This is a genomic window from Streptomyces sp. NPDC097981 (genome assembly GCF_040302565.1).
Lineage (GTDB): Bacteria > Actinomycetota > Actinomycetes > Streptomycetales > Streptomycetaceae > Streptomyces.
On the sequence record NZ_JBEORW010000001.1, the window covers coordinates 227,112 to 284,782 of the forward strand.

General features: G+C 71.1%; 47 protein-coding genes and 2 tRNA genes (2 of these 49 cut by a window edge). 30 read left to right on the forward strand and 19 right to left on the reverse strand.

Annotated elements, in window-relative coordinates; all coding sequences use genetic code 11:
* Positions 1–543 carry the 3' portion of a GAF domain-containing protein gene (locus ABTY04_RS01000; protein ID WP_352211168.1) on the forward strand. 9 nt of this gene lie to the left of the window's left edge, so the window shows 543 of its 552 coding nt (coding positions 10–552); its start codon lies beyond the left edge, outside the window; its stop codon occupies positions 541–543.
* 101 nt (positions 544–644) lie between these two features.
* Here the strand turns inward: ABTY04_RS01000 and ABTY04_RS01005 are convergent, their stop codons facing one another.
* A complete protein-coding gene (locus tag ABTY04_RS01005; protein WP_352211169.1) occupies positions 645–1,547 on the reverse strand; it encodes a transketolase family protein in 903 nt (300 codons plus the stop codon).
* 32 nt (positions 1,548–1,579) lie between these two features.
* Positions 1,580–2,281 (reverse strand): thiamine pyrophosphate-binding protein, encoded by a 702-nt coding sequence (locus tag ABTY04_RS01010; RefSeq protein WP_352211170.1) that lies wholly within the window; start codon positions 2,279–2,281, stop codon positions 1,580–1,582.
* Between the two features lie 147 nt (positions 2,282–2,428).
* Between ABTY04_RS01010 and ABTY04_RS01015 the strand changes: the two genes are divergently transcribed.
* Positions 2,429–2,505, forward strand: a tRNA-Pro gene (locus ABTY04_RS01015).
* Between the two features lie 290 nt (positions 2,506–2,795).
* Here the strand turns inward: ABTY04_RS01015 and ABTY04_RS01020 are convergent.
* Together ABTY04_RS01020 and ABTY04_RS01025 are read right to left on the reverse strand one after the other, a co-directional pair.
* Positions 2,796–3,860, reverse strand: coding sequence for a globin domain-containing protein (locus tag ABTY04_RS01020; RefSeq protein ID WP_352211171.1), 1,065 nt, complete (start codon positions 3,858–3,860; stop codon positions 2,796–2,798).
* Positions 3,861–4,330: 470 nt separating this feature from the next.
* Complete coding sequence (locus ABTY04_RS01025) at positions 4,331–4,606, reverse strand: acylphosphatase (RefSeq protein ID WP_352211172.1); 276 nt, start codon at positions 4,604–4,606, stop codon at positions 4,331–4,333.
* Positions 4,607–5,038: 432 nt separating this feature from the next.
* On the opposite strand from ABTY04_RS01025, the gene ABTY04_RS01030 reads away from it, so the two are divergent.
* The 4 genes from ABTY04_RS01030 to ABTY04_RS01045 all read left to right on the forward strand — a co-directional run bounded on the left by ABTY04_RS01030 (position 5,039) and on the right by ABTY04_RS01045 (position 11,287).
* Positions 5,039–5,257, forward strand: a complete 219-nt coding sequence (locus ABTY04_RS01030; protein WP_352211173.1) for a hypothetical protein — start codon at positions 5,039–5,041, stop codon at positions 5,255–5,257.
* An 87-nt stretch (positions 5,258–5,344) separates the two neighbouring features.
* Positions 5,345–6,151, forward strand: coding sequence for an HlyD family efflux transporter periplasmic adaptor subunit (locus ABTY04_RS01035; RefSeq protein ID WP_352211174.1), 807 nt, complete (start codon positions 5,345–5,347; stop codon positions 6,149–6,151).
* Between the two features lie 137 nt (positions 6,152–6,288).
* The gene (locus tag ABTY04_RS01040; protein ID WP_352211295.1) at positions 6,289–8,415 is read left to right on the forward strand and encodes an NHLP family bacteriocin export ABC transporter peptidase/permease/ATPase subunit; all 2,127 of its coding nucleotides are present in this window, start codon (positions 6,289–6,291) and stop codon (positions 8,413–8,415) included.
* A gap of 1 nt (position 8,416) precedes the next feature.
* The gene (locus ABTY04_RS01045; protein ID WP_352211175.1) at positions 8,417–11,287 is read left to right on the forward strand and encodes an NHLP bacteriocin export ABC transporter permease/ATPase subunit; all 2,871 of its coding nucleotides are present in this window, start codon (positions 8,417–8,419) and stop codon (positions 11,285–11,287) included.
* A gap of 21 nt (positions 11,288–11,308) precedes the next feature.
* On the opposite strand, the gene ABTY04_RS01050 is transcribed toward ABTY04_RS01045, so the two are convergent.
* Positions 11,309–12,244, reverse strand: coding sequence for an ADP-ribosylglycohydrolase family protein (locus ABTY04_RS01050; RefSeq protein ID WP_352211176.1), 936 nt, complete (start codon positions 12,242–12,244; stop codon positions 11,309–11,311).
* Between the two features lie 85 nt (positions 12,245–12,329).
* The gene (yczE, locus tag ABTY04_RS01055) at positions 12,330–13,028 is read right to left on the reverse strand and encodes a membrane protein YczE (RefSeq protein WP_352211177.1); all 699 of its coding nucleotides are present in this window, start codon (positions 13,026–13,028) and stop codon (positions 12,330–12,332) included.
* A 268-nt stretch (positions 13,029–13,296) separates the two neighbouring features.
* Here yczE and ABTY04_RS01060 point away from each other — a divergent pair, with 268 nt between their 5' ends.
* Complete coding sequence (locus ABTY04_RS01060) at positions 13,297–15,084, forward strand: VanW family protein (protein ID WP_352211178.1); 1,788 nt, start codon at positions 13,297–13,299, stop codon at positions 15,082–15,084.
* Positions 15,085–15,234: 150 nt separating this feature from the next.
* On the opposite strand, the gene ABTY04_RS01065 is transcribed toward ABTY04_RS01060, so the two are convergent.
* Entirely contained in the window at positions 15,235–15,429 is a 195-nt protein-coding gene (locus ABTY04_RS01065) for an acyl-CoA carboxylase epsilon subunit (protein ID WP_352211179.1), read from the reverse strand.
* 23 nt (positions 15,430–15,452) lie between these two features.
* Positions 15,453–16,694: a cytochrome P450 gene (locus ABTY04_RS01070; RefSeq protein WP_352211180.1), complete on the reverse strand. Its 1,242-nt coding sequence runs from the start codon at positions 16,692–16,694 to the stop codon at positions 15,453–15,455.
* A 204-nt stretch (positions 16,695–16,898) separates the two neighbouring features.
* Here ABTY04_RS01070 and ABTY04_RS01075 point away from each other — a divergent pair, with 204 nt between their 5' ends.
* The 4 genes from ABTY04_RS01075 to ABTY04_RS01090 are packed head-to-tail and all read left to right on the forward strand — an operon-like array spanning position 16,899 to position 20,850.
* Positions 16,899–17,960, forward strand: coding sequence for a type III polyketide synthase (locus ABTY04_RS01075; RefSeq protein WP_352211181.1), 1,062 nt, complete (start codon positions 16,899–16,901; stop codon positions 17,958–17,960).
* Positions 17,961–17,976: 16 nt separating this feature from the next.
* Positions 17,977–19,194, forward strand: a complete 1,218-nt coding sequence (locus ABTY04_RS01080) for a cytochrome P450 (RefSeq protein ID WP_352211182.1) — start codon at positions 17,977–17,979, stop codon at positions 19,192–19,194.
* Positions 19,191–19,727, forward strand: a complete 537-nt coding sequence (locus tag ABTY04_RS01085) for a cupin domain-containing protein (RefSeq protein ID WP_352211183.1) — start codon at positions 19,191–19,193, stop codon at positions 19,725–19,727. Before ABTY04_RS01080 ends, ABTY04_RS01085 begins: the two co-directional genes overlap by 4 nt.
* Positions 19,728–19,776: 49 nt before the next feature.
* Entirely contained in the window at positions 19,777–20,850 is a 1,074-nt protein-coding gene (locus tag ABTY04_RS01090) for a hypothetical protein (protein WP_352211184.1), read from the forward strand.
* Here the strand turns inward: ABTY04_RS01090 and ABTY04_RS01095 are convergent.
* From ABTY04_RS01095 to ABTY04_RS01105, 3 genes are all read right to left on the reverse strand, one after another.
* Entirely contained in the window at positions 20,839–22,356 is a 1,518-nt protein-coding gene (locus ABTY04_RS01095; protein WP_352211185.1) for an MFS transporter, read from the reverse strand. The two genes, ABTY04_RS01090 and ABTY04_RS01095, sit on opposite strands and share 12 nt — an antisense overlap.
* A gap of 170 nt (positions 22,357–22,526) precedes the next feature.
* Complete coding sequence (locus ABTY04_RS01100; RefSeq protein WP_352211186.1) at positions 22,527–23,672, reverse strand: NUDIX domain-containing protein; 1,146 nt, start codon at positions 23,670–23,672, stop codon at positions 22,527–22,529.
* A gap of 70 nt (positions 23,673–23,742) precedes the next feature.
* Entirely contained in the window at positions 23,743–24,366 is a 624-nt protein-coding gene (locus tag ABTY04_RS01105; protein ID WP_352211187.1) for a LysE/ArgO family amino acid transporter, read from the reverse strand.
* 69 nt (positions 24,367–24,435) lie between these two features.
* Between ABTY04_RS01105 and ABTY04_RS01110 the strand changes: the two genes are divergently transcribed.
* The 7 genes from ABTY04_RS01110 (at position 24,436) to ABTY04_RS01140 (ending at position 32,244) form a co-directional block, all read left to right on the forward strand.
* Positions 24,436–25,356 carry a LysR family transcriptional regulator ArgP gene (locus ABTY04_RS01110; protein ID WP_352211296.1) on the forward strand — a complete coding sequence of 307 codons (921 nt, stop codon included), beginning with the start codon at positions 24,436–24,438 and terminating at the stop codon, positions 25,354–25,356.
* Between the two features lie 9 nt (positions 25,357–25,365).
* Positions 25,366–25,755 (forward strand): TOBE domain-containing protein, encoded by a 390-nt coding sequence (locus ABTY04_RS01115; protein WP_352211188.1) that lies wholly within the window; start codon positions 25,366–25,368, stop codon positions 25,753–25,755.
* Between the two features lie 168 nt (positions 25,756–25,923).
* The gene (corA, locus tag ABTY04_RS01120) at positions 25,924–27,006 is read left to right on the forward strand and encodes a magnesium/cobalt transporter CorA (protein ID WP_352211189.1); all 1,083 of its coding nucleotides are present in this window, start codon (positions 25,924–25,926) and stop codon (positions 27,004–27,006) included.
* Between the two features lie 116 nt (positions 27,007–27,122).
* Complete coding sequence (locus tag ABTY04_RS01125; protein WP_352211190.1) at positions 27,123–27,974, forward strand: chitosanase; 852 nt, start codon at positions 27,123–27,125, stop codon at positions 27,972–27,974.
* A gap of 410 nt (positions 27,975–28,384) precedes the next feature.
* Positions 28,385–28,738 carry a DUF805 domain-containing protein gene (locus ABTY04_RS01130; RefSeq protein ID WP_352211191.1) on the forward strand — a complete coding sequence of 118 codons (354 nt, stop codon included), beginning with the start codon at positions 28,385–28,387 and terminating at the stop codon, positions 28,736–28,738.
* Positions 28,739–28,982: 244 nt separating this feature from the next.
* Positions 28,983–31,202, forward strand: a complete 2,220-nt coding sequence (locus ABTY04_RS01135) for an NADP-dependent isocitrate dehydrogenase (RefSeq protein WP_352211192.1) — start codon at positions 28,983–28,985, stop codon at positions 31,200–31,202.
* Between the two features lie 220 nt (positions 31,203–31,422).
* Positions 31,423–32,244: a hypothetical protein gene (locus ABTY04_RS01140; RefSeq protein WP_352211193.1), complete on the forward strand. Its 822-nt coding sequence runs from the start codon at positions 31,423–31,425 to the stop codon at positions 32,242–32,244.
* A gap of 21 nt (positions 32,245–32,265) precedes the next feature.
* Here the strand turns inward: ABTY04_RS01140 and lgoX are convergent, their stop codons facing one another.
* Together lgoX and ABTY04_RS01150 are read right to left on the reverse strand one after the other, a co-directional pair.
* The gene (gene lgoX, locus ABTY04_RS01145; RefSeq protein WP_352211194.1) at positions 32,266–34,215 is read right to left on the reverse strand and encodes an L-glutamate oxidase LgoX; all 1,950 of its coding nucleotides are present in this window, start codon (positions 34,213–34,215) and stop codon (positions 32,266–32,268) included.
* Between the two features lie 114 nt (positions 34,216–34,329).
* Positions 34,330–34,815, reverse strand: coding sequence for a hypothetical protein (locus tag ABTY04_RS01150; protein ID WP_352211195.1), 486 nt, complete (start codon positions 34,813–34,815; stop codon positions 34,330–34,332).
* A 276-nt stretch (positions 34,816–35,091) separates the two neighbouring features.
* Here ABTY04_RS01150 and ABTY04_RS01155 point away from each other — a divergent pair, with 276 nt between their 5' ends.
* Together ABTY04_RS01155 and ABTY04_RS01160 are read left to right on the forward strand one after the other, a co-directional pair.
* Complete coding sequence (locus tag ABTY04_RS01155) at positions 35,092–36,771, forward strand: glycoside hydrolase family 71 protein (protein ID WP_352211196.1); 1,680 nt, start codon at positions 35,092–35,094, stop codon at positions 36,769–36,771.
* 108 nt (positions 36,772–36,879) lie between these two features.
* On the forward strand, positions 36,880–38,046 hold the full coding sequence (locus ABTY04_RS01160) for an aminotransferase class V-fold PLP-dependent enzyme (protein ID WP_352211197.1): 1,167 nt from the start codon (positions 36,880–36,882) through the stop codon (positions 38,044–38,046).
* A 32-nt stretch (positions 38,047–38,078) separates the two neighbouring features.
* On the opposite strand, the gene cobF is transcribed toward ABTY04_RS01160, so the two are convergent.
* Positions 38,079–38,831 (reverse strand): precorrin-6A synthase (deacetylating), encoded by a 753-nt coding sequence (gene cobF / locus ABTY04_RS01165; RefSeq protein ID WP_352211198.1) that lies wholly within the window; start codon positions 38,829–38,831, stop codon positions 38,079–38,081.
* Between the two features lie 18 nt (positions 38,832–38,849).
* On the opposite strand from cobF, the gene ABTY04_RS01170 reads away from it, so the two are divergent.
* From ABTY04_RS01170 to ABTY04_RS01185, 4 genes are read left to right on the forward strand one after another with little or no spacing between them, the layout of a single operon-like run.
* The gene (locus tag ABTY04_RS01170; RefSeq protein ID WP_352211199.1) at positions 38,850–39,605 is read left to right on the forward strand and encodes a (Fe-S)-binding protein; all 756 of its coding nucleotides are present in this window, start codon (positions 38,850–38,852) and stop codon (positions 39,603–39,605) included.
* Positions 39,602–41,122, forward strand: a complete 1,521-nt coding sequence (locus ABTY04_RS01175; protein WP_352211200.1) for a lactate utilization protein B — start codon at positions 39,602–39,604, stop codon at positions 41,120–41,122. The genes ABTY04_RS01170 and ABTY04_RS01175 overlap by 4 nt, the downstream gene beginning before the upstream one ends.
* The gene (locus ABTY04_RS01180) at positions 41,119–41,757 is read left to right on the forward strand and encodes a LutC/YkgG family protein (RefSeq protein ID WP_352211201.1); all 639 of its coding nucleotides are present in this window, start codon (positions 41,119–41,121) and stop codon (positions 41,755–41,757) included. The genes ABTY04_RS01175 and ABTY04_RS01180 overlap by 4 nt, the downstream gene beginning before the upstream one ends.
* 5 nt (positions 41,758–41,762) lie before the next feature.
* Complete coding sequence (locus ABTY04_RS01185; protein WP_352211202.1) at positions 41,763–42,152, forward strand: VOC family protein; 390 nt, start codon at positions 41,763–41,765, stop codon at positions 42,150–42,152.
* 88 nt (positions 42,153–42,240) lie between these two features.
* On the opposite strand, the gene ABTY04_RS01190 is transcribed toward ABTY04_RS01185, so the two are convergent.
* Positions 42,241–42,783: a DUF309 domain-containing protein gene (locus ABTY04_RS01190; RefSeq protein ID WP_352211203.1), complete on the reverse strand. Its 543-nt coding sequence runs from the start codon at positions 42,781–42,783 to the stop codon at positions 42,241–42,243.
* Positions 42,784–42,891: 108 nt separating this feature from the next.
* Here ABTY04_RS01190 and ABTY04_RS01195 point away from each other — a divergent pair.
* Positions 42,892–42,965: transfer RNA gene (locus ABTY04_RS01195), tRNA-Pro, on the forward strand.
* 231 nt (positions 42,966–43,196) lie between these two features.
* Here ABTY04_RS01195 and ABTY04_RS01200 read toward each other — a convergent pair.
* On the reverse strand, positions 43,197–46,817 hold the full coding sequence (locus ABTY04_RS01200) for a serine protease (RefSeq protein WP_352211204.1): 3,621 nt from the start codon (positions 46,815–46,817) through the stop codon (positions 43,197–43,199).
* Between the two features lie 39 nt (positions 46,818–46,856).
* The gene (locus ABTY04_RS01205; protein WP_051785208.1) at positions 46,857–47,159 is read right to left on the reverse strand and encodes a trypco2 family protein; all 303 of its coding nucleotides are present in this window, start codon (positions 47,157–47,159) and stop codon (positions 46,857–46,859) included.
* Positions 47,160–47,480: 321 nt separating this feature from the next.
* Here ABTY04_RS01205 and ABTY04_RS01210 point away from each other — a divergent pair, with 321 nt between their 5' ends.
* The 5 genes from ABTY04_RS01210 to ABTY04_RS01230 all read left to right on the forward strand — a co-directional run bounded on the left by ABTY04_RS01210 (position 47,481) and on the right by ABTY04_RS01230 (position 56,374).
* Positions 47,481–47,894 carry a hypothetical protein gene (locus ABTY04_RS01210; protein WP_352211205.1) on the forward strand — a complete coding sequence of 138 codons (414 nt, stop codon included), beginning with the start codon at positions 47,481–47,483 and terminating at the stop codon, positions 47,892–47,894.
* Between the two features lie 13 nt (positions 47,895–47,907).
* Positions 47,908–50,652 (forward strand): KGGVGR-motif variant AAA ATPase, encoded by a 2,745-nt coding sequence (locus ABTY04_RS01215; protein WP_352211206.1) that lies wholly within the window; start codon positions 47,908–47,910, stop codon positions 50,650–50,652.
* Positions 50,653–50,873: 221 nt separating this feature from the next.
* Positions 50,874–51,077, forward strand: a complete 204-nt coding sequence (locus tag ABTY04_RS01220) for a hypothetical protein (protein WP_352211207.1) — start codon at positions 50,874–50,876, stop codon at positions 51,075–51,077.
* 57 nt (positions 51,078–51,134) lie between these two features.
* Positions 51,135–52,838, forward strand: coding sequence for a hypothetical protein (locus ABTY04_RS01225; protein WP_352211208.1), 1,704 nt, complete (start codon positions 51,135–51,137; stop codon positions 52,836–52,838).
* A 737-nt stretch (positions 52,839–53,575) separates the two neighbouring features.
* On the forward strand, positions 53,576–56,374 hold the full coding sequence (locus ABTY04_RS01230) for a tetratricopeptide repeat protein (RefSeq protein ID WP_352211209.1): 2,799 nt from the start codon (positions 53,576–53,578) through the stop codon (positions 56,372–56,374).
* Positions 56,375–56,442: 68 nt separating this feature from the next.
* Here the strand turns inward: ABTY04_RS01230 and ABTY04_RS01235 are convergent, their stop codons facing one another.
* Together ABTY04_RS01235 and ABTY04_RS01240 are read right to left on the reverse strand one after the other, a co-directional pair.
* Positions 56,443–57,534 carry a hypothetical protein gene (locus ABTY04_RS01235; RefSeq protein ID WP_352211210.1) on the reverse strand — a complete coding sequence of 364 codons (1,092 nt, stop codon included), beginning with the start codon at positions 57,532–57,534 and terminating at the stop codon, positions 56,443–56,445.
* A gap of 61 nt (positions 57,535–57,595) precedes the next feature.
* Positions 57,596–57,671, reverse strand: the 3' portion of a protein-coding gene (locus ABTY04_RS01240; RefSeq protein WP_352211211.1) for a hypothetical protein. It continues 1,001 nt past the right edge of the window; the window shows 76 of its 1,077 coding nt (coding positions 1,002–1,077); its start codon lies off the right edge, out of view; its stop codon occupies positions 57,596–57,598.

Below are 57,671 nucleotides of genomic sequence, written 5' to 3' on the forward strand. Positions count from 1 at the left end.
TACGAGTCGACCGGACACCTGCTGCTCACGCCGGTGGACCGGGCGGCGCCCGCGCGCACCGTCCGGCTGCGCGAACTGGGCCTGGGGGAGCGGGTGGACACGGAACTCGACGCCTTCGCCCGGCGGATCGCCGAGGTCCTGGCGGCACCGTACGCGGGGGTCAACTTCATCAACGAGGAACGGCAGTTCTTCGCCGGGCTGCACCACGCGCCGGACGCCCCGGTGAGCGGGTACCCGGCGCGGGCGCTGCCCCGGGACCACGGGTACTGCCCGCACGTGGTGGTGCGGCGTCGGGCGCTGGTGCTGGAGGACGTACGGGACTTCGCGCGCTTCGCCGGCAACGCGGTGGTGGACGAGAGCGGGGTCCGGTCGTACGTGGGCGCGCCGCTGACCGACCGGCAGGGGATGGTCCTGGGCACGGTGTGCGCGGTGGACCTGGAGCCGCGCCGCTGGGGAACGCAGGGGCTGGCGACGGCCAAGTCCCTCGCGGCAGAGCTGGTGGAGATCATCCACGCCCGGGAGGACGCCCTGCGCGCGGGCTGACCCGCCGGAGTCTGGGGGCGGCTGTCAGTACCGGGCGTCTGGCGGCGGCCCATCCGGAACCGGCCGGAGAGTGACCGGGGGCCTCGCCGCACTGGCGGGCCTCAGCGGAGGAAGGCGCTGATCCGCTCGCGGAGCGAGTGCGGGTCCAGGCCGTGCGCGGCGGTGTGCTCCTCGATCGTGCCGTAGCGGCGGAGCTCGGCGCGGCCGACGCCGAGGCCGAGGACGCGGTGGGGGATGTCGCAGAGAGCCTGGGTGGCGGCCGTGGTGGAGGTGCCGGCGAGGTACGGCTCGACGAGGACCACGTCGGCCGTGCCGCGGCCCACGGCCGCGCGCAGGGCGGCGTCGTCGAAGGGCCGCACGGTGGCGGCGTACAGCACGGTCGCGTCCAGCCCTTCCGTCGCGGCGAGGACATTGTCCAGCAGCGGGCCCACGGCGACGACGACACCAGCCCCGGGGCCTCCCTCCCGTACGGTCCGCCAGCGCAGGCCGTCCACCGGGCGCGGGGCGGCGTTCGACTGCTGTGAGAGCCGGACGTACACCTTGTCGTCCCCGGCGGCGTAGGCGTGGCGCAGCAGCGCCTCGGCCTCGTCCGGATGCCCCGGCACGTGGACCGTCCAGCCGTCGAGGGTGTCCATCAGGGCCACGTCACCCGGCGCCATGTGGGTGAACCCGCCGGCCGGCCAGTCGTAGCTGGCGCTCGCGCTGACCAGGACCCCGCCCGTGCCCTGGTGCCCGAAGTCCAGCTTGATCTGCTCGAACGGCCGCTCCACCAGGAAGCTGGCGAAGGTGTGCACGACCGGCCGCAGCCCGGTGAGGGCCAGCCCTCCGCCGACTCCGACGAGCAGCTGCTCCCTGATCCCGACGTTGATCACCCGGTCCGGGTTGCGCCGCTGGGCGGGCCGGAACCCGTCCATGGTGATCTCGGCGAGCACGAGTGCCAGCCGCGGGTCCTCGTCGAGCGCGCCCGACGTGACCGAGATGAAGCGTTCCCGCATGGTGTCCATGACTCCCCTGACCTCTACTGCCTCTGCTCCTGCTACTGCTTCTTCTCGACGCGGGCGACGACGGCGTGCGGCCGGCCCGGATGCGGTGCGGTGAAGGCGGCGTGCAGCGCCGCGTGGTCCCGGCCGTCGACGGTCGTCGCCGACCAGCCGGCGGCCTCGAAGCGGGAGGCGATCCCGCCGTGCCAGCCGTGGGTCGCGGAGTCGTTGTCGATCACCACGGTGTGGAGCCGCTCCAGCCCGGCCGAGCCGGCGTACGCCAGGGCCTCGTGGTTGCTGCCCTCGTCGAGCTCCGCGTCCCCGATCAGCACCCACACCGCCGGGTCCGCCAGCCCCTGCGCCCGCAGCCCGAGGGCGCTGCCGACGGCGAGCGGCAGCCCGTGCCCGAGCGAGCCGCTGCCGATCTCCACTCCGGGGACCAGGGTGCGGTCCGGGTGGTGCCCGAGGGGGGACCCGTACGAGCCGAAGCCGCTCAGCCAGTCGACGGGGAAGAACCCCTTGGCGGCGAGCACGGCGTAGTACGCCATCGGCCCGTGCCCCTTGGAGAGCAGGAACCGGTCCCGCCCGGGTGCCCCGGCGGCCGCCGGATCCACCCGCAGCACCCTGTCGTAGAGGACCCACAGCACGTCGAGCGTGGAGGTGGCGGCGGGCCCGTGCTTCTCGGCCCCGGTCATGAGCCCCATGAGCCGGCTCAGATCCTGGTAGCGGAATCCCGTGTCCGCTGTTGCCTGTGTCATGCATCGATCATTCAACCTCAAGTGAACTTGAGGTCAAGTGCCTGCGTGGCGCGACCCGGCCCGGGAAAGGTGCGCGCGACCACCCCGCGAAGTGCGGTATTGTTCTCCTGCGCGTTCAACCAGGGGAAACCCCAGGTCAGCGGGCATCGGGACGTGGCGCAGCTTGGTAGCGCACTTGACTGGGGGTCAAGGGGTCGCAGGTTCAAATCCTGTCGTCCCGACCATGCGGAAACGCAGGTCGGAGGCCGTTCTCTCGCTCATGAGAGGGCGGCCTTCCGCGCGTCCGGAGCCATGGAGGTCGCAGCCGCGCCGGCCCGCCCGTTTGGTGGTTGGCCCTCTCGGCTCCGGTGAGCGCGTTGGCGATGGTGTCGACGGCTTCGCGGGCTGTCATACGCCCGAAGCCTTCGTCACAGTCCGAGTTGCTGCTGCAGCCGGTGTTCGCCTGCGGATCCGAAGGGCGGCGTTGGCAAGGTCACGGGGGTGTTCTCCTTGCAGGACGGGCCAAGGGTTTGACTCAGGGAAGGGACAGGACGGGCGTCTCGAACGGGTCGTGGTGGATGCGGTCGGGCGAGGTGCCGCCCAGTGTGAGTGTCTCGCTGGCGGAGACGACCATCGGCGCCGGACCGCTCAGATAGGCGTCGTGGTCGTACCACGGCCCGAACTCGGCCAGCACTTCCGGCAGGGACCCCCGGAGGCCGGGGATGTGCTCGTGGGAGACCGCGCCCCTGATGGTCAGCCAGTGGTACCGCTGGGCCATCCGGAGCATGTCGTCGACCCCGTACAGCTCGTCCCCGGTGCGGGCGCCGAGGAACAGGTCGACCTGGTGGCGCTCCCCGCGACGGGCCACCTCTTCGACGAGCGCGCGGATCGGGGCGAGGCCGGTGCCGCCGGCCACGAAGAGCAGGTTGCCGAAGGTGGCGGCGTCCAGAACCATGTCCCCCATCGGAGGCCCCAGCCGGATGACGCTTCCCACCGTCGCCCGGTGCACCAGTGCGCTGCTGACCGAGCCGCCGGCCACCGCGCGCACGTGGAGGGTGAGGGTGTTGTCTTCGCGGGGAGCGTTGGCGGGGGAGTAGTAGCGCCACTGCTTCGGCCACCAGGGGGTCTCCACGCTCACGTACTGTCCGGCGGCGTACTCGTAGGCCGTGTGGGGTCGTACGGTGATCTCGGCAATGCCGTGTCCGCGCGAGATGCGGTGCACGACGGTGGCGGGCCACACGGCGGGCCGTACCGCCTCGTCCTGCTCGGCAGCACTGATCATGGCTTCGGCGACTGCACCGTACGCCTTCGTCCAGGCGGCTGCGATCTCCGCGGTCCACGCGGGGCCGGCGTAGCGGGCCAGAGAGGCGAGGAGGCACTCGCCGACGGCCGGGAAGTGTGCGCTGAGGGTGCCGAACTTGCGGTGGTCACGTCCGAGGTGTCCGCAGAAGCGCACCAGACTCCCGGCGTCGTCGACCAGCTCCACGATGCGCAGCAGCGCACGCAGCAGGCGTCCCCGCTGGGCGTCCATTCCCGGCGGGAACATCGGACGGACCTCGGGGTGGCGGGCGAAGAGGATCGCGTAGAAGTAGACCGTCATGTCTGCGGCAAAGGGCTCGACCACCGACACGGAGGCGCGTATGAGGTCGATCTCGCGGGCCGACAGAGGTGCCTCGACGGCCTCCGGCTCCGCTGTCGGGCCTACTGGGCTCGGGGCGGGTGCCGCATCTCCCGGAGACTGGTACGCGGATGTGTCGCCCGGGCGGCCCAGCCGGAACCTCAAGGCGCTCCTCCGTCCGCTATTCGAGATGGCTCGCGGGCTGACCATGGGGTGGCTTCGGTCCTGGGGGCACGCCCTCGCAGCACGCTGCGGGCAGGGTTTCCACGGAACCCCCGGCTCGGGGGAGCGGCGATCGGGGCATCGGCATCGGCAGGCATGAGTCCTCTTCAGGGCGCGGCAGCGTTGAAACGGATCAAACGGTTCCGGACGCTACATGACCGTGCAGGTGACTCAGAAGTAGCTTGGGGATGTGACCGGAAGGGTCATTACGGCCGGTTCTGCCGGGTATGTCAGTCGCGGATCTCGAAGTCTTCGAGGCTTTCGGGCCGCTCCCCGTGGAGCTCGACGCGGGTGACGGCTGCTCCGCTCGGGCCGTGGTGCGCCCATTCGGTCATGAGGGCGACCGCGTCCGCCTCGCCCTCGAACACCGCCTCGACGGTCCCGTCCGGCAGGTTCCGCACCCAGCCGGCCACGCCGTGGCCGAGTGCGGCGCGGCGGCAGGTGTCACGGAAGAAGACGCCCTGCACCACGCCGTGGACGATCACCCGGCTGCGAACCCGTTCCATGGGCCGACGATAGCCGTGCGGGCCCGGATCGGCACGGAACGTGCTCGCGCGGTCGCGGAATGTCGCTTCCGGAAATCTTCACGCGGTGAAAGTGGAGGGGGTGCCTCCCGTTGCATCCCTCCCCGATGTGCCGGTGGCGGCCCGTCCGTCCGGTGGGGGTTCGGGCCGATTTCGCCCTCGGGTGCGGCAGGCCGCCCGCAAATGTTACTCGATCTTGTGGAGAACCCGTGGCGATCCGTCGAATCAATTCGGAAAGCCCGCCACTTGTTCAGTCGCCTCGCGTGACCGGGACGTCAACACGGTTCGCCCGGCCGTCCGTTCGCGTGCTTACATCTGCCCACCGAAGCGATGCTCGGAAGTGGTCGGACCGCCTTGTCGCAGGCCTTCCACGCCATTTGAGAAACAATCAGACGAATGAAGGGTGCGCACATCATGCGTAACGACATCGAAACCCGTGAGATCGCCGACGACGAACTGGACGCGGTTTCCGGCGGTGTCAGCATTTCCGGCGGAGTCCTCGGCGCCGCGACCGGCGACGTCTTCCACGTGGTGAACACGGTGACCTCGCTGCAGACGGTGCACGGCGTGCAGGCCCTGCCCGGCCAGGTCGAGGGCATCGTCGGCGTCCGCGCCGGTGTCGCCGGCCTCTGAGCCGGATATCAGTGCGCGTGAACCCCGGGACACCTGTGCTCCGGGGTTCACGGGTGCCCGTGCCATGAATGCCGTCGAAGGATTGTCGTGCAGTTCCGTCAAAAGGCGCTCTCCAAGCTGCAATCGCCCGAAGAGCTCGACCTTCCCGTGCGTTTCGCGCGCCCGCAGGGCCGGCTCGTTCTCGGCGTCACCGTCGTCGTCATGGCCGCCGCGGGTTTCTGGGCATTCACCGGATCCGTTTCCGCGAAGCTGAGCGCACCCGGCATCCTCACCCGAGCCGAAGGCAGTTATCTGCTCCAGAGCCCGTTCTCCGGACAAGTCACCGCGGTGCTCGCCAAAGAGGGCCAGCTGCTCTCCCCGGGCGCCCCCCTGCTCCAGGTCGCCACGGACCAAGGCGACCGGACGGTGCGCGTGGTGGCCGGAGGCCGGGTGACCACCCTGGTCGCCAAGACGGGCGCCGTCGTCACGACCGGTGCGGACGTGGCGACCGTGGAACGCGTGAAGAGCGCGGACGACCCGCTGGTGGCCGTGCTCTACGTGCCCGGCGGCAGCGGCGCGGAGATCCGCGTCGGCGCCCCGGTCGACCTGGACGTCCAGACCGTCCCCAGGCAGCGGTTCGGCGTACTGCGCGGCCGCGTCAAGGAAGTCGGCCGTGCGCCCCAGACGCAGGAGCAGATCACCGGTTTCCTCGGCGACGCCCGTCTTGCCGACCGGTTCGCCCGCCAGGGCAATCCCGTCGCGGTGCTCGTGCAGCTCGAACGCTCCTCCGCCACCGGGTCCGGCTACCGGTGGTCCTCCGCAGGCGGGCCCCCCTACCCCCTCGATTCCACGACACCGGTCACCGGAGCCGTCCACCTCCCCGCACAGCGTCCCGTCGATTGGCTGCTTCCGTGACCGTGCCGCAGCACACCTCCCCGAACCGGTCCCGGCCGGCGCCGCCCCGGGTCCCGTCCGGCGGCCGCCGGCGCCGCGGCCCAGCCGTCCCCGCGGGCCGCACGCCCCGTCCCGTGCGCACCCCCACCGTGCTCCAGATGGAAGCGGTGGAGTGCGGCGCCGCCGCGCTGGCCATGGTGCTCGGCCACCACGGCCGCTTCGTACCCCTGGAAGAGCTGCGCATCGCCTGCGGGGTGTCCCGCGACGGGTCCCGCGCCGGCAACCTCCTCAAGGCCGCCCGCGGTTACGGGCTGACCGCCAAGGGCATGCAGATGGACCTGGCCGCGCTCGCCGGGACGCGCCCGCCGGCCATCCTCTTCTGGGAGTTCAACCACTACGTCGTCTACGACGGCACGGGCCGCCGCCTCGGCCGCCGCGGCGTGTACGTCAACGACCCCGGCAAGGGCCGGCGGTTCGTCCCCATGGAGGAGTTCGACACCGGCTTCACCGGTGTCGCGCTCGTCTTCGAACCCGGCCGGGGCTTTCGCCGTACGGGCCGCCGGCAAGGCGTCCTGGGCGCCGTGCCGGCCCGCCTGCGCGGCATGTCGGGCACCATGCTCGCCGCCGTCGTCTCCAGCCTCCTGCTGGTCGCCGTCGGCGCGACGGTGCCCGCGCTGAGCCGTACGTACATCGACATGTTCCTCATCGGCGACCAGACGTCCCTGCTGGGCGTGCTCTTCGCGTCGATGGCGGCGGCCCTGCTGCTCACGGCGGTGCTCACCTCGGTCCAGCAGGCCAACCTGCTGCGCGGCCGCATCATCTCCTCCACGCTCGGCAGCGCCCGCTTCCTGAGGCATCTGCTCAGGCTTCCGGTCGCCTTCTTCACCCAGCGCAACCCGGCCGACCTGGTCCAGCGCCTCCAGTCCAACGACGCGGTCGCCGAGACCCTCGCCCGGGACCTGGCCGCCGCGGCCGTGGACGCCGTGGTGGTCGTGCTCTACGCGGTGCTGCTGTGGACGTACGACCCGCAGCTCACCGCCGTCGGGGTGCTCATCGCCCTGCTCAACGTCGCGGCCATGCGGATCGTGATGGGGATGCGGGCCACCGGCACCCGGAAGCTGCGCGCCGAGAGCGCCCGCCTCACGAACACCTCGTACAGCGGTCTCCAGCTCATCGAGACGATGAAGGCCACCGGAGGCGAGAACGGCTTCTTCCGCCGCTGGGCCGGCCAGCACGCCGTCACCCTCGACGTACAGCAGCGGCTCGGCGTCCCGGGCACGTGGCTGGCCGTCGTCGCGCCCACGCTGGCCGCGCTCAACAGCGCGCTGATCCTGATGATCGGCGGCCTGCGGGCGGTGGAGGGGCACCTCTCCGTCGGTCTGCTCGTCGCCTTCCAGGCCCTCGTGACCAGTTTCACCGCGCCGATCACCCGCCTGGGCGGCGTGGCAGGACGGATCCAGGACTTCGCCGCCGACGTCGCCCGCCTCAAGGACGTCGAGAACTTCCCCGTCGACCCGCTCTACGTGCGGCACGCGGGACACCGGTCCTCCGCCGCGACCCGCCGCCTCAAGGGGCACGTGGAGCTGGACGGCATCACCTTCGGCTACAGCCCGCTGGACGCACCACTGCTGAAGAACGTCTCGCTCGCGGTCGGCCCCGGGCAGCAGGTCGCGCTCGTCGGCGGCTCCGGCAGCGGCAAATCCACCGTCTCCCGGCTGATATCAGGCCTCTACACCCCCTGGGAAGGCACCATCCGCATTGACGGGATGCGGCTGGAGGACATCCCGCGCGGGGCGCTGGCCGCCTCCGTCTCCTTCGTGGACCAGGACGTCTTCCTCTTCGAGGGCACCGTCCGCGACAACGTCGCGCTGTGGGACCCCTCCATCCCGGACGAGGCCGTCATCGCCGCCCTTGAGGACGCCGCCGTGTACGACGTGGTGGCGCGCCGCGCCGGCGGCATCCACAGCCGCGTCGAGCAGGACGGCCGCAACTTCTCCGGCGGCCAGCGCCAGCGCCTGGAGATCGCCCGCGCGCTGGTGCGCCGCCCCAGCGTCATGATCCTGGACGAGGTGACCAGCGCCCTGGACGCGGCGACCGAGCAGATCGTCATCGACAACCTGCGCCGCCGCGGCTGCGCCTGCGTGGTGATCGCCCACCGGCTGAGCACCGTCCGCGACAGCGACGAGATCGTCGTGCTCGACCGGGGCACCGTCGTGGAGCGCGGGCGGCACGAGCACCTGCTCGCCGCGCGGGGAGCCTACGCCGGCCTGGTCAAGGAGCACTGAGGTGGCGACCCCCCACCCGGTCCACGTCGCACCCGATCCGGTCGTGGCGGCCCTGGGCGGCCTCGGCTCGGCGGTCGACTGCACGGGCATGCGGAGCCTGCCCCTGGAAGGACCGCTCGTGCTGTGGCTCGTCGTACAGGGCGAGCTGGACCTGTTCGCCGTCGACGCCGCGCAGGCGGGCCACTGGCACTTCCTGGGCCGGCTGGAGCCGGGCGCGCTGCTCCTGGGCCCGGTCGAAGGGCCCGCCCACACGCTGACCGGCCGGCCCTTCCAGGGCTGCGTACTGCGCCGCATCGAGCTGCGCGAGCTGTACCGCCCCGAGTACGGAACCCGGGGCGCGCCGGCGGACGGAGCCTGGGGGTGGCACGCCGAGCCGTGGCGCAGCGCAGACGCCGAAGCCGCGCCCAGCCCGCTGGAGGACGCCTTCGCCCGCGGGATCGGCCGCGGTCTGCACGTGCTGTACCAGTCGCCGCTGGAGAGCCGGGCCGGCGCCGGCCGGAGCGGGGCGGACGAGGACATCCTGTGGATGCGGATCCCCGCGGGCAGCGTGCAGTACGGCGCCGTGTACGAGCCCCACGAGGGCGGGGACGGCACGGCCGGCACACTCCTCGTCGACGAGGCCGTGTGGCAGTCCATGGTGGACCAGCAGTACCGGCTGCTGTCCGCCCTGGACCGCCGGATCGAGCAGGACGAGCGCGCCCACGAGGACCGCACGGCGGCCGGCATCGAGGCCGGCGAGGCCGCCCGTACCCAGGCGGACCGCACGCTGCTCGCCTCCATAGGCCGCACCCGCGGCGGCTCCCGCCCCGCCGCGGGCGACGACGCTACCTTCGCCGTGTGCCGACTCGCGGCCGGCGCATCCGGCATCACGCTGACCGAGCCGACGGGCCCCGCCTCCGGGCGGACGGACCCCGTCGAACGCATCGCGCTCGCCTCCCGGATCCGCACCCGTGCCGTCGGGCTCGGCGGGCGCTGGTGGCGGGAGCCCGTCGGACCCCTGGTGGGCCGGCGTGCGGACGACGGGACGCCGGTCGCGCTGCTGTGGCGGCGCGGCGGATACGAGGCCGTCGACCCCGCCACCGGCGCGCGCGAGCGCATCGGCAGAGGCAACGCGGACGCCTTCGAACCGCGCGCCGTCATGTTCTACCGCCCACTGCCCGACACCAAGCCGGGGCTGCTCGGGCTGCTGCGCTTCGGGGTGCGCGGCAGCGGCCGGGACCTGCGCAGCCTCGTCCTGGGCGGGCTGGGCGCCGTCGGCCTCGGCGCCGTCGTCCCCGTGGCCACCGGACGGGTGCTCGGCACGTACGTGCCGCAGGCCGAGGACGGCCTCATCGTGCAGACCGCCCTCGCGCTCATGGTGACCAGCGTGGTCTCCGCCGCCTTCATGCTGCTCCAGAACACCTCCGTCCTGCGGATGGAGGGCCGCATCGAAGCCACTTTGCAGCCGGCCGTGTGGGACCGGCTGCTGCGGCTGCCGGTGACGTTCTTCGCCGGCCGCTCCACCGGCGAACTGGCCGGTGCGGCCATGGGCATCAGCTCCATCCGCAGCGTGCTGTCCGGCATCGTCTCGGTGTCCCTCCAGGCAGGCACCGTCGGCACGATGAACCTCGTGCTGCTGCTGGTCTACAGCGTGCCGCTGGCACTGGCCGCGGTCGCCATGCTGCTCGCCGTCGCCGGCGTCTTCCTGGGCCTGGGTCTGTGGCAACTGCGCTACCAGCGGCAGCTGATCAGGATCGGCAACAAGCTCGACAACCAGGCGTTCCAGACCCTGCGGGGGCTGCCCAAGCTGCGCGTGGCCGCGGCCGAGAGCTTCGCGTACGCCGCCTGGGCGCGGGAGTTCGCCCGTACCCGCGAACTCCAGCAGCGCATCGGACGGATCAAGAACGCGGTCACGGTGCTCAACGCGGTCTGCCTGCCGCTGTGCACGTTCGTGATGTTCGTCCTGCTGGCCGGACCGGCCCGGGGCAGCATGTCCGCCGGCGAGTTCCTCACGTTCAGCACCGCGGTGACGATGATGCTGTCCTCGGCCACCCAGCTGACCGGCGCACTCCTTTCGGCTGCCGCCGTGCAGCCGATGTACGAGCAGGTCAAGCCGATCCTCGAAGCGGCCCCCGAGGTACGCGGCGCAGGGGTCCGGCCGGGGGAGCTCAGCGGCGCCGTCGAGGTGCGCGGCCTCTCCTACCGGTACGCCGACGACGGCCCGCTCGTCCTGGACGACGTGTCGTTCCGGGTGCGGCCGGGCGAGTTCGTCGCGGTCGTCGGGGCCAGCGGCTGCGGCAAGTCGACCCTGCTCCGAATGCTCATCGGCTTCGACCGGCCGGCCTCCGGCAGCGTGCTGTACGACGGCCAGGACCTGGCCGCACTCGACCGGGCGGCCGTACGGCGCCAGTGCGGTGTCGTCCTGCAGAACGCGCAGCCGTTCTCCGGGTCGATCCTCGACTGCATCCGCGGCTCCGGTGCGTACTCCCTCGAAGAGGCGGGTCAGGCCGCCGCGCTGGCGGGCCTCGCCGAGGACATCAAGTCCATGCCCATGGGCATGCACACGATGCTGTCCGACGGCGGCGGCACAGTCTCGGGCGGCCAGCGCCAGCGCCTGATGATCGCTCAGGCGCTCATCGGCAAGCCGCGCATCCTCTTCCTGGACGAGGCCACCAGCGCGCTCGACAACGAAGCCCAGCGGGTGGTCATCGAGTCCACCTGCGCCCTGCGCGCCACCCGCATCGTGATCGCCCACCGGCTGTCCACCGTCATGGACGCCGACCGGGTGATCGTCATGGCGGACGGGCGGGTCGTCCAGCAGGGGCCGCCCGCCGAACTGCTCGCCGATACGGCGGGCCTGTTCCACGAGCTGGTCCGCCGCCAGGTCGGGTGACCGGCCGGCGCGGCCGCCAGGTCAGGCCCCGGTGAACCAGTCCGGCAGGGCCTCGCGGCGGGTGAGCCAGCTCTCGGGGACGCCGGTCAGCCCGGTGCGGGCAGCGACCGTACCGCCGGTGATCGCACAGGTGGTGTCCACATCGCCGAGCCCCTCCGCGGTGGCCCACAGCGCGTCGGCGAGGCTGTCCGGGTGCCGGGCGGCCGACCACAGGGCGAAGGGGACCGTGTCGCTCGCCCGGATCCGCAGCCCGTTGCCGAGGAGTTCGGCGGCTCTCCACGGCTCGGTGTCCGCGGGCAGGGCGGCGGCCCGGAGCAGGCCCTCGCGGATCTCCCCGGCCGGTGTGCGGGCGGCCACCTCCCGCAGCAGCGCCGGCCCGTCCGGCGCGGGAAGGCCCCGGCTGCGGGCGGCCAGCGCGGCGGCCAGGGCCACGGCCACGGCTCCCGCGATCCCCTCCGGGTGCGCGTGCGTGACCTCGGCGGAGAAGGCGGCCTGCTCCGCCACCTCGTCCAGGTCCTCGCAGAACCACGCGCCCAGCGGCGCCACCCGCATCGCCGCCCCGTTGCCCAGGCTCCCCTCACCGCCGAAGAGGGTCCGCGTCCGCGTACGCCAACTCGACGGCTCCTGTGCGAGCACGGGCAGCAGTTCGTGCATGCCGTACCCGTAGCCGCGGTAGGCGTCCGCGAGATAGGCCGCGGCGAACGCCTCCGCCAACCGGTCCTGGTGCACCGCTCCGTGGAGCACCAGCACCTCGTGGAGCGCCACCGCCATGGCCGTGTCGTCCGTCCAGTGCCACGCGGGCTCCTCGGGCGTCCGGCGCGCCCGGATCGCCTCAAGCGCTTCCCGGGCGGCCCGGATGCGCGGGAACCAGCGCTCTCCGAACGCGTCGCCGAGGGCCAGGCCTTCCAGGGAATCGCGGGCGGCTGCGGGACGGGCGGGAGGGGGGATCGCACTCATGGCTGCATGCTGTCAGCGCGATTTCCCCTCACGCACCCGGATTTACGGTCCGCACGACATCCTGCGCACGGGCGGCGGCCGACGGTCAGCCGCACGCCTGAGCCGGGGCCGGCTCCTGAACCGGGGCCGGAGCGGGCGGCGGAGTGCCGGGCCGGCCGGACGCCGGGGCGCCGCCGTCCCCGGGCAGGGCGAACACGCGCAGGAAGAGCTGGGAGAGCGGCCCGATGGCCAGCGCGTACGCAACGGTGCCGACGCCGGCCGTCCCGCCCAGCAGGACGCCGGCCGCGAGGACCGTGAGCTCGATCCCGGTGCGCACCAGCCGCAGCGACCGCCCGGTCCGCCGGTGCAGCCCGGTCATGAGCCCGTCGCGGGGGCCCGGCCCGAAGCGGGCGGCGATGTAGAGGCCGGTGGCGACACCGTTGAGGACGATGCCCGCCGTCAGCAGGGCGGCCTGCGCGACCGCGCCGTGCACGTCCGGCACCACTGCGAGCGTGGCGTCCATGGACAGGCCGACGGCGAACACGTTGGAGACGGTGCCCAGCCCGGGCCGCTGGCGCAGCGGCACCCACAGCAGCAGCACCAGCGCCCCGACGGCCACGGAGACCGTGCCGATGCTCCACCCGGCGCGCTCGGCGAGCCCCTGGTGGAAGACGTCCCACGGATCCAGCCCGAGTCCCGCGCGGACCAGGAACGCCGAGCTCGCGCCGTACAGCGCGAGCCCGGCATAGAGCTGGAGGAGCCGACGGGGCAGACGCCGCGCGGGGCGGGCGGGGGCGAGGGGCACCGGTGGAGCCTTTCAGGGAGCCAAAGACCGACAGGAATCACGGTGTGGCATTCCCCGGACGGCCGAACAGGGCCAATCCGAGCCAAGTGGCCTTACTTTTGAGGCTCCGATTCAGGGGGCGCGCAGACCGGTATGCCGCTGGGCGCCCCGGTAGGCCCTCTTCGTGACAACAGGCACATTTTTGACCCCTTTAGTCCGAATTGGTGAATGCTGGTTGCCGGTCCACGCCGACGTACCAGAGCCACCGGCACCGGGAGAGACGAGAGACATGCGACGCGTAAACCGCCTGACGATCAACCGGCGGACGGCCCTGCCCCTCGTGGGCGGAGCCGTTGTCCTCAGCTTGGGAGGCCTCTACGTCACCGGTCTGGCCATGGCGGGCGACGCCATCGCCGACGGCACCCACGTACGCGGGGTCGACATCGGCGGCATGAGCCGTACGGAGGCGAAGTCCGCCCTCGACCACGCGCTCGGCCCCGCCGCGGCCGCCCCGATCGAGCTGCGGATCGGCGACCGCACCGAGAAGACCGCCCCCGCCGCGTTCGGGCTGTCCCTGGACACCGCGGCCACCGTCGACCGCGCCGCACGGTCGGGATCCGATCCCGTCACCGTGATCGGCCGCCTGCTCACCCCGGCCCAGGACCGGGACGTCGAGCCCGTGATCCGTACGGACGGCCCCACGAGCACGGCCGAGGTCGACCGGCTCGCCGCCGCCGGACGCCAGGTCCGCGACGGCGCCGTCACCTTCGAGGGCGGCGCGGCCCGGGCCACCGCCCCCGTCACGGGTCTCGCCGTGCGCGCCGACCGGGCCGCCGAGACCATCCGCGCCGCCTACCTGAACCCGCAGGGCGGGCCCGTCTCTCTCCCCGTCGACCAGAAACCGCCCGCGGTGGGCCGGCAGGAGACCGATCGGGCGCTCAAGGAGTTCGCCGAGCCCGCGATGTCCGGCCCGGTGAGCCTCACCGTGGCCGGAAATCCCGTCACCCTCACCCCCGCGGTGCTCGGCAGGCACCTGGCGGTCGAGCCCGACGCCCACGGCCGGCTGGTCCCGGAGCTCGACTCCAAGGCGCTGCTGGCCGACCCCGCCGTCGCCCGCCAGGTGGCCGCGGCCACCCGCCCCTCCCGTGGGGCCGTCTTCCGCGTCGACTCCGCCGGCAAGGTGGCCGTCGCCCAGGACGGGCGCTCCGGGGCGCAGGTCACCGAGAAGGCCCTCGCCGACGCCGTCGTCCCGCTGCTGACGCGCACCGGCGCCGCCCGCAGCGGGAAGCTCGCCGTGACGACGGTTCCCCCGCGGTTGACCGCCGCCGAGGCGCAGCGCCTGGGCATCAAGGAGAAGGTCTCCTCCTTCACCGTGAAATTCCCGGCCGCGCCGTACCGCACCACCAACATCGGCCGGGCCGTGCAGCTGATCAACGGCTCCGTCGTCATGCCGGGCCAGACGTGGAGCTTCAACAAGACGGTCGGCGAGCGGACCAAGGAGAACGGCTTCGTCGACGGCATCATGATCAACGACGGCCAGTTCACGAAGTCGCCCGGCGGCGGCGTCTCGGCGGTCGCGACGACCATGTACAACGCCATGTTCTTCGCCGGCGTCAAGCCTCTGGAGCACGGGGCGCACTCCTTCTACATCGAGCGCTACCCCGAGGGCCGCGAGGCCACCGTCGCCTGGGGCACCCTCGACCTGCGCTGGAAGAACGACTCCGGCCACGCGATCTACGTCCGGGCCGAGTCCACGGACACCTCGGTGACCATCAGCCTGCTCGGCACGAAGAAGTACGACGAGATACGCGCGACCAAGGGCCCGCGGACGAACGTCACCCCGCCGGGCAAGCGCACGGGCTCCGGTCCGGACTGTGAGGTGCAGACCCCGCTGGAAGGCTTCGACGTCTCCGTCGGCCGGGTCTTCGTCCAGGGCGGCAAGGAGGTCAAGCGGGAGACCTACCTCACGCACTACACCCCGCGCGACGAGGTCACCTGCGACCCGCAGACCCCGGCGGCCCCGGGCGCCTCGGTGCCCCCGACCGGCTCGGCCGCGCCGCAGCCGGGCCGCGCCTGACCCGGCACGGCAAGCCCGGCCCACCGGCCGCAGGGCCGTGATGCGGCCGTGCCGCCGCCCGGCCACGCGGCCGGCCGGGCGGGCGCAGGTGCCGCCCGCCCGGCCGCCGCAGCGACCGCTCCCACGGGAACTGCGCCGGGGCGCTCCCCGCTAGACGAAGGGGGAGGCCGGGCGGGCGCGCCAGGAATGCGCGGGATGGTGGACCACGGCCGCCAGGTTCCGGTCCCAGTGGGCTCGGTGGCGGCGGGTGGAACGGGGCGCGCACGGCATGTCGGCCGCGCGCGCCAGGATGAGCAGGGCGGCCGTGAGGGCCGCCAGTTCTATGTGGTCCGGCGTGCCCCGCACCACCCTGATCCGGTGCCGGCGTATCACCAGGACACCGGCAGGGTCTTGGGCCCGCGGATCAGCGCGCCCGCCTGCCACTCGATCTGTTCGGGCGGCACGGCGAGGGACAGGCGCGGGTAGCGTTCGAGCAGCGTGGTGACGATGATCTCGGACTCCATCCGGGCCAGCATGGAGCCGACGCAGTGGTGCGGGCCGTTCCCGAACGCCATGTGAGCGATGGGCCCGCGGTCGAAGTCCAGCGTGTCGGGGTCCGGGAAGACCTCGGGGTCGCGGTTGGCCGCCAGGTACGACGAGTACACCGTCTCGCCGGCCTTGACCGTGACCCCGGCGATCTCCACCTCCCGTGTGGCGATCCGCGGGAGACCCACTCCGCTGCGGTGCGGGATGAAGCGCAGCAGTTCGTCGACGGCCTGGGGGATCAGCTCCGGCTCCCTGCGCAGCCGTTCGAGGTGCTCCGGATGGGTGAGCAGAGCGAAGATCATGTTCGCGCTGTTGTTGCGCACCGCGTGCGCACCGCTTACGAGGATCGCGGTGGCGATCGAGACGGCCTCCGGCTCGGTGATCTCTCCGGCGTCGGCGGCCGCGGCGAGGACCCCGGCCAGGTCGTCGCTCTGCTTCGCCCGACGCATGGCGAGCAGGGCGACCACGCACTCGCGCACCGTTTTGAGGGCGTCGGTGCTCTTGTCGGGGGCCGGACCGGGGGTCATGATCACGTTCGCCCAGGAGGTCATGTTCTTGCGCATGTCCTGCGGCATCCCCAGCAGGTCGGCGACGGCCGCGAGCGGGAGCGGGCCGTGCAGGTGCTCGACCAGGTCCGCTGGCGAGCCGTGCCGCTCCATGGCGTCCAGCAGGCTGTCTGCGGTCTGCTGCACGGTCGGCCGCAGCTTCTGCATGCTCTTGCCGGTGAAGGCCCGTGCGACCACGCGGCGCATGTTGTTGAGGCGCGGCGGGTCGGCGTAGTTCATGGACGCCTGTTGTGAGGCGATCGCGTGCGGGGAGGAGGCGGTGATCGTACGGCCGACCAGTTCCTGCCTGCTGAAACGCGGGTCGGTGGTGGCAGCCTTCACGTCGGCGTAGCGCGCCATCAGCCAGGCGCTGCCCTGGCCGTAGGGCAGCCGGATCCGGACGGCCCGTTTGTCCCGCAGGCGGTCGTACAGGAACGGGTCGAATTCGAGCGCCTCGAAGTCGTCCATGTTCCAGCAGTGCACCGGTTCGCCCGTGGCCGGGTCCATCTCCGGCTCGGCCGTGTGCGGGTCTGACTTCATGGTTTGTCTCCCTGCGTGGATGTCACCCCCCAAGGCGCGATTCCACGGGAAATCGGCACAGCCATCCCTTCCCGCTCGTCACACGCTCCGCTGCCTTCCCGGTCCAGCGTCACCGGATTGGCCCATCTCACCAACGCCGTAGTCCCGCGCGCGCATCGACCGCGGGTCCGTGAGGCTGTGTCACACACGAAAGGAGAGCCACCCATGGCGACTCTGTGCAGGCCAACGGTGTGCGTGCCCGAGCACGTGATCACGATGGAGCAGACCCTGGATCTGGCCCGGTCCGTGCACGCGGACCATCCGCAGCTCGACCTGGCGCTGCGGCTGATCCGGAACACCGGCGTCGCGAAGCGGCACATCGTGCGCCCCATCGAGGAGACCCTCAAGCACCCCGGTTTCGAATCGCGCAACGCCGTGTACGAGGCCGAGGCCAAGGCGCGGGTCCCTGCGGTGGTGCGTGAGGCGCTGGAGGACGCGCAACTGCGTGCGCAGGACATCGACATGATCATCTATGTGTCGTGCACGGGCTTCATGATGCCGTCGCTGACCGCATGGCTGATCAACACGATGGGTTTCCGGACGGACACCAGGCAGCTCCCCATCGCCCAGCTGGGGTGTGCGGCGGGCGGCGCGGCGGTCAACCGGGCCCACGACTTCTGCACCGCGTACCCGGACGCGAACGCGCTCATCGTCTCCTGCGAGTTCTGCTCGCTGTGCTACCAGCCCAGCGACCTGGAAGTCGGCAACCTGCTCTCCAACGGCCTCTTCGGCGACGGCGTGGGCGCCGCCGTCGTACGCGGCAAGGGCGGCACCGGCATGGAACTGCACCGCAACAGCTCGTACATCATCCCCCAGACGGAGGACTGGATCATGTACGACGTCAAGGAGACCGGGTTCCACTTCAAGCTCGACCGACGGGTGCCCGGCACCATGGAGCCGCTCGCCCCGTCACTCAAGGACCTGGCCAAGACCCACGGGTGGGACGCCGCCGCGCTGGATTTCTACATCATCCACGCCGGCGGACCGCGCATCCTGGACGACCTCAGCAAGTACCTCGGTGTGGCACCCGAGGCATTCCGCTTCAGTCGGGCCACACTGACCGAGTACGGCAACATCGCCAGCGCCGTCGTCTTGGACGCACTGCGCCGACTCTTCGACGAGAACGGCACCGCTGACGCCGCGCGGGGCCTGCTGGCCGGTTTCGGCCCGGGCATCACCGCAGAAATCTCACTGGGCAGCTGGACCTCGGATCGAGGGACCGGGTGAGGGAGGAATTCGAAGAATGCTGAAGGACGGCCCCGCAACCGCAAGGCCACCCATCACGCACTGGCCCATCCCGGCTCTGGACGGGGTCGACTTCGACCCCGTCCTCGCCGACCTGATGCAGGCAGGCCCGGTGACCCGGATCAAGCTTCCCAACGGAAGCGGGTGGGCCTGGCTCGTCTGCCGGTACGAAGACGTGCGGATGGTGGCGAACGATCCCCGGTTCAGCCGCAAGCTGGTCGTGGATCACGATGTCACCCGCCTGGCCCCCCACTTCATCCCCGCGCCCGGGGCGGCCGGTTTCGAGGACCCGCCCGACCACACCCGGCTGCGCCGCACCGTCGCCGCGGCCTTCACCACCAACGGGGTGGAGCGCCTGCGCGCCCGGGCCATGGAGATGCTCGACGCGCTCGTCGTGGGGATCCTGCGCGACGGACCGCCCGTGGACCTGACCGAGCGCCTGCTCGCCCCCTTTCCGCTCGCCGTCGTGTGCGAGCTGATGGGCGTTCCGGAGGAGGACCGGCCCATGGTCCACGAATGGACCACCCTGATCCTCTCCTCGGCCATGGGCGCCGAGCGCAGCGAGCACGCCAAGAACGACATGTGTGCCTACCTGGGCGGACGCATGCGCGAAGGGGGCGTGGCGGGCAGCGACAGCATCATCGGGCTCCTCGTCAAGGCCATCGAGGCCGGCGAGGTCACCGAGGAGGAGGCCACCGGCGTGGCCCTGCTCATCCAGATCGGAGGCGAGGCCGTCACCAACAACGTGGGCAACATGGTCTACATCCTGCTCACCCGGCCGGACCTGATGGAACAGATGCGCAGCACACCCGGCCTGCGGCCCTCGGCGCTCAACGAGCTGCTGCGCTACATCCCGCACCGCAACGCGGTCGGGCTCTCCCGGGTCGCCACCGAGGACGTCATCGTCGCCGGCCAGCTCATCCGGGCGGGCGAAGCGATCTACGTTTCCTACCTCGCGGCCAACCGCGACGCGGACGTCTTCCCCGATCCCCACGAGCTGCATCTGGACCGCAGCCCCAACCCGCACGTCTCCTTCGGGTACGGACCCCACTACTGTCCCGGGTCGATGCTGGCCCGCCTGGAGTCCGAACTGCTCGTGGACGCGCTCCTCGACCGCTTCGAGGACCTGCGCTTCAGCGTCCCCGCGAGCGAACTGAAATGGCGGCGCGGGGCACTCATCCGCGGGCCCGTGGGCCTGCCCGTGGCCTGGTCATGACCGCGCACATCGCCCGTGACGGGCTGCTCGTGCCACCGGGCCAGGGCCGCAGGCTGCGCACCGACGCCCAGCAGGTCACGTTCAAGGTCACCGGGGAGCACTCCTCGGTGGCCTCCAGCTTCGAGGTCATCGTCCCGCCCGGATTCGACGTCGGGGCCCATCTGCACACCCGCAGCGAGGAGCTGTTCTACATCCTGGAGGGTGAACTCGACGTCATGGCCTTCGAGCCGCGCGTCCGTTCCGGGGACGACTGGCGACACTGGGAATCGCTCGACGGACGCCAAGCCGTCCGGGCTACCCCCGGAACCGTCATCGTGGTTCCGCCCGGCTGCCCGCACGCCTTCGCGAACCCCACCGGCGAACCGGCCCGGATGTTCTTCCAGGCCTCTCCGCCCCCCGACCACGAGCGGTACTTCGAGGAACTCCTCGAACTGCTCGACACGAGCGCCACCCCGGATCCGGCGGCGATCCGCGAACTGCGGAAGCGCTACGACATCGAACAGCTCACGCCGCTGCGCCACGAGCTGTCCTGACCACCACCGCAACACCCCCCACTCACACGCACCACGCTCGGGAGAATTCATGCTGCGCACGCGCCGCAAACTTCGCACTGCCACGTACGCCCTGGCGACCATGGTCGCCGCGAGCGCCTCGCTCGCTGCGGGCCCGGCCAGGGCCGCCGATGCCCTGCCGTCCCACTGGTGCTACGTCAATGGTGTCGAGGCCCCGCCCGGACAGGAGGTGCGGGGCACTTCGGCGGACGACATCATCCTGTGCGAGAACGACGTCGAGAACGTGATCATCTACGGCGGCGGCGGCAACGACAACATCCGCGTCAAAGGCATGCTGATCGACTCCCAGGTGCTCGGCGGCGAGGGCGACGACACGCTCCAGGTCAACAACCTCGCCCCGCGCACTGGCAGCTCCTCGGTGCGCGGCGGTCTGGGCAACGACACCATCATCACCGGGCTCGTCGTGGGCACGGCGGACCACGGGGCCAGCGTCTACGGCGACCACGGAGAGGACAAGATCACCACGGGCAGCGTCATGGGCCAGCCCGGCGAGTACGAGCGCGGCGGCGGCCAGGTCTTCGGCAATGACGGCGCCGACCTCATCCGCACGGGCAACGTCGACCTCGGCGGCCGGGTCCTCGGCGGCAGCGAGAACGACGTCATCGAGCCCAAGTCGGTCGGCGCGGAGTCCGCGGGCATCATCCTGGGCGGCCCGGGCAACGACACGGTCCGCGGCCTCAACGACACCGTCCTGACCATCGGACCGGGCTACGGACAGGTCGACGGCGGCCTCGGGGCCAATGCCTGCCGGGTGAGGCACTTCTCGACCGGCGAACGGGTCCGCAGCTCGCTGGCGAACTGCTCGAACAGCGAAGCGGGCCCGGCTCCCACGGCTCCCACGACCCCCGCCCAGCCGGCCTCGCCCGCGACCCCCGCCCAGCCGGCCTCGCCGGCGGCTCCCGCGGCTGCCGCGAAGCCGGCCTCGCCCGCGGCGCCCGTTGCCCCCGCGAAGCCGGCCTCGCCCGTTGCCCCGGCGAAGCCGGCTTCACCCGCCACCCTCGTGAAGCCGGCCTGGCCCGCCACCCCCGTGAAGCCGGCCTCGCCGGCGGCTCCCGCGGCCGCCGGCGCCCACTCACCGCGCTGACGGGCGGCGGCCTCCGGGAGCGCCGTGTGCGTGCTCCATCGACAGGCCGCCGGGAAGCATGAGCAGGGTCAGCACCGCGCCGGCGGCGAAGATCGCCGCCGATGCCGTGAAGACCGTGTGGTAACCCTCCAGGGCAGCCCGCGCCCTCAGGTCCGGCGTGGGCTGTCGGCCCGCCAGGGAGCGGGCGAAGGCTCCGGCGGCAAGGGTGCTCATCAGCGCCGTGCCGACGGAGCCGCCCGTCTGCCGCATGGCGTTGACCGTTGCGGAGCCCACGCCGGCGTCCCGCCGGTCGATCCCGGCCGTGCCGAGGTTCATGGCGGCCGCCGTGATCAGGCCCATGCCCAGCCCCGTGGCCACTTGGCCCGGCAGCACGTCGACGACGTACGGGCCGGTCGCCGTCACGTTCGTCATCCAGGCCATGCCGCACGCCGACAGCAGCATCCCGGTGACGATGCGCGGGCGTCCGCCGATCCGGCCGAGCAGCCCCGTGTTGCTGCCGATCGCACCGATCATGGTGCAGCCGGACATCGGCATGAAGGCGAAACCTGTCCTGGCCGGGCTGTAGCCGCGGGAGTGCTGCAGGTAGTACGTCAGGAACAGGAACACCCCGAACATGCCGACCCCGGTGATGAACACGGCCGCCAGCGCCGTGCCCCGGACCCGGTCGAGCACGATCCGCAGCGGCAGCAACGGGTGCGTGCTGCGGTGCTGCCACCAGACGAACGCGGTGAGCAGGAGGGCGGCGGACACCAGGAAGCCCAGGGTGTAGTCGGACTGCCAGCCGCGGGGGCCGGCCGTGGCGAGGCCGTAGACCAGGCAGAAGAGCCCGGACGAAGCCAGCACCGTGCCCGGCAGGTCGAGCCGCGGAGGGGCGGTGGGAACCGACGGCTTCAGCAGCAGCACGCCGCCGACGACGGCGACGGCGGCGAACACCAGGTTCACGTACATGGTCGAGCGCCAGCCCAGGTGCTCGGTGAGGAACCCGCCCAGCAGCAGCCCCACCGCGCCCCCGGACGCGGCGAGCGACCCGAACACGCCGAACGCCTTCCCGCGTTCGGCGGGGTCGGAGAAGGTGGTGGTGAGCAGCGACAGCGCGGCCGGGGCCAGCAGCGCCGCGAACACGCCCTGCAGGGCGCGGGCGGTGACGAGGACCCCGAAGGTGGCCGCGGCGCCGCCGAGCGCCGAGGCCGCGGCGAAGCCGATCAGCCCGATGAGGAACGCCCGCCGCCGCCCGAACAGGTCGGCCAGCCGGCCGCCGAGAAGCAGGAGGCTGCCGAAGGTGATCGCGTAGGCGGTCACCACCCACTGCCGCTCGTCGTCGGAGAACCCGAGGCCGGCCTGGGCGGAGGGCAGGGCGATGTTCACGATCGTGGCGTCGAGGACGACCACGAGCTGGGCGATGCCGATGACGGCGAGGATCCACCACCGGCGCGGATCAGGCTGCGCCGTGGCGTCGCGGACGGCTGGAGAGGTGCTGGTTCCGGGGCGGGTCGGCTCTGCGGACATGGTGGTACTCCATGGGTTCCGCTCGTTCTCGCGGGCGAGAGTGCGTGCGCGTGTGCGGGTGCGTGTGCGGGTGCGTGGACTGTCTCGTCCGACGATGCGTGAGACGGCCCCGGCACCCGCGCGCCACGCCACGATGCCGTCCGGATGGACCAGCGAAGAGGCCGTTTCTGCTACCGGTTCCCCTGGCCCCCGCGCTTCCCCTTGCCGCCCTTCTTCCGCTTCCGCGGGGCGCCGGCCGGGCGGCCGGCGTGGAGCTCCAGCGGGCCCGTGCCCTCGGTGCGGGCGCGCAGGCAGGCCTCGATCTGGCGGCGCAGGGACGGTTTGACCAGGGCGCGCAGCTCCGCGGCGGGCACCGCCCGCCAGCGGAGCAGTTCGAAGGGGGCGAGCCGGATCCGGGCCAGGGCGGCGGAGTCCAGCACCCCGCCGTCGTAGAGGAAGCGGACGCGGGCCGGAAAGCCCGGCTTGTGGGACCAGTTGACGCCGAGCAGCCGGCCCGGTTCGAGGTCGAGGCCGAGTTCCTCGCGCACCTCCCGGCGGGCGGCGGCGCGCGGGGTCTCGCCCGTGTCGCTGTCGATCCCGCCGCCCGGCAGGTTCCACCGGCCCGGCCCGCCGTACGCGGGCTCCACCAGCAGGATCGCGTCGGCGGCGTCCGTGTACAGCACGCTCGCCGCGGTGAGGGCCTTGGGGCGGGCGGCCCGGTGGCTCGCGGCGTCGAAGGAGCCGGTGTGTTCGAGGGCCGTGCGCCGCGCCGGGTCCAGGCCCGCCGGGGAGCCGGGCTGGGGCACACCGTCGACGAGGTGCGCGAGTGAGCCGGTGTTCAGGGCGGCCAGGCCGGCGCGCAGCCGGGGTGCGATCCGGGCGGGCAGCTCCGTGCACGCTTCGTCCGGCGGTAGCCACCGGGCCGCGGCGACCTCGCCGTCCGCGAAGGAGAGCGCGGCGGCCTGCTCGGGCGACAGCGGACCGACGAGGTGGACGTGGGCGATGAGGGAGCGGCCGAGCGAGCCGGGCCGCCGGGAGTCCACGGCGAGCAGCCGGCCGACCGGCACGGACAGGTCCAGCTCCTCCTTCAGCTCGCGGGCCAGCGCTTCCTCCGGCGTCTCGGTGTCCTCGACCGTGCCGCCCGGCAGTTCCAGGCCCGCTTTGTACGAGGGCGTCAGTACGAGGACCCGCCCGGCGGAGTCCAGCACGATCCCGGTGGCGGCGACGAGCGGGGACGGCCGGGCGGCGTAGTACGCGCGCACCGCGTCGGGGGAGGGGTGGCCGGGCGCGCGGCCCGAGGGATGGCCGGTCGGACGGTCGGACGGTCGGTCGGGCACTGCGGACTCCTGTGGTCGTACGGCGGCGCGGGGCGGATCGGCCGCCTGCGCCGGTCCGCCGTACTCGGCGTCAGGCCCGGGCCAGGAGCATTCCGCCCATCGTGACCATGGTCGCCGCCACGAGCCCGTCCAGCACCCGCCAGGCCGAGGGGCGCGAGAGCAGGCCGCCGAGCAGCCGGGCGCCGTAGCCGAGGGTGGCGAACCAGGTCAGGCTGGCCAGCCCGGCCCCGATGCCGAAGGCCCAGCGCAGGTCGCCGCGGTCGGCGGCGAGCGAGCCGAGCAGCAGCACGGTGTCCAGGTAGACGTGCGGGTTGAGCCAGGTCATGGCCAGGCAGGTCAGCACGGCCCGGCGGCGGGACCCGGCCGCCGCACCCTCGGTGTCGAGCGCCGCGCCGGGCACGGGCCGCAGCACCCTGCGGGCGGCGAGGAATCCGTAGCAGATCAGGAATCCGCCGCCGGCGATGGCGACCGCGGTCAGGGCTGCCGGCCAGGCGCTGACGAAGACGCCGACGCCGGCGACGCCGAGGGCGATGAGGGCCGCGTCGGAGAGGGCGCAGATCGCGACCACGGCGAGGACGGCGTGCCGGCGGGCGCCCTGCCTCAGGACGAAGGCGTTCTGCGCGCCGATGGCGACGATGAGGGAGAGTCCGGTGCCGAAGCCGGCGAGTGCCGCCGCGATGATGCCGTGTGTCATGCCTCCGACCGTAGGCACCGGAGTGTTTTCAGTACAGCTAAAGATTTTTACGTACCCTTAGCGTTCGTGATGGACGAACTTCCCCTGGACCAGGTACGCACCCTGCTCGCCGTGGTGGACGAGGGCACCTTCGACGCGGCGGCCGCCGCGCTGCACGTGACCCCGTCCGCCGTCAGCCAGCGGGTCAAGGCGCTGGAGCAGCGCACCGGGCGGGTCCTGCTCATGCGGACGAAACCGGTCCGGGCGACCGAGTCCGGGGAAGTGGTGGTCCGGTTCGCCCGGCAGCTGGCCCGGCTGGAGCGGGACGCGCGCGCCGAGCTCGGGATGGCGCAGGAGTCGGGCGGCCCGGTGCGGCTGCCGATCGCCGTCAACGCCGACTCGCTCGCGACCTGGTTCCTGCCGGCGCTCACCCGGGTGCCGCAGGATCCGCCGGTCTTCTTCGAACTGCACCGGGAGGACGAGTCCCACACCACGGCGCTGCTGCGGGAGGGCCAGGTGATGGCGGCGGTGACCTCCTCGCCGGACCCGGTGGCCGGGTGCACCGTACGCAGGCTCGGGCTGGCGCGGTACCTGCCGGTGGCGAGCCCGGACTTCGTGGCGCGGTATCTGGCCCGGGGCCTCGAACAGGGCCTGCGGGAGGCCCCGGTGATCGTCTTCGACCGGCGGGACGAGCTCCAGGACGTGTTCGTACGCTCGTTGACGGGAGATCAGGACGCCGGAGCGGGTCCGCTGCGCCACCACGTGCCGACCTCGGAGGGGTTCCGCGACGCCGTGGCGTCCGGGCTGGGCTGGGGGCTGGTGCCGCAGCCGCAGGCGGAGCCGCTGGTGCGTGCGGGCGCGCTGGTCCTGCTGGTGGCGCGGCGGCCGCTGGACGTGCCGCTGTACTGGCAGCAGTGGAAACTCGACTCCCCGGCGCTGTCGAGGGTGGCCGAGGTGATCGCGGCCGCGGCGTCCGAGGCACTGCGCCAGGACGGGGTCCGGCACCCGTAAGCTGCGGCCATGGAGTCCTACACGATCGGCCAGGCCGCGCGGCTGCTCGGCGTGAGCGTCGACACGGCCCGGCGCTGGGCGGACGCCGAGCGCTTCCCCACCCGCCGGGAGGGCGCGCGGCGGATGGTGGACGGGCCGGACCTGGCCGCGTTCTGCGTGGAGGTCGCCCAGGAGGGCGACCCCGAGGACACCCCGTACACCTCGGCACGCAATGCCTTCCCGGGGATCGTCACCGCCGTGAAGCTCGGCATCGTCGACGCCCAGGTCGAGATCCAGGCCGGGCCGCACCGCATCGTGTCGCTGCTGACCCGCGAGGCGGTGGAGGAGCTCGGCCTGGAGGTGGGTGCGCGGGCCGTGGCCCGGGTGAAGTCGACCAGCGTCTTCGTCGACCGGGTCTGACGCGGCCGCGGCGGGCCGCGCCGGGCGTCAAAGGCCCCGGCGTCCCACCGCGGTTCAGGGGTCTGCGGCAGCTCAGGGGCCGCGGCCCCCGGTGTCCCCGGGGAAGGGCGGGCCGGCGGCGGTGGCAGACTGGCGGCTGATCCGCCGAAGGGAAGTACCCCGTTGTCCATGTTCAGCAACCTGCGCCGGGCCGTGCGCCGCGGCTACCGGCGGGCCGTCGATCTCAGCCATCCGGCCCGCTCGCCGCTCGGCAGCGCGGTCGTCAACTGCGTGGTGTACGTGGACGGCGAACGGCAGGACGGCTGCGCCGAGGCCGAGGAGGCGCTGCGGCGGGTCCGCAAGACGGGCGACGGGTTCGTCTGGATCGGCCTGCACGAACCGGCCAAGGAGGAGCTCGACGGGCTCGCCGAGCTGTTCGGCCTGCACCCCCTCGCCGTCGAGGACGCGGTCAACGCGCACCAGCGCCCCAAGGTGGAGCGGTACGACGGGATATTGTTCTCCGTCTTCAAGACCGTGCGCTACGTGGAACACGAGGAACTCACCGCGACGAGCGAGGTGGTGGAGACCGGGGAGCTGATGGCGTTCACCGGCGACGACTTCGTCATCACCATCCGGCACGGCGGCCGCGGCACGCTGGGCCCGGTCCGCGAGAGCCTGGAAGCGGCCCCGGACCAACTGGCCAAGGGGCCGGCGTCGGTTCTGCACGCCATCGCCGACCATGTGGTCGACGACTACGTGGCCGTCACCGACGCGGTGCAGAACGACATCGACGCCGTCGAGACCGCCGTGTTCAGCGAGTACGGCAGCCGCGGCGATGCGGGCCGCATCTACCAGCTCAAGCGTGAACTGCTGGAACTGCGCCGGGCGGTGGCCCCGCTGAGCCGGCCGCTCCACCACCTGGCCACGGAGCCGATCCCGGTGATCCCGGCGGAGGCCCGCGCATACTTCCGGGACGTCGCCGACCACTTGACCCGGGCCACCGATCAGATCGGCGCGTACGACGCGCTGCTCGACTCCATCCTCCAGGCGCATCTCGCGCAGGTGACCGTCGCTCAGAACGAGGACATGCGCAAGATCACGGCTTGGGCCGCCATCGTCGCCGTGCCGACCATGGTCTGCGGGATCTACGGCATGAACTTCGACAACATGCCCGAGCTGCACTGGACATACGGCTACCCGATCGTGGTCGGCGTCATGGCCCTCGCCTGCTTCGTCATCCACCGGGGCTTCCGCCGCAACGGCTGGCTCTGACTCCCGCAAGTCCCACCCGGCACACATGGCCTGTACGGGTATTGAGCCGTCCCGAATTCTGGTAGTAAAGTTTCCTAACGAAATCGGGTACGACTCAACTCCCCTATGGAGGTCTTGTGTTCACCCCCCACCGCAAGAAGACGGCCATCGGCGCCCTGCTCGGCGGGGCGCTGCTCGCCGTACCGGTCACCGCCCACGCCACCGCCGCACCCGCACCCGCTTCCGCGCCCTCCTCCGCGGCCGCGGTGCCCGCCGCGGCCGTCGGCCTCGACGATCCGGCGAAGAAGGACATCGCCATGCAGATCGTCTCCAGCGCGGAGAACTCCTCGCTGGACTGGAAGGCGCAGTACAAGTACATCGAGGACATAGGCGATGAACGCGGCTACACGGCCGGCATCATCGGCTTCTGTTCCGGCACCGGCGACATGCTCGACCTCGTCGCGTACTACACCCAGGTCAAGCCGGGCAACGTGCTCGCCAAGTACCTGCCGGCCCTCCGCAAGGTCAACGGCTCCGACTCGCACGCCGGACTCGACCCGAACTTCACCAAGGACTGGGCGAAGGCGGCCCAGGACGGCGAGTTCAGGAAGGCCCAGGACCACGAGCGCGACCGGGTCTACTTCAACCCCGCCGTCAAGCAGGGCAAGTCCGACGGGGTCGGCACGCTGGGCCAGTTCATCTACTACGACGCCATCGTGATGCACGGCGACGGCAGCGACTCCACCAGTTTCCGCAACATCCGCAAGCGGGCGCTGTCCAAGGCCAAGCCCCCGTCCCAGGGCGGGACCGAGACCGCCTGGCTGAACGCCTTCCTCGACGCCCGCGTCTGGGCGATGAAGCAGGAGGAGGCGCACAGCGACACCAGCCGCGTCGACACGGCGCAGCGGGTCTTCCTCAAGAAGGGCAACCTGAACCTCGACACCCCGCTCGACTGGAAGGTCTACGGGGACTCCTTCCACATCGGCTGAACCGGCCGGTGAGTCCACGGCGTCCAGAGCCGGGCCGGCCGTCCGGCTCGGGGCGCCTGGGCGAGCGGCGGCGGGCGGCGCCGCATGTCGCAGGGGTATAACGATGTGGACGCGGATGAGCATGCTCCGCCGGTGACAACGGCGTGCGTGGGCCGACGCCGACGGGCTCAGGAGGCTCTCCAGCCCCGGGGAAAGACCCCCGTCACCCCGGTTTCGTCACCCCGGGTGACCTGACACGACCCGTGGGTTCCAAGTGGCGCCCGGTACCGGTGATTTTGGTTGGTGAACCCACGGAACGCCGCTCTTCCGTCGTCTTGGGAACTGGCTTGACCGCCACGTAAGCGGGGCATAAGTTCTGCCCCGGCTTGCTCCAGCAGGACGGGCCGACGAACCGTCCTCTGGGGGGACACATGCACTACTACACCGACGTCCTGAAGAAGTACACCGTCTTCTCCGGCCGCGCCCGCCGCCAGGAATACTGGATGTTCTTCCTGTTCAACCTGGCCGCGACGATCATCGTCGCCGTCGTCGACAGCGCGCTCGGCACGTACCCGCTCCTGTACGCGATCTACGCGCTCGGCGTTCTCCTCCCGGGTATCGCCGTCGGTGTGCGCCGTCTGCACGACACCGGCAAGTCCGGCTGGTGGATGTTCATCGCCCTCGTCCCGCTGATCGGCGGCATCTGGCTCATCGTCCTCATGGCGACCGAGGGCCAGCCGCAGCCCAACGAGTACGGCCCGAACCCCAAGGCCGTCCACGCCTGAGCAGGCCCGTACGCCTGAGTGTCTGAGTGCCTGAGCGCCGCCCGGCCGGAAACGGTCACCGGGCGGCGCTCTCGCCGTTTCCCGGGCCCGGCAGGTCCCGCCCGGGGCCGCGCCCTGGGCCCAGGGTGACACGCGTCTCGCGGCGCTTGCGGCAGGGGGCTGTCCTGACCGGCCCGATCACGAGATATCTTGATGTCGAGCAATGTTGCAGACGAGAGACGCAGACTGTGGAGCGGAGCATCCGGTGACTGACTCGACCATCATCTACACGCACACTGACGAGGCCCCGGCCCTCGCGACGTATTCCTTCCTGCCTGTGATCCAGGCGTACGCGTCGACGGCCGGTGTGAATGTCGAGACCCGTGACATCTCCCTGGCCGGTCGGATCATCGCCAGCTTCCCCGAGCACCTGGAAGAGGGCCAGCGGATCGCCGACGCCCTCGCCGAGCTCGGCGAGCTGGCGAAGACGCCCGAGGCGAACATCATCAAGCTGCCCAACGTCTCGGCTTCGATCCCGCAGCTGAAGGCCGCGATCGCCGAGCTCCAGGGCCAGGGCTACGCCCTCCCGGACTACCCGGACGACCCGAAGTCCGACGAGGAGCGCGAGATCCGCGCCCGCTACGACAAGATCAAGGGCAGCGCCGTCAACCCGGTCCTGCGCGAGGGCAACTCCGACCGCCGCGCCCCCGCCTCGGTCAAGAACTACGCCAAGGCCCACCCGCACCGCATGGGCGCCTGGACCCCCGAGTCGAAGACGAACGTCGCCACCATGGGCGAGAACGACTTCCGCTCCACGGAGAAGTCCGCCGTGATCGCCGAGGCCGGCACGCTCCGCATCGAGCACGTCGACGCCGACGGCGCCGCCACCGTCCTGCGCGAGTCCGTACCGGTCCTGGCCGGCGAGGTCGTCGACGCGTCCGTGCTGCACGTCGACGCCCTGCGCACCTTCCTGAACGACCAGATCGAGCGCGCCAAGGCCGAGGGCGTCCTCTTCTCCGTGCACCTCAAGGCCACGATGATGAAGGTCTCCGACCCGATCATCTTCGGCCACGTGGTCCGCGCGTTCTTCCCGAAGACCTTCGCCCGCCACGGCGAGACCCTGGCCGCCGCCGGCCTGTCCCCGAACGACGGCCTCGGCACGATCCTGAACGGCCTGGGCGCGCTGCCCGACGCCGACGCGATCAAGGCCTCCTTCGACGCCGAGATCGCCGAGGGCCCGGCCCTCGCGATGGTCGACTCGGACAAGGGCATCACCAACCTGCACGTCCCGTCCGACGTCATCGTCGACGCCTCCATGCCGGCCATGATCCGCACCTCCGGCCACATGTGGGGCCCGGACGGCAACGAGGCCGACACCCTCGCGGTCCTCCCGGACAGCAGCTACGCGGGCGTCTACCAGGTCGTCGTCGACGACTGCCGCGCGCACGGCGCCTTCGACCCGTCCACCATGGGCTCGGTGCCGAACGTCGGCCTCATGGCCCAGAAGGCCGAGGAGTACGGCAGCCACGACAAGACCTTCGAGATCGCCGCCGCGGGCACCGTCCGCGTCGTCGACGCCGCGGGCAACACCGTCCTGGAGCAGCAGGTCGCCAAGGGCGACATCTTCCGCGCCTGCCAGACCAAGGACGCGCCGATCCAGGACTGGGTCAAGCTCGCCGTCACCCGCGCCCGCGCCACCGGCGTCCCGGCCGTCTTCTGGCTCGACGAGGGCCGCGCGCACGACGCGCAGCTGATCGCCAAGGTCAGGACGTACCTCGCCGACCACGACACCGACGGTCTCACCATCGAGATCCTGTCCCCGGTCAAGGCCACCGCGTACTCCCTGGAGCGCATCCGCCGCGGCGAGGACACCATCTCGGTGACCGGCAACGTGCTGCGCGACTACCTGACCGACCTGTTCCCGATCCTGGAGCTGGGCACCAGCGCCAAGATGCTGTCGGTCGTCCCGCTCATGAACGGCGGCGGCCTCTTCGAGACCGGCGCCGGCGGCTCCGCCCCGAAGCACGTCCAGCAGCTGGTCAAGGAGAACTACCTGCGCTGGGACTCCCTCGGTGAGTTCCTCGCGCTGGCCGTCTCCTTCGAGCACCTCGCGACCACCACCGGCAACGCCCGCGCCCAGGTGCTGGCCGACACCCTGGACCGCGCGACCGGCACCTTCCTCAACGAGGACAAGTCGCCGAGCCGCAAGCTGGGCGGCATCGACAACCGCGGCAGCCACTTCTACCTCGCCATGTACTGGGCGCAGGAGCTGGCCAAGCAGACCGACGACGCCGAGCTGGCCACCGCGTTCGAGGCACTCGCCAAGACGCTGGGCGAGCAGGAGGAGACCATCGTCGGCGAGCTCATCGCCGTCCAGGGCTCCCCGGCCGACATCGGCGGGTACTACCAGCCCGACGCCGCCAAGGCCGCTGCGGTCATGCGCCCGTCCGCGACGTTCAACCAGGCGATCGCGACGCTCGCGTAACGTCAGCAGGTCCTGAGGGGTCCGCCCCGGCCGGCAGCCGCCGGCCGGGGCGGACCCGTCCCGGGCACCGTCCGGGACACCGGCCCCGGCGAGGTGGTCCTCGGGCTGCCCGTGGACGAGTGGAAGCGGGCGGCCGAAGCACGACCGTGACCACCGGCGGGCCCTGGCGCGCCCGGGGAGGGTGCGTTACCGTGCCGCCGGGGTTCCGGGGGGAGAACGGGTGGCACGTCGCAAGAACACGTCCTGCGGGGGCATCGGCTGCGCGGGGTACCTCCTGCTCAATGTCATGGGGCTCGTCGGCGTCCTGCTCGCGTTCCCCGTGCTGCTGCCCGACCTGATGGCCGGGCAGACCCCGCCGCTGCAGGTGGAGGGCGCCGGCCAGTGGGCCCTCGTGTACGCCACCCCGGTCGCCGTGGCCCTCGTGCTCGTCGCGATCGCAGGGCGCGGCGGGCGCACTCCTTGGTGGATGTTCCCGGCCCGGGTGGCCGTGCTGCTCGCGGCCGTCGCCGCCGCCGTCGGGTACGCCGAGGGGCGGGTGGCCGCGCAGCCCTGGAACGTCCGGGTGAGCACCGAGGCCTGCGCCGCCGGGTTCGCGGCCCTCGTCGTCTGCCTGGGCGTGCGGTGGTGGGACAGGTGGGCCGGAGCCCGCCCCAGGCCGGGCGAGGTCTGGCTGGCCATGGTGCCGCTGCGGGAGGACCCGCAGCAGCAGCTGCGGCACTACTGCGTGGTCCTGGGGACCGGGTCGGGAGGCGCCCGGGTCGCCCAGATCACCAGCAAGGACAAGGACGGCCGGCGCGACCACATCCGGATCCCGAACCACGGCTGGGACGAGTTCTCGGGCCGTCCCCACTGGGTGGAGATCGGCCGCGATCCGCGTGTGGTGCCCTACCGCGGTTTCCTCAAGTCCCGGCCCCAGGGCCCGTGCCCGGATGACGTCTGGGCCCAGCTGCGGGCCCGCCTCCCGGCGGACACGGCCCCCGAGGCCCCCGCGGCGTCCGTCCCCCGGCTGCTGCAGCGGATCCTGCGCAGGTACCGCGGCTGACCGGGGGCACGGTGCGGCCCGTCAGTCGGCCAGGTGGACCTCCAGCGCCGCCCGCACGGCCGACTCCAGCGCGCCCTCGATCCACGCCGGCTTGACGGACGTGTGGCAGCCCGCGAAGTGCAGCCGGCCCTCGGGGCGGCCCACGTGCGGGAACAGCTCGGTGTGCTGCCCCGGCAGCAGCACCGAGGCCTCTCCGTACGCGTACGGGTCGCGCATCCACGACTGGGTCGCGCCGACGCCCGTGTAGAACACCTCGATCCGCTGCCCGTAGACCTCCTGCAGGCCGGCCAGGGCCCGCGGGTAGCGCTCGGCGTCCTCGAAGGCGTCCCACTTCAGGGCGTCGTCGGCCCAGCTGTACGAGGCCAGCACCACCCCGCCCGCGCTGCCCTCCACGGGGTGCGAGGGCTGGAACATGAAGCGGTTCGCGTTGTCGGCGGTGGAGCCGCCGCCCACCACGCCCGCGGCCTCCGGCTGGTCCCGGGCGACGAGCCGGCTGGCCGCGTAATGTGCGCGCTGTGCCTGCGTGACATGCCCCTTCGGGGCCGACGGGTGGGCGGCCAGCAGCGAGCTGTCGCCCGGTGTCCGGCCCAGTTGGTAGTCGGTGTACAGGCCCGTGCGGACGGCCTCCAGCTCGCGCTTCCAGTCCGCCTCGGTGAACTCCCACCAGCGGCGGCTGAATTCGAGGAGCACCTTCGTCGCCGCGTCGTAGTGCAGCTCGGTGACCGCGCGCCGCTTGCCGTACGAGAGGGCCGGCGTGACCGGGATGTGCCGCAGTCCGGAGAAGGGCACGGTGACGACGGCGATGTCGCCGGTGAACGTCTCGCGCACCACCGGGCGGCCGTCGCGGCCCTCGGAGACCGTCTCCACGGTGACCGACTTCTTCGCCGTGTCCTGGGTGATCCGGGTGACGCGCCGGTCGAGCCTCACCAGGTCCTGGACCCGGGCATACATCGCGTCGGCCAACGTGCCGGTGCCCGCGGGGAGTTCGTAGAAGGAGGTGTCCGGGCTGATCAGGGCCGAGGAGATGAAGGAGTGCAGGAAGGTGAGGTGGAGCCGGGAGGTGAGGTTCTCGACGGTGCCGATCAGGTCGACAGTCCGCTCGTCCAGCCCGGCCTCGTCGTTGAGGTAGCGGTACATCGACATGTGGCCGTAGCGCTGGATCACCTGCGCCCAGCCCTCGACGAGGGCGCGGCCCTTCTTGCCGTCGATCAGCTTGCGCACGGGGGCGAGGGCCCCGCGTACGATCTGCGCGGCCGGGGTGCTCTCGTAGGCGGCCGGGACCCCGAAGGAGCGGTTGACGGCACGCGGGTCGCGCGCGTAGTCGGCGCGCCGCACGCGGATGCCGTTGACGAGGATCCAGGTGCGGTACGCGGGGTGGCCCGAGCCGTCCACGTCGACCAGGTGGAAGGGGCGCCGCTGCAAGCCCAGGCCGTCCATCAGCCCGGTGACCAGGGGGTGGCTGTCCGGGATGCGCATGGCGCCGGCCTCGGCGTACTGCCTGGGGTCGGCGAAGGGCGCCGCGGCCCGCTCGTGGCCGCCCGCACGGAAGGTCTTGATCCGTCCGCCGACGCGGTTGGCGTTCGCCTCGATCACGGTGACCCGGTGGCCGGCCGAGCTCAGCAGATGGGCGGCCGTGAGGCCGGCGGGCCCGGCGCCGATGACGAGCACCTTCTTGGGTGCCCTGCGGGACCGCGGGAGCCCGGACTTCAGCAGGACGTCGGAGTAACGGGGCGCCAGGGGCTGGTCGTCCTCGTCCAGCACCAGGACCGCGCGGGCCACCGACAGGCAGGTCTCCCAGTCGGCGGAGGGGGCCGCGGCCGGTGCGAGGGAGGGCGCGAGGGAAGGTGCGAGGGAGGGCGCCGCGGCCGAGGAGGCCGCTCCGGCCACGGAGAGGGCGCCCGCGCCCGCCCCGGCGAGCAGGGTGCGCCGGGTGGTCGTGCCGGCGGCGGGGGAGGGGGGTTCAACGATCATGGAACCACCCTCGGGGTGCCCAGGACCGGACGCGCGTGGACCGGGCCCCAAACCACCCGAAGGTGCGGCGCGGTCAACTCCGCGCTGACGCCGCACGGTTGGGGTCGTCCCCGATCAGAGACGGTGCACACGTTCCCCCTCGAAGTTCAGCGGCGACCGGCCCGCGGCCAGGATGCGCAGTCCCGGGGCCGCGGTGAGCAGCTTCCGCAGCCAGGCCAGGGTCTCCGGTGCGAGCTGGTCGGTGCCGTCCAGGACGAGCAGCATGTCCCGCTCCGCGAGCCACGAGAGGGCGTTGGCCCTTCCGCAGGGCAGGAACGGCATGCCCGGTACGCAGCCCAGTGCGGCCGTCAGCTCGCGCAGGCCGAACGGGCGGTCGATCGCGACCACGACGACCCCGTCGCAGAAGTTGGACGGGAGCCGCTCGGCGATCTCCCGCACCAGCCGGCTCCGTGGCTCCCGGAACAGCCCGGTGACTGTCAGGACCCGTCCCCGCCGGACGGCGGTCAGCAGCCGGGACAGCTCGTCGGATGTCGCCGGCGGCGTGCCGGCACGGCCTGAATCCCTCATCGGCACGATGCCCCCCACTGCATGCGTGTCCATGCGCGGCCAAGGGTTCTTTCGGGCCGCGTAGCGATGATTATGCGTCAGTTCTGCCGAAAGGCCAGGGGAATGTCGGATTCCGCAGAAAGGCCCGTGCCGCCCCGCACCGCCCGCTGATCACCGCAGTTGTACACGTGATGGACTTTTGTCCAGCCGGCGCCCCGTTCTGCCGGGGCCTGCGCCCGTCCCCCTGCGAACGGTTGTCCGGGAGCCGCCGATCGGCTCTACTGCTGTGCAGTCCCGTACCCGGGGCACGTGCAGGGGAGGGCACCCACGATGAGTTCGCACCGCCGCCGGCCGCGGCTGCGCCGCCGGCCCCTGCCGACCCTGCTGATCGCCGCCCTCCTGCTCGTCGGCGTCTGCGCCGCCGCCGGCATCGTCTGGAACCCCTTCGCCGGCGCCGCCACCCGGGAGGCCGCCGCTCCCGTGACCGGTACGCCCCGGTCCGCCGGGCCCGACGCGAACACGGGGAGCGCCGCCCCCGGTGAGGACGCCCCCGCCACGCCCGCTCCCGGCCGGAGCCCGAGCGGCACGGGCCGGGATGCGGGCAGCTCCCCGGGCGCGGGGGACGCCGGCAGCAGGCGCCCCGCCGCCGCCCTGCCGTTCGACCTGCCCGCGCCGGCCGCCCTGCGCACCGGCGATGCGGGCAGGAAGCTCGTGTTCGCGCACTACTTCACCCCGTACCCCCTCTCGCTCGACAATGCGAGCGCCGACGCCGACTACTACACCCGCAACTACCTGAACCCGGGTGGGGAGAACGGCAAGCACGTGCGGTACGGCGGCCTGCTGCGCGACCGGCCGCTGCCCGTCCGCCCCAAGGGCGGCAACTGGGAGCTCGCCAACCTCGAACAGGAGGTGCGCACCGCCCGCGCCGCGGGCCTCGACGGGTTCACCCTCGACCTGCTTTCCCTGACCGGGCAGAACCGGGACCGGGCCGGCCTCCTGATGGAGGCCGCCCACACGGTCGACCCGGCGTTCAAGATCATGCTGATGCCGGACATGACCTCACTGGACACCGACGACCCCGGCGTCCTCGCCGACACCCTCGCGGCCCTCGGAAAGGCCCCGGCCGCGCACCGCCTCGGCGACGGCCGGCTCGTCGTCTCCCCCTTCAAGGCGGAGGCGAAGGACGTCGCCTGGTGGACGCAGGTCATCGACCTCCTCAAGACCCGGCACGGCATCCGCACCGCCTTCGTCCCGACGTTCCTCGACTTCGACGCCAACGGCGCACGGTTCGCGCCGATCAGCCACGGGTTCTCCGCGTGGGGCAGCCGGAGCTACGTCGGCCAGGAGAGCGCCACCCGCGACGTGCGGCGGGCCCACGACATGGGCGGGATCTGGATGCAGCCGGTGTCGGTCCAGGACGCCCGCCCCAACCAGGGCATCTACGACGAGGCCGGCAACACCGCCACCCTGCGCTCCACTTGGACGCACGCCATCGACGACGGCGCCGACTGGGTGCAGCTCACCACCTGGAACGACTACTCGGAAGGCAGCCAGTTCGCGCCCTCCCTGCACAACGGGTACGCCTACCTGGACCTTTCCTCGTACTACCTGACCAAGTTCAAGACGGGCAGCTGGCCGGAGATCGTCCGCGACACGCTGTACGTCTCCGCCCGCACCCAGTTCGCCGCCGCCGCCCCGACCGGCGACCAGTCGCTGGTGATGTCCCTGCGCAAGGGCAGCGCCACGTCCCGCGACACGGTGGAGGTGCTCAGCTTCCTGACGGCCGCGGCGAGCGTGCGTACCGTGGTGGGCACGGCCGAGGACACGCACGACGCCCCGGCCGGTGTCCACTGCGAACTGCTCCCGCTCCGGCCGGGCACCAGCTCGGCGGTGGTGGTGCGCGACGGCAGGCCCGGCGCGGAGGCGGAGCTGCCGTACCCCGCGGAGCGGACGGTGGCGGTCCAGGACCTCCAGTACTACGCCGTGACCAGCGGCCGGGACACCCGCTAGGCGGGACCGGGCCCGCAATACCGGCCACTTCGGCTGCATTGGCCCTTCCGGTCCGGCCGGGGCGTACCCCATCATCCGGGCAGCCGCACCCCACTCCTCGGAGGACCCGTGACCGACCCGACCGCCCCCGCCGCGCGCCCTGCCGCCCCAGCCGTGTTCCCCGGCGGCCCCGGGCTCTTCCGGCTGGACCCGGAGATCGCCCACCTGAACCACGGGTCGTTCGGCGCCGTGCCGGTCCCCGTGCAGGAGGCCCAGGCCGTCCTGCGCGAGGAGGCACACGCCGACCCCGACGCCTTCTTCATCGGCGTCGCCGAACGGATCGCCGGAGCCCGCGCCCGCGTCGCCCGGCACCTCGGCGCCGACGACCCCGAGGGCATCGCCTTCATCGCCAACGCCACCGAAGGCGCCAACCTCGCCCTCGACGCCGTGCAGTTCGCCGACGGCGACGAGATCCTGGTCACCGACCACGGCTACGGCACCGTCACCGCGGCCGCCGCCCGCCGCGCGCGGGTCACCACCGTCAACCTCGACCCGTACCTCCCCGACGAGGACGCCGTACGCGAAACCGTGCTGGCCGGGCTGACACCCCGCACCAAGGTGGCGGTCCTCGACCACATCAGCTCGCCGACCGCCCGGCTCATCGCCTCACCCCGGCTCCTCGCCGACCTGGCCGCCCGCGGGGTCACCACCATCGTCGACGGGGCGCACGCCCCCGGCATGGTCGCGAACCCGCTGGCCGCAGGCGCCGACTTCTGGTTCGGCAACCTCCACAAATGGGCGTACGCCCCCTCCGGCAGCGCCGTCCTCGCCGTCGCCCCCGCACACCGCGGACGGGTCCGGGCACTGGTCCCCTCCTGGGAGGACGCGCACGGGTTCCCCCGCTCCGTCGAGAACCGCGCCACCGCCGACTACACCGGCTGGCTCGCCGCCCCCGAGGGCCTGGACCTCCTCGAACGGCTCGACGCTGGGAAGGTGCGGGCCCACAACGGCGCCCTCGCCGCCCACGGCGCGGCCCTGCTCGCCGAGATCCCCGGGCTCACCCCGCTCCCGTACACCGAGGGCCTCGCGATGCGCGCCCTGCGGCTGCCGCCCGGCACCGCCGGGACCCAGGAGGCCGCCCGCGCCCTGCGCGAGCGGATCGCGGCGGAGCGGGGCATCCGGGTGCTCGTGTGGCCCTGGCCGGGCGGCGGCGGCATCCGCGTCTGCGGGCAGATCTACAACCGCCCCGAGGAGTACGAACGCCTCGCCGCCGAGCTCCCGGCCTTCCTGGCCTGACGGGCCCCGGCCGCGCACGGGCCCGACGGGCCTCAGCCGCGCCGGAGCAGGTACGTGTCCATGATCCAGCCCTTGCGGGCGCGGGCTTCGGTACGGAGTTCCTCGATCCGGCCGGCGACCTCCGCCAGCTTCCCCGAGACCAGGATCTCGTCCGGGGTGCCGACGTAGGCACCCCAGTAGATGTAGAGGTCCTGGTCGAGGTGGGCCGTGAAGGCATGCCGCGCGTCCAGCATCACCACCACGTCGTCCACGTCCTGCGGCCAGCCCTCGGCGAGGCGCCGCCCGGTCGTGATCTGGACCGGCCGGCCGACCCGGTTCAGGTTGGTCCGGTGCCGGGCCAGCAGCGAGGAGATGCTGCTGATGCCGGGCACGACCTCGTGCTCGAACGCCACCCGGCCCCGCTCCAGCACCTCGTCGAGGATGGCGAGGGTGGAGTCGTACAGCGAGGGGTCGCCCCAGACCAGGAACGCGCCGGTCTCGCCGTCCGCCAGGTCCTCGGCGATGAACCGCTCGAAGATCTCGGCCCGCGCGCTGCGCCAGCCGTCGACCGTCGGCGCGTACTGGTCGGGGGTCCGGTCCCGGTCCGGATCGCGGCCCTCCACGAGCCGGTGGCCGGGGCGGGCGTGCTCGTCGAGCATCGCGCGCCGCAGCCCGGTCAGATCCGCCTTCTCCTCGCCCTTCTCCAGGATGAGGAATGCGTCCGCCGCGCCGATCGCCTTGACCGCCTGGAGGGTCAGGTGGTCCGGGTCGCCCGCGCCTATGCCGATCACTGAGAACTTCTTCACCCGGCTATTGTGCCCATCATGCGTGCCGCCCTGTTCGTCACCTGCGTCAACGACGCGCTGTACCCCCGGACCGGCATCGCCGTCGTACGCCTGCTGGAGCGGCTCGGCGTCGGCGTCGACTTCCCGCCGGCCCAGAGCTGCTGCGGCCAGCCGCAGTACAACACGGGCTACCGGCGCGAGAGCGAACCGCTGCTGCGGCGCACCGCCAAAACCTTCGCGGGGTACCCGTACGTGGTCACCCCGTCGGGTTCCTGCGCCGCGATGGTCCGCTCCCACTACCCGCGCATCGCCCGTCGGGCGGAGCAGGAGGGGCGCGGCTCCGAGCTGGCGGAGCTTGCCGAGGACCTCGTACCGCGCGTCCACGAGCTGACCGAATTCCTGGTCGACGTCCTCGGGGTCACCGATGTGGGCGCGTACTTCCCGCACACCGTCACCTATCACCCCTCGTGTCACGGTCTGCGGGGACTCGGGCTGGGGGACCGCCCGCGGCGGCTGCTCGCCGCCGTCAAGGGCCTGGACCTGGTCGAACTGCCCGGCGCCGAGGAGTGCTGCGGCTTCGGCGGCACCTTCGCCGTGAAGAACCCGGACGTGTCCGCGGCGATGGGCACCGACAAGACCGGCAGCGCGGTGGGGACGGGCGCGGACGTGCTGTGCGGGGCCGACAACTCCTGCCTGGCCCACCTCGACGGGATCCTGCGCCGTCGCGGGGACGCGATGCGGACCCTGCACCTCGCCGAGATCCTGGCCTCGACGGAGGAGGAACCACTGAGATGACGGGCACGTTCGTGGGCATGCCGGCCTTCCCCGGCTTTCCTGCCTTCCCCGCCTTCCCTGCCTTCCCGGACGCGGCGCGCGAGGCCGTGGGGGACCGGGTGCTGCGCGCCAACCTCCGGCACGCCACCCACACCATCCGCGACAAACGCGCGCGGGCGGTCGCCGAGCTGGCCGACTGGGACCGGCTGCGCGCGGCCGGCAAGGCCGTCAAGGACCACACGCTGCGCCACCTCGACCACTACCTGCTCCGGCTGGAGGAGGCGGTGACGGCCGCGGGCGGCACCGTCCACTGGGCGGCCGACGCCGCCGAGGCCAACCGGATCGTCACGGACCTGGTGCTGGCCACGGGCGAGCGCGAGGTCGTCAAGGTCAAGTCCATGGCCACCCAGGAGATCGGCCTCAACGAGGCCCTCGAAGCGGCCGGGATCGCCGCGTACGAGACGGACCTCGCCGAGCTCATCGTCCAGCTCGGCCACGACCGGCCCTCGCACATCCTGGTCCCGGCCATCCACCGCAACCGGGCCGAGATCCGGGACGTCTTCGAGGCGGAGATGGGCCGCTGGGGCCGCCCCGCGCCGGACGGACTCGGCGACGACCCGCGCGAGCTCGCCGAAGCCGCCCGCCTCCACCTGCGCGAGAAGTTCCTGCGCGCCAAGGTCGCCGTGTCCGGCGCCAACTTCATGGTCGCCGAGACGGGCACGATGGTCGTCTTCGAGTCCGAGGGCAACGGCCGCATGTGCCTGACGCTCCCCGAGACCCTGATCTCGGTGGTGGGCATCGAGAAGGTGGTACCGACCTTCCGGGACCTGGAGATCTTCCTCCAGACGCTGCCGCGCTCCTCCACGGCCGAACGGATGAACCCGTACACGACGATGTGGACCGGGCTGGGCCCTTCGAGGGGGGCGGACGGCGACGGCCCCTCCGCCTTCCACCTCGTACTCCTCGACAACGGCCGCACCGACACCCTCGCCGACGAGGTGGGCCGCCAGGCCCTGCGCTGCATCCGCTGCTCCGCCTGCCTGAACGTCTGCCCGGTGTACGAGCGCGCCGGCGGCCACGCGTACGGCTCCGTCTACCCCGGGCCGATCGGCGCCATCCTCAGCCCCCAACTGCGGGGCACGGGCAGCGACATCGACGCCTCGCTGCCGTACGCCTCCACCCTGTGCGGGGCCTGCTACGAGGTCTGCCCCGTCGCCATCGACATTCCGGAGGTCCTGGTCCACCTGCGCGAACGGGTGGTCCAGGGCGGCCCGGTGACCCGCGGGGGCATCCGCGTACGGATCCGCCCGGCGCGGGGGCACGCCGCCGAACGGGCCGCGATGCGGGCCGCCCGGTTGCTCCTGGACCGGCCGGGCGCGCTGCGCGCGGGGGAGCGGCTGCTGGCCCGGGCCCGGCGGCTGCGGCCGCGCCGGCTGCCGGGGCCCGGGCGGGCGTGGACGGACAGCCGCGAGCTGCCGGAGCTCCCGGCGGAGTCGTTTCGCGACTGGTGGGCGCGCGAGCGGGGAGAGCGGGCATGAGCAGCAGGGACCGGATCCTGGGCCGGATCCGCCGGGCGACGGCGGACGGCGCGCCCGACCCCGCCGTCCCCCGGGACTACCTCCGGGTCCACGGCACCCGCACCCCGGCCGAGACGGCCGACCTCCTCGCCGCCAACCTCGCGGAGTACCGGGCGAAGGTGCACCGCACCGACGAGGACGGGATCGCGCCCCTGCTGATGCGGCTGCTCGCCGAGCGGGGCGCGGGGACGGTCCTCGTCCCGGCCGGCCTGCCCCCGCACTGGCTCTCGGCGGCGGACCCGACCCGCGTCCACGACCGCACGGACTCCACCCCGTACGAACTGGACGCGGTGGACAGCGTGGTGACCGGCTGCGCCCTGGCGGTGGCCGAGACCGGCACGATCGTCCTCGACGGCGGTCCAGGCCAGGGGCGGCGCCGCATCACCCTGATCCCGGACCACCACATCTGCGTGGTCCGGGTCCCGGACCAGGTTGTGGACTCGGTCCCGCAGGCACTGCCCCTGCTCGACCCGGCGCGGCCGCTGACCTGGATCTCCGGCCCGTCCGCCACCAGCGACATCGAACTCGACCGGGTGGAGGGTGTGCACGGCCCGCGCACCCTGGAGGTGGTCCTGCTGACCCGACCAGCACAATGAGTGCCATGTCCGCATACATCGCCCTCACCGCCCTCGTCGTCCACGACTACGACGAGGCCATCGACTTCTACACCCGCGCCCTCGGCTTCACCCTCGTCGAGGACACCGCGCGCCCGGACGGCTCCCGCTGGGTCGTGGTACGCCCGCAGGGCGCGACCGAGGCGGCGCTGCTGCTGGCCCGCGCCAAGGACGAGGCCCAGCGCTCCCGGGTCGGGGACCAGACGGGCGGCCGGGTCGGCTTCTTCCTGTACACCGACGACTTCGCCCGGGACCACACCCGGATGACGGCGGAGGGCGTCCGCTTCCTGGAGGAGCCGCGCCACGAGCCGTACGGCTCGGTGGCGGTCTTCGAGGACCTCTACGGCAACCGCTGGGACCTCCTTGAGCCGGCGTAAGCCCTGTCCGGGTCCGGGGCCGGGGCCGGGTCCGGAGCCGGTTGCCGGGCCGGCCGCGGCGGGCGGTGCCGCCGGGCCCGCCCGCAGGTCAGGCGGGATCGGGGCGATCGGGCCGGACCTGCAGGGTGGCGAGCCGCGGAGCCTCGGCTGCGGCGTCGACCGCCGCCCCGGCCTCCACGCGCCCGGCCAACTCCCGGGCCCACTCGACCAGGCCCGCCACGTCGATCCCGTACGAGGCCGGCGTCCCACCCGCCCCGGCCGGCCCGGCAGCCGCGTCAGGCCCGGCCAGGGCAAGGGCGTCGGCCCCGCGTCGCAACAGGCGGGCTCCGCCGACGGCGTTCCCGCGCGCGGCGTGCGTGAGCCCGACCGCCAGCTGCGCGAGCGCCCGCCACAGCGGGGCCTCGGCCTGCGGCCCGGACTTCCAGGCGTCCTCGAACACCTCGTGCGCATGGAAGGGCATCCCGGCGTCCAGCAGCCGCTGCGCCTCGGCCACCGTCTCGGCGGGCGTCCGCACGACCCCCTCGGGCTGCCGCTCCACCCCCGGCTCCCCGTACGGCAGCGGCCGCCCCAGCCTGTCCCTGGGCCGCGCGCTCCGCGCGCGCCCCTCACCGTCCCGATCCCGTGCGTCCACCCGGCCATCCTCCCTCCCGACGGAAACCGGTGCATGCGCACCCCTCTACGTGGGGTAATGTTCTGCATGTGCCGCCGGGACGAGGGAAACCCCAGCTCAACGGCACATCGGGACGTGGCGCAGCTTGGTAGCGCACTTGACTGGGGGTCAAGGGGTCGCAGGTTCAAATCCTGTCGTCCCGACTTTTCGAAGTCGCAGGTCAGGGGCCGTTTCAGAGAAATCTGAAACGGCCCCTTGATCGTTTTTAGGGACCACTTGGGGACCAGTCTCCAGGTCCCGCGCCGCTTCTTGACCCAGTCAAGGTGCGCTACAGGCCACAAGCCGGCAGCGTGGACGGAGCGCCTGCTGATGGTGGCCAGGCGGGTTCGGCCTTGTAGACAGCGGTAGCCTTGTCGTAGAGGCTTCGAGGCCGGTCAGCACCGGGCAGACGGTCCTGAGTCGGCTCCGAGTTGTTCCCGCGAGGCGTCGCGCCGCGTTTCCGCATCGAGCGCCGAGCGGAGGCGATCTGCGTACGGCAGGTCTTCGTGCCGGGTCAACCAGCCGGCTGCCAGGCGCATCACGTGGACTCTCTGGGTGGGCGAGAGCGCCGGGAGAGCGAGCAGATCCTCGATGACCAGACGTACCTTCGGCCCAATGTCGTGCGATTCGAGCCAGCGCAGGGCGCTGTCGACGGCGCGGGATCGTCGGTCCTCGTCGAGGGCCGGGTGGCGCAGGACACCGGAGAGCACGGAGCGGGACTTGATCGACCGGTCGGTACTCAGACGGTCCAGAGCGATGTCGATGCCGATGCGTGCCTGTTCGACGGACAGGTCTGGGCGTGTGAGGAAGGAGGCGAGCACCGGGCGCTGGACCTTGCCGCCGTGGCAGGCGAGCCACCGCAGGCTGACGTCCGCGAGGGACCGTGCCTGATTGCGCGTCAGCCCATCGAGCTGGCTGAGCATGACGGCCATGAGCACATGAGCGTCTGGATGCGCGAGGAGCGTGGCGCATCCGAGATGGATGGCACGCTGTAGCTGTGCGGACGGCAGGTCCGGCACGCGCAGGAGGGAGCCTAGTACGGAACCGAACGCCTCGTGCTCCGGGTGGCTGTCGAGCCACGTGAAGGCGAGCGTTGCGGCGGTTCCAGCTTGGTCCTGGGTGAGTTCCTCGCAGTGGATGAGCAGGCGAAGGATAATGGCCGGGCCGGACTGGGCGTCAGGTTGCGACTTCAGTCGTTCCAGGAGGAGGGCGGCGGCGTCCGCCACGCTGTCGGCGGACAGCAACGTGCCCAGGACGCGGGAGCCTGCCGGGTGGTCGGCAGGTCCCTCAGCGGCCCACCAACGGGCGACGGCGATCATCCTGGGACGAAGCTCCGGCGGGCACCCGTCGGTGGACAGGAGTTTTTGCACGACCCGGCCCGTGCTCGGGTACACCTGTCCCGTCTCCAGCCAGTCCAGTGCGCTTCGGATCAATGTCGCGCGGTCCGGGAGGCGGTCGTCTTCGAGCAGAACACACAGTTCCGGACCGATGTTCGAGCCTGGGCGCAGATCAGAACGCAGCCACACGAGGCCGTGGTCCACGAGTTTCCGGCGGGCGACCGTCTCGATGTCCGCACGCTGCAGGAACGCACGGATCACGGGTGCGACTCCGAGGGACCGGTACGGAGTGAGCCACGCCAGTACGCACGCGACCACTCTCTCCAGTCGATCCCTGGAGTGGTCCATGCCGAGCAGGCGCTTCAACAGCGCGGGCGTATGACGCCAGTCGGGCCGGGAAGACACCCAGGCGAGGGTGCAGTCGACCACCAGGTCCTCGGTCCTCGGCGAAAGGTCGGGGCGCTCGATCAGTGCGAGCAGAAGATACTCCGTGTCGGTCTGTCCGCCCCGGCGAACAAGCCATCCGACGGAAGCCTCGACAAGGAATGCGGGAGCGGGATCCATGCCTCGCAGGGCGGCGGTAAGGAACGGCTGCGCGGTGTGGTCGGCCTCGGCGTGGGAGAGCCAGGGAGCAACCAGTGTGTTCCACACAGAGCGGTCGAACCCTTGCCAGGGCCGGCTCGTCACCATCGTCAGCAGCACCTGGCCGCCGTCGTCACCGGCTCCCGCCAAGAGTTGGCCGAGCGGATCCATCTGGGCCGTGAGCCATTCCCCGCAAAAGCGTTCCAGGGCAGCGATCCGATGGGCGGGGCCATGCGCTGCCATGTCAACGGCCAGCCGTCGGAGATGGCCGGTGAATATGGAGAACGTACGTGCATGCCGCGTGAACGCGGCGAAGAGCGCACCGGCAGCGCCTGCGTCGAGGCTCCATCCGGGAGAAGGCATCAGTGACTGCAGCAGGAGTTCGTCGGTGACGATGTCGTGGACCACGACCAGCTGACCGCCGACCTCATCGAGCCACCCAAGAGAGATCAGCGTGTCGACGACGCGCCGCCCTCCGAACGGAACGGCCAGCCCACAGGCCACCGTAAGGAACGTGTCGATGGCCTGTTCGACGACCATCCGGGACTGCGGGCTCGCCGCGACCGCCACAGTGAAGGCCAGCTGCTCGACGGCAGGGGTGGTGATACCCCAGGGGGAGGGGCTGAGTGCGGGGCTCGTGGCGAGCGCGTCCCGGCGCATGCCCTCGCGCAGCCAGTCCAGCAGTTCGCCGGGCCGGACCGATACCGCCACCCCCGGTGTGTGCTGGGCCAGCCCCTGCTCCTCGATCGCCCGCGCGATCAACAGCGCGATCACCGGACGCCGCCCGCAGATCTGGGACAGCGCCTCGTTCCCCCATCGGCGCACGGTTTCGGGTGCTGTGTGGCGGACTACCTGGTCGATGATCGCGGACTGGTGTGGCCAGTCCTCTCGTACATAGATCTCGTCGAGCATTCGGCTGCTGCCACGGAGCTGAACCGTGTGCAGGGATCCGGGCCGCACGGAGGCCAGGCACGCCACGGTCACGCCACGTTGCTTGGCCTCCGGGATCAGCACTTCGGCGAGGACGCGCAGGTCGACCTGTGGGCAGGCGTCGAGGTAGTCCAGTATCAGCAGCACCCGTCGGCGGCCGCACGAGACGACGGACGCGGCCACGTCGTCGACTGTCACGGCGCTGTCGGGCTGGACGTGCAGGACTTGCCAGCCCGCGCGGTCCGCCCGGTGCGCGACCTCGAAGCATGTCCGCGTCTTGCCCGAACCGGCTGGTCCGACCAGCAGTGCCCCTCGTGAACGGCCAGTGCTCAGCCGGGCGAACAGGCGGTCCGGATGCGATGCGTGGTCCATCCCTGGATGGATGAAGGGTAGGTGCTCCTCGTCGAGAAAGCTGCGTCGTCCGAGCAGGCGCCGCATGACCTCGGCATGGGTGCTTACGCGGCTGCGCACGGCTGGGTCGAACGGCGTCGGCACGATGTCCCCCGGCGGCACCGGCTCCACCCCGTGCTCGGCCAGCAGGCGCACGAATTCAGGATCTCGGGACACCTGGGAGAGGTCGGTCGCGGTGAGGCTCGCCGCGCCGGATGGAACGTGATGGCTCGTGCACACGCCGACGAGAACGCCGTCTTGCGTGAAGACCCCTGCCCCGGACACCCCCTGCCAGGGGGATCCGCTTGACTCCAGCGGCGCAGGGCTGCTGAGGGACAGCTCCATCTCGTGGCTCCCCAGGAAGGAGCCCAGAAGGATCGACCCAGTCAACTGACGACTTTTCGGCACATCCTGACGCGACGCATGGTCGGGGAACCCGATCGCGATGAACGGTACCGACTCCACGGTCCGGGGCAGGACGCCCCACCGGGCGGGAGGGATGAGGGGCCCGCCCTCCCCGAGAACTAGGAGGGCGAGGTCCACCTTGTCGATCCGGTGCCGCAGCACCGCGGTGACCTGAAGCCTTTGCGTCGACTGCCCTGGAGGTCTCACCTCATAGCGGTCACCGGGCTGGGTAAAGCCGTGGCCAGCGCAGATGGCCAGTCGTGAGGCGAGCATGAAACCGGAAGCAGCGAATCGAGGGACGCCGTCGGATCCGCGGCGCACCACCATGGCCACACGCTCCAGGGGCTGCTGCGCGGCGATCAGATCAGCCACAGCCGACGCCACTCTCGGAGGGCCGACTCATCCACGAGGTCAGTCCTCCAGGACGGCTCCACGCCCCGAATCTGTCAGGACCGAGCCGCCGTTGGCCGTCTCGGCCGAGAGTTCCAAAGAAACGGTGTGCGTGGCGGAGACGCCCCCGGTTGCCTTACCTCCGGCCGACAGCACCCAGAACTTGACCCCGCCCTGGGCCTCTGCCGATGCCGTCACCGCGACCTGTACGTCTAGCTTCACCGACTGCACTCGAAGCCGGACCGGTTGACCCTCGCCGTCCGCCATAGCTTGCGCCAACTCGCCACGCAGTGCCTTGATGGTCTCCGCCAGGCCGATCTCCACCAGTCCCCCTCTTCCGAACCGCTCCCGGCCGCCATCGTCCCCGTTCGGAGATGGTGGTAGGAGACGGCCTACGTGATCACCAACCATGGTAGAGGGCCGGGCCGAAAATGCAGGGGGATCGGCGCCAGAACCAGACGACTGCGAGGAAGGAGGAGGGGAAGCTTGCGCTCTTTGAGGCCTGACCGGAAGAGTATTCAATGAACCCTCGTCGGACCTCGGCCTGTTCGGTGGCGGTGCCTCAGCTGTAGTGCAGGTGGGCCTCTTTCGGACGTTTGATCACATCGGCGTCGTGGCAACAGTTGCGGTGCGATGATGTGCGGCATGGTGCTTCACGTGGGGGTGGCTGCGCTCCGTAAACGGCGGACGCAGTTGCGAGACAGTGCGGGCAAGGTGGCGGACGGCGGGGATACGGTCACTTCCTGTCTCCTTCTCTTCTATGCAGCGGAGTGCGCGCTCAAGGAGAGGGTGCTGGCGCGCCGAGGCCTTCGGGACACTTCGCATCTCGAGCCGACACACGATCTCTGGAAGTTGGCAAGGGACCTAGGCCTGCCGCGGCGTCTGGGAACTGCGCTGAAGGGGATGAAGAACTGCCGCGCTGCCGGGCACCCCGGAGTGAACGTGGCCCTAGCCGATCTGCATCAGGCCTGGCGTTATGGTGTGAAACTGCACGTCGAGGACGAGAAGAAGGCCCGTGACCTGCTGGACGAGCTCATCTCATGGTGCGAGCAGGACTGAGGGGGATCGAGTCGTGGCAGAACTGGGAAAGCTGGAGATCATGGACAGCGGAATCGTGCCTCCTAGCCACCTCTTCAGCTGGGTGGATGTGGATGAGCATTTGACCAGGCTGGCTCTGGCGGGGGAGTGGCCCGACTGGCTCGTCGCGGCGGACGGCTGGTGGGACTGTCTGGAACTGGTCACCAGGAGTGCTGTCGAGCCCGAAACAGTGAAGCGCTGGTTGGACGCAGTGTTCGGCACCGGGTCGGCCGGGTGGGTTGACGGCGACCTATTGCTCGGGCTCGATGATCCTCGAACCACCGAGTTCACCGGATTGCGGGTCGAACTCAGCGTGGACGCTGAGCAACCTGGTGTGGCGAGGAGACGCGTGCCGTTGCTTCGGGAGAAGCACATCACGCGTCAGTTGGCAGAACCTCTTCGCCGGCCTGACGCGCCGACTTTTGCTGACGATGTGCAGCTCATGGCATTCCACTCCTTCAAGGGGGGAGTCGGGCGTACGGTACACGCGGTGGCAGTCGCCGACCGACTGGCACGGAGCGGGGGCAAAGTCCTGTTGATCGACGCCGACCTGGAGGCCCCTGGTATCACCTGGATGCACAAGGAGCAGGGTGGACAGTGCGACTTCACCTACGAGGACTTCATCACCCTTCTCCAGGGTGCGGAGAACGGCGACGCTGCGACTGCGGTCGACATCGCAACCGCTTATCTGCCCAATCAACAGGCCGGCCACTATGCGAGTGGCGGGAGCGTCACTGTCATGCCGTCGAGCCGCCGTGTGACGTTGGCTCCGCCTCGGATCGAGCCAGCGGACCTTTTTTCCCCTGGGAGGTCGGTGTACTTCGTGACGGAGGCGCTGGCAGCTCTGGGAGCACGGCTCGGGGTGGACACGGTGGTCGTCGACCTCAGAGCGGGTGCTTCTGAACTGTCTGCTCCGGTGCTTCTCGACCCTAGGGTTCAGCGCATCTTCGTGACTACGCTAAGTCATCAGTCCCTGGCCGGCACGGAACTGATGGTTCAACAGCTTGGAGGAAAAGCGCCCACCGTTCAAGGTACCGACCCTGCGACGGCGGTCATTGTCACCCAATACCGGATGGATACTCACACTGCTCAGGCCGATGCCGCGCGCAGCATGCTTTCGGTAGCTCTGGGAGCTGCGCTTCGCAGACCGGTGGGGACTGATGGAGACGACACTGAAACCGTCGATGCTGCGCTGCTTGCCCAGCCGGTATTGAGCCCCTTCAGGGAGGAGCTTCTCGCGCTTCCTTCCTCCTGGGATGCGGTGTTGGACGTGATTTCGTCGTGTGGAGTCGCCGACGGACTCGAGTCCCTCCTCCCGGCCCCCGCACCCCGCACCCCGGCTGGATCGGTGCCCGGGGCAGCGGTGGACTACGGTCAATTGCGGCGCAATCTCGCTCGGACTGCGGGCAAACTCGTCTATGCAGAACAGAGTGGGCTCTCCTCGGCCGGTGGCTTCCTCGTGACTGAACCGCTCCGTCGTCTGCTTGCTGACCACCGGACCGAGCTGCCGCAGGCCCTCGTAGTGGGGGCGAAGGGAGCGGGCAAGACTTTCATGTACGCGAAGGCATGTGCCGCGCGGACATGGCAGACGTTCGCGGAGCAGTCCGGGATCAGAGGTGTCACGGTCGAAGCGCCCATCGTTCCGGTTCTGGAGTCAGCGAACCTGGAGTACGGGGATCTCGAGCCACAGGACCTGCGTGATGCCTTCGCCGCGGCACACGAAGACTTGCCACCACGGGATGTCACCGCATCCAGTATCTCGGACAGGCTGAAGGCTGGTCTGGGAAGGCTCGATGGTCAGGATGAACTCGGCTGGCGGAGTCTTTGGCTGGAATGCTTGGCTATGGCCTGCGGACTGGAAGTCTCCGAGCAGCGGACTTCAGAAGAGGCATTGATCGATCTTGGTCGACGGGCCAAGGCGGTCTTCGTGATCGACGGCCTCGAGGACCTCATGCAGAACCTGGACAGTGATACGAAGCGCACTGCATTGAGGGTTTTGCTGATCGACGTCCTGGGATGGCTTCGCTCGCTGCGCGGCCGGCCCTTCGGCCTCGTGGTCTTCGTTCGGCGCGACCTTGTCACCGGGGCGGTTCGGCAGAACAGCGGCCAGCTCCTCGGTAGATACGATCACTACGCTTTGCATTGGAGCAAGGACGAGGCGCTGCGTCTTGCGCTCTGGGTGACTGCACACGCCGAAGCAATGCCCGAACCAGTTCCGCTCTCCGGGATCACCGATCTCTCGGCGGATGAACTGATCGACAGTCTCATCCAGGTGTGGGGTTGGAAGATGGGCAGTGCGAAGTCTCGCGAGGCGCGCTCCCACCTGTGGGTCCCTGCGGCTCTCGGGGACTTCAACGGCCAGGTGCAGGCTCGAGACGTAGTCATGTTCCTCGCGACAGCGGCCAAGAAATCCGAGCAATACAACGACACGGTGGACGATCGCGTGCTCGTCCCCACCGCAATGCGTAAGGCCTTGCTCGAATGCAGCAGGAACAAGATCACTTCAGTTGGGGAGGAGGACAAGGAGATTGGCCGGCTGCTGGCGCATATGCAGGGACTCGGCCACTCTGTCCTGGTTCCGTTCGAGCTCGAGCAGGTCCAGCTGACCGTTGCGGATGCGGACCTCCTGATCGAATCCGGAGTTTTCAGTAAGGGGTCCGACGGACGCTACTGGGTGCCGGAGATCTATCGACACGGTCTCGGATTCAATAGTGAGCGTCGTGCGAGGGTGCTCTGGTAGCAGGCGGCGACCTCAGATACCGGTGTGAGGGGTCCTGAGCGCGTGGGTCTTCCGGGGACCAACCTCCCGCCCGACCTTCGGCGGGAGTTGCCGCGACTTCAGGTACGCCGGTATGCGGTTGCACTTGCGCAGGCGCCGACCGGAAGGGTGAAAGGTTCTTCGTCTGGCGGCGAGTGTCAGTGCTCGGCCCTAAGCTCGCAAGGCAGGAGAAGGGGGAGTTCGTGCGTGACCGCATGCTGACAGCCGACGTACCGCTCGGGCCGTTCGAGGGCACCAAGATCACCGTTTACTCGGCGAAGGGCAAGAACGCCATGTTGCATGTCCGGAGGGAATGCGGCCAGCTCCGCACGGCCAACGTGACCACGACCGAAGTCCCGTTGAACGCGGACGTGATGGGCAGGTTCTGCTCGGGTTGCGCGGACTGAGGCCCGAGGGCCCGGCCGACGTCCGGGCTGGGCATCTTCATGGGGGCGCTCGGCGGCGTGGGACTGCTTCACCAGCTGCAGGCTTATGCGGAGCCGGACGAGGACGTGTACTGGACTCAGGACGAGGTGCGGGCCGCAGCCGAGCTCCTGCCCTCGAAGCGGAATGTTGCGGACGAGGATGACGAGGACGACGACGGGCGGTGGGAAGCCCGTAGGGAGGCCGACCACCTGCAGGAGCAGGTCTTGTCCCTCTGGCGTCATGCTGCGGGGAGCCTTCACCGAGCGCAGGCCGTCATCGCCCACCTACCTTGGCTGACGGACTGGGCGTGGCCGAAGCTGTTGGCGAAGGAGGGTTACTTTGAGACCCTGCAGGCGCAGGCGGCCCTCTTCGTGGAGCCAGCCGGTCTCGTTGTAGCCGCTGCCGCTGCAGCTGCAGCACTGGGAACGCCCCCGCTGCCCGCCAACGATCCTGCCTTCGCGGTGCTCGGCAACCGCAGTCAGGTCTCCACCGGTCTGAGCGCGCTATGGCGCAGGTGGCAGTACGCGGCCGAAGGCGGCTGGGAGGGACCGGCCTCCCGGGCGTTCAGGCGGTATGACCTGGTGGAGGGCATCAGGTCCAACAAGAAGGGGCATGCGGAAGCTCTGGAAGGAGCCGCCCGGCTGATCCAGTCGTGGGAGGACGAGGCCCGCGCCGCTGCCGCGACGACGGATTCGATACCGACGGTGTGGGTCACGGCACGCCTGCCGGAGGACACGGACGAGCCTTCGCGCGGGAATACACGTGAGGCCCTGGACGGCCTTGACCGGTGGACCCTCGGGGTGGTGGTGACCTGGACCGTCACCGCCGACTGGAGCCGACGCACCTTGACGCTGAAGGTCCCCACCCTCGTCGCTGACAGACTCTTCGCATCCTCGAGCGCCCTCGCCTGCGAGCGCGGGGCCGAAGCCGAGCCGGCGGAGGCCGTCCCCCAGGCACAACCCGGCTCCGTGGTGCCTGGGGTCTTCGACGACACCGCTGTCTTCGACCGCCAGCCCGTTACCCCTGCTCATTTGCGAGCGCTGCGGAACTTCTCGTACGCCGCCGACCAGCTCTACATCGTCTTCTCGACGAGCGGAGGAGCGGAGGTCTTGCCCCTCGAGGTCATCGAGAAGCGCGTCGAGCAGGGCTGGCTCGGCGTCATCGTCGCTGGCGCGTCGGACCTTCCCGAAAGCGTGATCAATCCGTGGATGAAGGAGGTCCACCCCACACCGGAAGCGGACGAGGGCCCTCACCCGGGCCACGCCGGCGCAGGGCAGGATGACCGCTCCGGGGCTGACCTGGGCCTCGCAGCTGGGGCTCAGGCAGCCGTCCGGTGGGCGCACGGGGAGCGGGCGAAGGAGCACAACCTGCGTCTGCTCGCCATGGCACGCGGCGTTCCCGACCTGCGGAGCCTCGACACCGGACGCTCCGGCGTGCTGTCGGTCACGGTCTGGGAGGGCCTGCTCACGCCCGGCCCCCTGGACCTGACGCCGTTCCGACCGCCCAGCACCGACCGCTGGCGCGGCGGTAGCGGCCTACCACTGGCGTACTGGGACCGGTGCAGATCTACGCCACGAACGCGGATCCCGCGTTCGAAGGCAAGGGACATTCACCCTTCTGTCAGCACACACGGGACAGAGGTCTCGCGCAGAGCGACGACCTCCTCAGCGTCTCCGACCTGCTGGCCCGTGACGACTGGGACTGGTGCAGCAAGTGCGGCGGCTACTCTGCGCGCCGGCTGACCGACACCCAACTCTCCTATTACCACGCTGCCCACCAACTCCACGACATCGCCGGCCAACTCGACGACGAGCGCACCTACCGCGCTCCTGTCGAACCGGATGCCCTGCTCAAGCGGCTGGAAGAGCTCGCGGACTGGGAGCCCGGCGGCCACGAGAACGGCAGCTGGGAGGGAAGGTGGCGTTGGCGTGAGGTCGTCAGCGACCTTCGCCGCCGGGCCGAAAGGGAGCAGCTCCACACCGCTCCCTGACTCGCCCCCGCCCAGCGGTCCGAGACGGCTCGGCGGGGGAGGGCCAGGGTGGCTTACCTTGGGGACCAGTTGGGGACCACCGCCCACGTCGATGGGCGCACGGCAGGTGCATAAGTACACGCTGTGCGCCCTGAGATTGAGGCATATGTCACGATTTTCCTTCGGCCCATCGATCTGGGGGTCAAGGGGTCGCAGGTTCAAATCCTGTCGTCCCGACTTTTCGAAGTCGCAGGGCAGGGGCCGTTTCAGAGAAATCTGAAACGGCCCCTTGATCGTTTTCAGGACCAGTTCGGGACCAATCCCGTGGCCGGGGTCGGCGTCGAAAACGCCGGGCATTTCTTGAGGAATGGCGGGGTGCTCGCTCTGCGGTGTCCTGGCGGACGAACCCTACGGGCGGATGATCGTCCGAGACGAACAGGTCTCTGACGAGGTGTTCACCATGGTGTGACCGGTGGAAAATGAACACAGGCGAACACACCGGAGAGGTACGTGGGAGAGAAGCCGGGCGAGCGGGGAGAGGCGCGCGTCAGGTTGCGCAATGAGCTGGCCGATGGTCTGGCTCGCGCCCAGATGGACAAGAGCCGGCTCGCGGTCCGGGCACGCCTGAGTCGCACCACCGTCCATGGGGCCTTCAGCGCAGACGGGATCATGCCGTCGGCTGCGACCATTGCGGCCCTGGCAGCCGCACTGCGGTTGCCGATTGACGAGCTGCTGGAACTACGGCGGATGGCCGCGGGAGAAGGCATTGTCGAATCTGTGCGGCCGTCGGGCCTGGGCAGGCCCATCGGCGAGTGGGATCCCCATGATCTGGAGGTCCATCCTGCCGGCCTCATCGCCATCGGACCAGACCAGAGGTGTGTTCTCCCCGGCTACGTGACGCGAGGACACGACCGAGTGCTGGCAAGCGCAGTACAGGATGCAGCTGGGGGCAACAGCCGCATGGTGGTACTCGTCGGCTCATCGTCCACCGGGAAGACGAGGGCATGCTGGGAAGCCGTTCAGCCGCTCGCGGCCGAGGGCTGGCGATTGTGGCACCCCTTCGACCCGACCCGGGCTGAAGCGGCCCTGGACGACCTTGTGCACGTCGCACCGCGAACCGTCGTGTGGCTGAACGAGGCCCAGCACTACCTGGGTCAACCGCAGGCTGGTGAGAGGATTGCTGCTGCCCTGCATGCCCTCCTCAGCACGCCTGGCCGCGGCCCCGTGCTCGTCCTGGGCACGCTTTGGTCTGAGTACGCAGACCAGTACACACACTTGCCCGAGTATGGGGCCCCGGACCTGCACAGCCGTGTGCGGGAGCTACTGGCCGGCCGCACCCTCATCGTGCCCGACACCTTCGATCCCGCAGCTCTCCGTGTGGCCCGTTCCTTCGCACGGAACGGCGACCACCTATTGGCTGACGCTCTTGCTCGTACCGGTGGCGACGGACGCATCACCCAGGATCTCGCCGGCGCCCCCGAACTCTTACGACGCTACGAATTCGGCACCCCAGCCGCCAAAGCCCTTCTTGAAGCTGCGATGGACGCACGCCGCCTCGGCATCGGCGTCCACATCCCGCAGGCCTTCCTCATGGTCGCCGCCACCGATTACCTCACTGACCATGACTATGATCAGCTCACTGAAGATTGGGCCGAAGCCGCTTTCACCGAGCTTGCCCGACCCGTGCACGGCAAGCATGCTCCCCTGCGCCGCGCCAACTCCCGTCCTGCGCGACGCCCTCCCGGTGACTTGGCGCCCAATAGGCTCGCACCATTGGCGGGGCCAGTGTTCCGGCTTGCCGACTACCTCGAACAATATGGCCGCACCACCCGCCGCATGTTCTGCCCACCCGCATCCTTTTGGCACGCGGCCCACACTCACCTTGCGCATGCCGAGGATCTTCACAACCTCAGCACCGCGGCCAGGCAAAGACATCGGTTGCAGTGGTCACATCACCTGCTCAGCCGAGCGGCTGATGCCGGCCATCCCAATGCCCTCGTCCATATGGCGATCCGGCGAGGCAAGGACGGGGACCGGCCAGGAGCGGAAGGCCTGTTCGAACAGGCCGCCGACGCCGGCGACCCTTATGCCCTGTCCGTTCTCGTGGCGATGCGCGAGGAGGCCGGCGACCGAAAGGAAGCCAAGCGTCTGGTTCAACGCGCCATCGATATCGGGCACGCGCACGTCGGCGGCGACATGGCCATGTGGTTCGAGCAGAGGGGAGAGCACGATGAGGCCGAAGCCATGTCTCTCCTCGCTGCTGTAGCCGGCAGTCCCCATTCCTTGTTCATATTGGCCATGAGTCGCGAAAAGGCGGGAGATCGGGAAAGGGCCGAAGCGCTCGTTCGGCGGGCCGTGAACGCCGGCGCCCTCCAGGCTGCGACTGATCTGGCGCGACAGCGTGAAGCGGCCGGCGACTGGTCGGGAGCCGAGGGCCTGTACCGGCTGGCTGCTGACTCCGGTGCGCCATCCGCCCTGCTTGCCCTGGTTACGCAGTGCGAGAAGGCGGGAGACCGAAAGGGAGCCGAAGCGCTCGCGCGGCAGGCCACGGGCGAGGCATACCTTGACGTCCTCATCTGCCTGGGAGAACTGCGCCAGATGGCTGGGGACCGGGAGGCTGCCGAGTTGCTGTATCAGGAGGCCGCCTCCGCTGGCGCCGTCCGGGCGCTCGACTGCCTGGCGACAGCGCGCGAGAGGGCCGGCGATCACAAGGGCGCCGAACTACTGGCGCAGCAGGCAGCCGACGGGGGAGACCCTGACGCACTCATCGGACTGGGCGAACTGCGCCAAGTGGCCGGGAAGGCGCGAGAGGCCGAGGCCCTCTACCGCCGGGCCGCTGATGCCGGCGCCGTCCATGCCCTGGACTGTCTGGCCTCAATGCGCGAGGCAGCCGGCGACCATGAAGGAGCCGAGGCGTTGGCCCTCGAAGCTGCCGTCGCCGGTGATGTCCATGCCCTGCTTCTCCTCGTGCAGCTGCGTGAGGAAGCCGGAGACCAGAAGGCGGCCGAAGCCATGGCGAGTCGGGCCGCGATCGCCGGATACCCCAGTGGCTTGATTCAGTTGGCTGAGAAGTATGCAGAAATCGGAAATTGGAGCGAAGCGGAGGCTCTCTACCGCCAAGCTGCCGAATCAGGATCCGTGCGCGCCCTCGTTGTCTTGGCGGCGCGGCTGAACCAGCAGGGGAGCCGGGCAGACGCTGAGTTCCTCTACCGGCAGGCCGCTGATGCTGGTGACACCGCGATTTACTGCGAAAAGACTTGGCCGTTCGGCCTGGACCCGGACGGTTCACCCACTTCCCCCTGGAAATAGGGCAGGGCAGGGGCGATCCGGACCCTCCTGGGGCAGGAGGGTCCGCTCCGGGGCAGCTGCTCGGGGAGCTACCGCTTGTGTCCGTGCTGCACGTCCAGGCAGAGCGCCCAGACGTCGGAGTAGCTGCCCTGGGAGGGCGAACCGCCGCTGTGGGTGGCTGCCGTCCAGTACGACGGGTCGGCGCCCCCGTCGCCGACCGGGGTGCCGGCGGCATCGCTGGGGAAGCTGCCGTTGAGGTGGGGGCCGCCCGAAGTCGCCTTGCTGAAGTCGGTCGTGGTCACGTTTCCGCCGCTGATCGCGGCGCCGCCGCTGACCAGCTGCCCTTCGCCGCTGGCGCAGCCTGCCGTCGCCGTCGTTCCCGTAGAGGCCGTGTTCGGGCCGCTGACCTCGGTGAAGTGCACCGTCGTGGAGACGTGCTTGAGGTCGATGTCGTCCGTGCTGCAGATCGCGTAGGCGTACGTCATGTTGTCCTCGCCGCGTCCGCCGCCGATCCCGCCGACCGCCGTCCACGAGTCGGGGTCGCGCTCCCCGTCACCCGCTGCGATCGAGCCGAAGTGGTGCTCGGCGTCGTTGAAGGTGGGGAAGCCGGCGATCGGCTTGAGGCTGCCGACACTGGCCGGGGTGGTGCGGGCGCCGCCGCCGATGAGGACGGTGTTGGCCGGGCAGGTCGCCGTCACGAGCTTGGACGACAGCCCGCTCGTGGGCCCGGAGGCCTTGTTCATGACGACCTGGGTGTGCCTGATCAGGTTGCTGTGCAGGCAGATTGCGTACGGGGTGGTGGAGAAGGCGTCGCTGCTGCGGCTCCCGCTCCCGCCGAACGCCATCCAGTGCGCGGCGTCGCTGCCGACGATCCCGGGCGCGTCGGTGTACTCGGTGGCGCCGTCGGCACTGGGCACCATGCCCATCACGTGGTTGCCGTTGGACATCTCGTCGTTGCCGATGGCCTGGTCGGCCCCGCCGCCGGAGACGAGGCCGTCGGGGCAGTCGGCGTGCGAGGTGACCCCGGTGAAGGGGGTCGGGGGGCCCATGGTGGGCCCGGGGGTGACGACGGTGACGTCAGCCGTCTTGGCGTACGCGGCTCCCGGCACCGCCACGGTCAGCAGGGCGGCCAGGATCAGGGCCCTGCCCGTGGCGGAGCCCCGCCGGAGATTCATGCTCATCGGATTCTCTCTCTTGTGTTCACGTGCGTGTCCGGCTGTCCGGCCGTCGGGAACGGCCGCCTCAGACACCGTCGTTGGCGCACAGCGCCCAGGCGTCGGTGTAGGTGCCGGGAGAGGACTGTCCTCCGGTGTGGGCG

What these genes read in the sequence shown, in the direction of transcription:
- ABTY04_RS01005 (WP_352211169.1), bottom strand. Translation starts at nt 1,547, where the DNA reads ATGGACACCATGCGGGAACGCTTCATCTCGGTCACGTCGGGCGCGCTC.
- ABTY04_RS01010 (WP_352211170.1), bottom strand. Translation starts at nt 2,281, where the DNA reads ATGACACAGGCAACAGCGGACACGGGATTCCGCTACCAGGATCTGAGC.
- ABTY04_RS01020 (WP_352211171.1), bottom strand. Translation starts at nt 3,860, where the DNA reads ATGACGGTCTACTTCTACGCGATCCTCTTCGCCCGCCACCCCGAGGTC.
- ABTY04_RS01025 (WP_352211172.1), bottom strand. Translation starts at nt 4,606, where the DNA reads ATGGAACGGGTTCGCAGCCGGGTGATCGTCCACGGCGTGGTGCAGGGC.
- ABTY04_RS01030 (WP_352211173.1), top strand. Translation starts at nt 5,039, where the DNA reads ATGCGTAACGACATCGAAACCCGTGAGATCGCCGACGACGAACTGGAC.
- ABTY04_RS01040 (WP_352211295.1), top strand. Translation starts at nt 6,289, where the DNA reads ATGGAAGCGGTGGAGTGCGGCGCCGCCGCGCTGGCCATGGTGCTCGGC.
- ABTY04_RS01050 (WP_352211176.1), bottom strand. Translation starts at nt 12,244, where the DNA reads ATGAGTGCGATCCCCCCTCCCGCCCGTCCCGCAGCCGCCCGCGATTCC.
- ABTY04_RS01060 (WP_352211178.1), top strand. Translation starts at nt 13,297, where the DNA reads ATGCGACGCGTAAACCGCCTGACGATCAACCGGCGGACGGCCCTGCCC.
- ABTY04_RS01070 (WP_352211180.1), bottom strand. Translation starts at nt 16,694, where the DNA reads ATGAAGTCAGACCCGCACACGGCCGAGCCGGAGATGGACCCGGCCACG.
- ABTY04_RS01075 (WP_352211181.1), top strand. Translation starts at nt 16,899, where the DNA reads ATGGCGACTCTGTGCAGGCCAACGGTGTGCGTGCCCGAGCACGTGATC.
- ABTY04_RS01080 (WP_352211182.1), top strand. Translation starts at nt 17,977, where the DNA reads ATGCTGAAGGACGGCCCCGCAACCGCAAGGCCACCCATCACGCACTGG.
- ABTY04_RS01085 (WP_352211183.1), top strand. Translation starts at nt 19,191, where the DNA reads ATGACCGCGCACATCGCCCGTGACGGGCTGCTCGTGCCACCGGGCCAG.
- ABTY04_RS01090 (WP_352211184.1), top strand. Translation starts at nt 19,777, where the DNA reads ATGCTGCGCACGCGCCGCAAACTTCGCACTGCCACGTACGCCCTGGCG.
- ABTY04_RS01095 (WP_352211185.1), bottom strand. Translation starts at nt 22,356, where the DNA reads ATGTCCGCAGAGCCGACCCGCCCCGGAACCAGCACCTCTCCAGCCGTC.
- ABTY04_RS01105 (WP_352211187.1), bottom strand. Translation starts at nt 24,366, where the DNA reads ATGACACACGGCATCATCGCGGCGGCACTCGCCGGCTTCGGCACCGGA.
- ABTY04_RS01110 (WP_352211296.1), top strand. Translation starts at nt 24,436, where the DNA reads ATGGACGAACTTCCCCTGGACCAGGTACGCACCCTGCTCGCCGTGGTG.
- ABTY04_RS01115 (WP_352211188.1), top strand. Translation starts at nt 25,366, where the DNA reads ATGGAGTCCTACACGATCGGCCAGGCCGCGCGGCTGCTCGGCGTGAGC.
- corA (WP_352211189.1), top strand. Translation starts at nt 25,924, where the DNA reads ATGTTCAGCAACCTGCGCCGGGCCGTGCGCCGCGGCTACCGGCGGGCC.
- ABTY04_RS01130 (WP_352211191.1), top strand. Translation starts at nt 28,385, where the DNA reads ATGCACTACTACACCGACGTCCTGAAGAAGTACACCGTCTTCTCCGGC.
- lgoX (WP_352211194.1), bottom strand. Translation starts at nt 34,215, where the DNA reads ATGATCGTTGAACCCCCCTCCCCCGCCGCCGGCACGACCACCCGGCGC.
- ABTY04_RS01150 (WP_352211195.1), bottom strand. Translation starts at nt 34,815, where the DNA reads ATGGACACGCATGCAGTGGGGGGCATCGTGCCGATGAGGGATTCAGGC.
- ABTY04_RS01155 (WP_352211196.1), top strand. Translation starts at nt 35,092, where the DNA reads ATGAGTTCGCACCGCCGCCGGCCGCGGCTGCGCCGCCGGCCCCTGCCG.
- ABTY04_RS01170 (WP_352211199.1), top strand. Translation starts at nt 38,850, where the DNA reads ATGCGTGCCGCCCTGTTCGTCACCTGCGTCAACGACGCGCTGTACCCC.
- ABTY04_RS01175 (WP_352211200.1), top strand. Translation starts at nt 39,602, where the DNA reads ATGACGGGCACGTTCGTGGGCATGCCGGCCTTCCCCGGCTTTCCTGCC.
- ABTY04_RS01180 (WP_352211201.1), top strand. Translation starts at nt 41,119, where the DNA reads ATGAGCAGCAGGGACCGGATCCTGGGCCGGATCCGCCGGGCGACGGCG.
- ABTY04_RS01185 (WP_352211202.1), top strand. Translation starts at nt 41,763, where the DNA reads ATGTCCGCATACATCGCCCTCACCGCCCTCGTCGTCCACGACTACGAC.
- ABTY04_RS01210 (WP_352211205.1), top strand. Translation starts at nt 47,481, where the DNA reads ATGGTGCTTCACGTGGGGGTGGCTGCGCTCCGTAAACGGCGGACGCAG.
- ABTY04_RS01235 (WP_352211210.1), bottom strand. Translation starts at nt 57,534, where the DNA reads ATGAGCATGAATCTCCGGCGGGGCTCCGCCACGGGCAGGGCCCTGATC.